Consider the following 57,671-nt stretch of genomic DNA (forward strand, 5'->3'; position numbering starts at 1 on the left):
AACACGAGAAATGATTTTACCACCTTTGAACTTCAATAGTGAACGAGTAATCTAGTAATTATTGGCGGTATCAGCCGTTATCTGAACTTGAGCAATCTAGGAGGAAATACGTCTAGATTGGAACAAGGGTGGAACCACGAAAACACATTCGTCCCTTTCCTAGGGATGAGTGTGTTTTTTTATGGTATAAGAGATTGAAAATTTAAAATAATTATAAATAGTATTGATTTTGTTTTTTATGCGAGTATAATGAGTTAACAAATAAACATGAACGAAAAAGTAACGATAAGGACACGAAATCATTTTTACGGTTTACAGAGAGGGAAGCCAAGGGTGTGAGCTTCCTAACACGAGAAATGATTTTACCACCTTTGAACTTCAATAGTGAACGAGTAATCTAGTAATTATTGGCGGTATCAGCCGTTATCTGAACTTGAGCAATCTAGGGAGAAATACGTCTAGATTGGAACAAGGGTGGAACCACGAAAACACATTCGTCCCTTTCCTAGGGATGGGTGTGTTTTTTTACTTTGAAAGGAGGTGCAGTAACATGGAACGATTTGTACGTACGGAAATAACCACCACCTGCATGATTAAAAAGCAGAGTAAGGTGATTGATAGAGATAAATAATAAAATTGTAGGAGGAGATTAGAAGATGAATAACGTTATAAATGTTGGGGTATTAGGTTTAGGTACGGTCGGAAGTGGTGTTGTCCATATTTTGAAAGAACATTATAAAAAAATCGCTCTTGATACAGGATACGAAGTGAAAGTGAAAACAGTCGTTGTACGTGATTTGGAAAAAGAACGCGATGTTTGTATTGACGGAATTGCAGTAACAAGTCATGCAGATGAAGTTCTAAATGATTCAAATATTGATATTGTAGTAGAGGTAATGGGCGGAATTGAAGAAGCAAAACAGCATATTGTTAAGGCTTTACGAAATAAAAAACATGTCGTAACAGCAAATAAAGATTTAATGGCTGTATATGGTGCAGAGCTTCTTCAACTGGCGAACGATAATGATTGTGATTTATGTTACGAAGCGAGTGTAGCGGGCGGTATTCCAGTGTTAAGAGGATTAACGGATGGGTTAGCTTCAGATCAAATTGAAAAAATAATGGGAATTGTAAATGGTACAACAAATTATATGTTAACAAAAATGAGTCAAAATGGATGGTCTTATGAAGAAGCTTTACAGGAAGCACAAAAATTAGGCTTTGCAGAATCGGATCCGACAGCAGATGTAGATGGACTAGATGCGGCGAGAAAAGTAGCAATTCTTGCAAACTTAGGTTTTTCGATGAATGTTTCATTAGATGATGTGCAAGTAAGAGGGATTCGAAAGGTCGAAAAAGAAGATTTACAAATGGCTGAAAAGTTAGGATTTACTATGAAGTTAATTGGTAAGGCTGAAAAACAAGGACCAGCCATTCATTTAAGTGTAGAACCGACGCTTTTACCGAGCCAGCATCCATTATCAAATGTGAATAATGAATTTAATGCGGTGTATGTTCATGGCCAAGCGGTAGGAGAAGTAATGTTTTATGGACCCGGAGCTGGGAAGTTACCGACTGGTTCTGCTGTAGTAAGTGATATTATTTCAATCGTTAAAAATATGAATCAAGTTCCGAAAAATAAAAGTGCGTTAAAAGAACCAGTTCCTTATGAATTACAAGGTGATGAAGAAGTAGTTTCGAAATATTTCTTACGTATTTCATTACGAGATGAACCTGGGATGTTACAGAAAATAACAGAATGTTTTGTTAATTATTCTGTAAGTTTAAAAGAAGTTATTCAATTACCTTTAAACCGTGAACTGGCAGAAGTCGTGGTTGTGACACATCGAACTTCCAAGTATCAATTCGAACGAGTTTTAGAAGCGATAGAAGCTGTCGCAAGTGAAATAAACAGTTACTACATTATTGAGGAGGAAAAACAATATGTATAAAGGACTATTAAAACAGTATGCGTCTTATTTACCGGTGAATGAAAATACACCTGATGTCAGCTTAATGGAAGGAAACACACCACTTATTCCATTATTAAATATATCAAAACAATTAGGGATTCAGCTATATGGTAAGTACGAAGGAGCGAATCCGACAGGTTCTTTTAAAGATCGTGGCATGGTCATGGCAGTTGCTAAGGCGAAAGAAGAAGGTTCAGAAGCAATCATTTGTGCATCAACAGGTAATACATCAGCATCAGCTGCAGCATATGCGGCACGTCTTGGGATGAAATGCATTATCGTAATACCGGAAGGAAAGATTGCACATGGAAAATTAGCACAAGCAGTTGCCTATGGTGCTGAAATCATTTCAATAGAAGGGAATTTCGATGATGCACTTAAGGCTGTAAGAAATATTGCTGCAGAAGAGCCGATTACGTTAGTAAACTCAGTAAATCCTTATCGAATTGAAGGGCAAAAAACGGCAGCATTTGAAATTTGTGACCAATTGCAAAATGCACCAGATGTTCTAGCTATCCCTGTTGGGAACGCAGGAAATATTACAGCATATTGGAAAGGTTTCTGTGAATATGAGAAAGAAAAAGGTTATAAGAAGCCAAGAATTCATGGCTTTGAAGCGGAAGGAGCAGCTGCAATTGTAAAAGGGCATGTAATTGAAGAGCCTGAAACAATTGCAACAGCGATTCGAATCGGTAACCCGGCAAGTTGGTCATACGCAGTAGAGGCTGCTGAGCAGTCTCACGGTGAAATAGATATGGTATCAGATGAAGAAATTTTACATGCGTATAGGTTATTGGCAAAAACTGAAGGAGTTTTCGCTGAACCGGGATCAAATGCTTCATTAGCCGGCGTAATTAAACATGTTGAATCTGGAAAAATCAAAAAGGGAGAAACAGTTGTTGCAGTATTAACTGGAAATGGTTTGAAGGATCCTGATATCGCTATTTCTTCAAATCAACTAGACATCGCAAGTGTGTCAAATGATATAGAACAAATTAAAGATCATATTAAAGGGGTGATTATGTCGTGATACCATTTAGCGTTCGTGTCCCTGCTAGTACGGCGAATGTTGGTCCTGGATTTGATTCAGTTGGAATAGCTTTGTCATTGTATTTAGATGTGGTGGTTAAAGAAAAAGCTGATAAATGGCAAGTAATCCATTCCTTTGAAGAATCAATTCCGACAGACGATAAAAATTTAATCGTTAGCACGGCATGTAAAGTATGTCCTTCTATATCACCCCATATAATAGAAGTTACTAGTAATATCCCATTAACGAGAGGGCTAGGAAGTAGTGCATCAGCAATTGTAGCCGGGATAGAGCTTGCGAATCAACTAGGCAATTTGAACTTAACTGCTGATCAAAAAGTTCAAATTGCTACAAATTTTGAAGGACATCCTGATAATGTTGCTGCTTCTATATTAGGTGGAACTGTAATTGGAGCACTTGATGGAAAGGATCTTTCCGTCGTAAGAATTGAGAGCAAGGAATTGGGTGTAATTTCTCTCATTCCGAATGCAGAATTAAATACAGATGAAAGTCGATCTGTATTACCAAAGATGTTTCCGTTTCATGAGGCAGTTAAAGCTAGTGCGATAAGTAACGTATTAGTAGCTGCATTATGTCAAAAGCGGTGGGAAGTTGTAGGTGAAATGATGGAGAGAGACCATTTTCACGAACCATATCGTTTAGAACTCGTACCATTATTACCATCTATTCGTAAATGCGCAAAAGAATTTGGTGCGTACGGCACAGCACTTAGCGGTGCGGGGCCATCTATTTTTATATTAACGCCATATGAGAAACGTCAAGAAATCGCTGAGCAATTAGCGAGAGTATTTACAGATATGAAAGTATGTGAGCTTGAAATCGACCATAAAGGTATTATTGTAAATAAGGAAGAGCATATTGGAACGTAAAGAAAGCTGGCATGGCTAGCTTTCTTTACGTTGCAAACCTATTTTAAATTAGGTTTTTTCGGAAAAAATATAAAACAAATGTTGATTTTGAATAATGTAAGTAAAGAGTGCATTCATTTTGGAGGTGATTAAATGAATAAAGAGTCACCAGAAGAAAAAAGAGAGCGTATGAGACAAAGTGAATTAAAAAGTAATCCTACGGGTTCTTTACGTGACGGACTCAATAGGGCGGAAACGGGTAGTCCAGTTGATATAGCAGGCGGTATGAATTGGAAAGGTACAGGAATAATCATTTTAGTACTACTTTTAGGATACATTGTATACACTTATTTTTTCAGTTGAAGAATGCTTGTTAAAATTTTGATTTGTTTAGTTTCATAATTGTTGAGAAAAAATGCAGTTACTGTATTACATATCTTCTAAGCGAATTATAGTTGTTCATATCAACTTTTAATACTCCAAACAGAGCTAGCAAAATGCTAGCTCTATTATTTTTTGCCACATTCCTGTAACAAAGCATCTGTATATTCATTGGTGGAGGTGCAGAGGATGAAAAAAATGATAGCGATATGTCTTCTTACAACTATGTCGTTTTCGACTTTAGTCGGTTGTGACGTAAAAGGTAGTAATGCTGTACAAGAGTCTAAAATAAAGAAAGCGACGTATAAAGATTTTACTTATGATGTAAATCCAGAAACATTCACATTAACTGTAGAACATGAGGGGGTAAAGGAACAGGCATCACAACCCCTACCGAAAATGAAGGTATCGAATGTAAAAAAAGAAAAGGATCGTACATCGTGGGAATATCCAGATCAAAAAGTAAAAATAAAATTAGAAAAGAAAAAAGACCACTTAAACATTGAAGTGGAATCGACTGGTGCAGAAAGCTTTACATGGCCGAAAGTAGAAGCTGAAAATTATACACTTCCGTTATGGGAGGGTAAGCAAATTCCGAGCAATGATGAGAATTGGAAGAAGTTTTTAAAGGATGATGCATATTCATTTGCTGAATCATTTTCTATGAAATTTTTCGCATTAAATGGTTCGAAATATTCAATTGTATATATTGCAACGAATATGTTTAATAATGAATTGAAATTTCATTCGGATCCGAAAATAGGATTTGATTTTACACATGAATTTCCGAGCATAAATAAAAATAAAACATATGGATTTCAATTATATGTGACAAATAATGATGCGGTAAGCATTGCTAAACTGTATAAGGATGATATTGTTCGAAAAGGTGAATTTAAAACATTACAAGAAAAGGCTAGAAAAAATAAAGAAATCGAAAAGTTATATGGAGCGGCGCATTTTTATTTTTGGAATCAAAATGGTTTATTAGAAAATAATATAAATTGGCCAAAACTAAGGGAGCAAATAAATAGCCCGCTGTTTAGTCATATAAAAGAACTTATTCAAAAGAATAGTTCCGAGCCTGGGGAACTGAATGTATTGGATCAAGTAAGTAAACAAGATTTCATTGATAAGTATCAAAAAAATGTTATTTTACGTTATATAAACGAAGTATTATCGATGAAGGAATTTTATAAAGAGGATATTTTTCAAAACGTTAATCAGGAAGCTAGTGTGCTATTAAAGAAAGGTGTAGGTCACTTAACGAATACAGAATTGTATAGCTTAAATAAGCATTTATTAAAGTCGCTACTTGGTGATGCGGTTGAAGAGGTAAGTAAATGGGGTAATGCAGATGGAACGGATATATTAAAGGAAATGAAAGAGGCAGGAATAGAAAAAGCGTGGATTGGTCTGCCGAACTGGGAACAAGGATTTATGCAACCTAATTTCGTGACAAAAGCTAAGGAAATGGGGTATTTAGTTGGTCCGTATGATTCGTATCATTCCATTCACGAAAAAAGTGATAAAAATTGGAACACAGCATTCTTTAATGACCCGTCATTATATGAAGAGGCTACTGTAACGAAGAAAAACGGAGAAAAGGTGCAAGGCTTTTTAGGAAGAGGTCGCAAGTTAAATCCGACTTTATCGCTGCCTAGTGTAAAGGAACGCATGAATGATATATTACAAAATGGTCCTAAATATAATTCATGGTTTATTGATTGTGATGCGACAGGTGAAATTTACGATGACTATTCAGCGAAACATATAACGACGCAAGAGCAAGATTTAAAAGCACGTTTAAAACGAATGGACTACATTGCCCAAGAAAAGGGTATGGTCGTTGGTTCTGAAGGCGGAAATGATTTTGCTAGTAGTACGATTGCATTTGCACATGGAATTGAAACACCTGTTATTAAATGGGACGATGAAGATATGCGGAAAAATAAAACAAGTCCGTATTATGTCGGTGGATATTGGTCACCAAATCAAAATGTGCCTGAAAAATATGCAAAACAAGTACCATTGAAAGAAGAATATAAACAAGTATATTTAAACCCAGTATATTCGGTACCATTATATAAATTAGTATACAATGATTCCGTTATTACAACGCATCATTGGGAATGGGGAAGTTTAAAGGTAAAAGATGAAGTTGGAAATCGAATGCTGTCTGAATTATTGTATAATGTTCCTCCGTTGTACCATTTAGATGAAGTAGAGTGGAATAAGCATAAAAAAGAAATTACAGAGCATCTAAAAGTTTGGAATGAAGTTCATGAAAAAGCAGTAAAAGAAGAGATGACGAATTTTGCGTATTTGTCAGAAGATAAGCTAGTACAATCTGTTTCTTATGGAAAAGATATTAAAATCATTGTGAACTTCTCAAATGAAGACATGGAAGTAGAAAAAACGAAAATAAAAGCAAAGTCGGCTTACATTGATAATCAGGGGAAGAAAAGCGTGTATACGCCGTTTGAGAAATAATAACGTCAAATATACTGTATTCATAGAGATTTTATAATTAGCTGGATTCTTTATTCATATCGTTTGTTAAGAAAAAGACATCCTAATTTAAAATGAAAGAGTTAATAAATTTGTAAATTCATATGTTACGAAGTGCTAAATTTTTGAAATTGGTAAATAGTGACTTGCCAAAAATAAGTACGAGAGTATAATGTGAAATGGAATACGTATTGGGTTTAAGTAGTAACCTTACAAAATTGTAAGGTTAGTGAAAGGAAATTCAATATGAAGATAAATAGACTTACATTATACTTGGTAAAGAGAAAGAGAGGCGAGTGGGTATGAGCTCTGAATTAGAACAAAATACGAGAAGTAATAAAAAGCGTTCTAAAAGAAAGTCAATAAAATGGTTCATATTAATTCCATTTTTCCTACTTATTTTTGGAGGAGTAGGATATGGTTCGTTTATATATAATAAAGCAAAAGCTGTTGTAAATGATGCGTATGCAAAAATTGATAAGTCATCAAAGCGTGATAAAGAAGTCGAACCTTTAAAGGATAATATTTCAATATTAATCATGGGTGTAGATGGAAGTGAAATGAGAAAAAGCCAATATGGCGAAGCAGTTCGAACAGATGCACTTTTATTAGCAACAATTAATAAAGATGATAAGTCTGTTAAGCTAGTAAGTATTCCACGTGATTCACGTGTTTACATTCCAACTAGAAAAAAATTAGATAAAATTACTCATGCTCACGTATTTGGTGGCGTAGAAAGCACACGCGATACGGTGGAAAGATTTTTGAATGTACCTGTTGATTATTATGTGAAGTTTAACTTTGAATCATTCGTACAAATTGTCGATTCAATTGGTGGTATTGATATTGATGTACCAGTTACTTTCACTGAACAAGATAGTAAAGACCAAGCTGGTATGATCCATTTAGAAAAAGGTTACCAACATTTAAATGGAGAACAAGCTCTTGCACTTGCAAGAACGCGTAAAATTGATAGTGACGCAATGCGTGGACAGAGACAGCAACTTGTAATAGAAGCAATTGCCAAAAAAGCGATGTCTGTTCAATCAATTAGCAAAATGGGCTCTTTACTAGATGCGGTTGATAAAAATATGAAAACGAACTTAACATTTGACGATATGCTTGCCATTACAAAAAATATGGCAGGATCTAATTTGGAAATGGAAAAATTGCAAATAGAAGGTACAGATAAACGTATCGGTGGTATTTATTATTACATTCCAAATGAAAAAAATGTAAAAGATATTTCAAAAAAATTAAATGATCATTTAGGTGTAACGCCAAAATCAGTCCGAAACGAATAATAAAAAAAGATTGGCTTTTGCCAATCTTTTTTTTTGGAATGTATTTGTAACTTTTCTGTAACGATTTTTTAGTTTAGAAAAATTATACTTATATGTATGAGTATAATGGATAGGTAAAAAAGTAAAAGGACATATTCAAAATTTGTGGTAAGGAAAGATATCATATGCAGAAATGGTTAAGCATGATGGGAATTATCTTTATATTGACTGGATGTAAAATGTCTGAAGCTCCAACAAGTCTAATGGAAGCTCCTACAAATGAAAAATGGATTAATGAATTAAAGGAACAAATTGATAAAGATTTACCTGTTAATTATCGCTTACTTACTCCAATGTCTAATAGAGATAAACAGACGACATGGTCAATGAATTTCGAACGAGATAATAAAAAAGAAGCTGTCATCGTATATAAAATACCTAATGAAGATTATCATATATATTTAGCCGTATATGAGAAGAAAAATAATGGATGGAATATGAAGTCAACCTATACATTTGATGGGGAAGAAGTAGATATTGTTGAGGTAGGAGATTTCACAGGGAGTGGAAAAAGAGAACTATTGATAGGAATAACTACCAATCGTGATTTATTAGAAAACACAATGTATGTTTTTTCCAATGAGAGTGACGATATAAAGGAATTTTATAGACAGAAGTATACGAAGTTATTTATAGATGATTTAAACAAAAATGGTTTTAAAGACATAAGCCTTGTTTCGTATATGAAAGATGAACAGTTGAAGGTTCAGTTCATTGAAAAGTTTAAGGTATTGTCAGAGGTTACATTTGATCCGTATATAAATAGTATTCAAAGAATACAAATGGGCCGTATTTCTAAATCATTAAAGGCAGTTGTAATCGATGCGGGAACAGGGGCTCATTCAGGTATAACTTATGTAGCAAAATTTGATCAGGATCATTATGAAGTATTACCTATAGGTGGGAAAGAAGATTTATTTAATGAATATGTTGTAGAAAGTAAAGATGTTAATGAAGACGGCATTATTGAATTTGTTCGTACTGTACGTCCAAAAGGTTGGGAGGATAAATCACATGGTGATAGTCCGCTTTTTGAACGTTACATACAGTGGAGTGAATCTGGAATTAAACCAATTGAAGAACGATATATAGATATAGAAAAAGGGTATTATGTGAAAATTCCTAAAGAGTTAATAGGGAAAATTACAATACCAGATCAGCAAAAAGAATCAAATTCTCAAAAGTTTTTGGATACAAGAACAAATAAAATATGGCTTGAAGTTCATATTTTTAAGCGGAAAGAATGGTTCAATATAAAAGGCTACAGCGCAGCAATTAAAACGGCTTCTCACGTATATGCAGTACCGAAGCAATCGGAATTTGAAAAAGTGAAAGCATATATAAAACCGCTAGCGGATTATCAACAAGAGTAGGAGGTGGGAATTATGTCAAAAATTTTAGTTTTAGAAGATGAATTAACGATCCGTAGCTTTATTGTTTTAAATTTAAAACGTGCTGGATTTTATGTAATAGAAGCTACTACTGGAGAAGAAGCGTTACAGATTTTGAGTGAACAAACTGTTGATATAGCACTGCTGGATGTAATGTTACCGGGGATTGATGGTTTAGAAGTTTGTAAGGCTATCAGGAAAGAAAATAAAAAAATGGGTATTATTATGTTAACCGCACGTGTACAAGATGAAGATAAGGTGCAAGGACTAGGAATAGGTGCAGATGATTATATTGCAAAACCGTTTAGTCCAGTAGTATTAACTGCACGTATACAGTCTTTATTAAGAAGAATAGAAGTACATGAAGAAAAAACGAATATTGTTACGTCAGGTCCATTTTCGTTAAATATTATAGAAGAAAGATTGTATAAAGATGGACAATTAGTCGATTTAACACCTACAGAGTATATGATATTACAGTATTTAATGAATCAGGCTTCAAAGCCAGTTTCGCGTGATGAAATTTTAAATATGATTTGGGGAACCAATTACGTAGGTGAGACGAAAGTAGTAGATGTAAATATGAGACGGTTACGTCAAAAGATAGAATGTAATCCATCAGAACCTGAATTTATTCTTACGGTGTGGGGAAAAGGATATGTGTGGAAGGAAAGTATAAGATGAAACGGAAAGTGACTTTATATTTTATGACGGTCATTACACTTATGCTTGTATTATTTGAAGTTGTATTTTCAGTCTCAATTTATCGATACTATTATAATGGTATTGTGCAATATATAGAGTCTCATGCAAAAACGAGTACACGTTTTTTTTCAGAATACAATTCACTATACTTTATTCGATTACAAGAATATAGTGGTGACATAATTAGTAGCTTTCAATTAGAAGGAACAGAATTACAGTTAATTGATCGTCATGGCTCGGTTATACAATCTTCAAGTGGTGAAAAGGTAGAAGGTAAAGTGAATATTCCGCAATCATTATTAGAAGGTGAAATGTATAACCAAGTTACTATGAAAGGTAATAAAAAACAACTAGAGGTGCTAAGTCCACTTATACATCAAGGACAAACTATTGGTGTTTTAAAATATACGACTGTTTTAACAAATGTAAATAAAAAGATTATTGAAATTATTACGTTTACTATTTCTGTAGGTATTGTTATTTCGGGAGTCGTCTTCTTAATTAGTAGACGTTTGGCAAATTCATTTGTTGAGCCAATTGAATCTATTATTCAGGCCTCTTCACAAATTGCAGAAGGCACATTAAAGCAAAAAATTAAAGAAGATTATCCTGGAGAATTAGGTGACTTGGCACATAGTTTAAATTATATGGCCTATAAAATAGATAAGGCTGAGCAGATGAAAAATGAATTCATTGCTTCTATTTCGCACGAAATACGAACGCCTTTAACAGGAATTAAAGGTTGGAGTGAGACGTTAAAAACAGTAGATCATTTAACAGAAGAAGAAATAAAGCAAGGTATGGGCATTATTTCAGGTGAGACAGATAGATTGATTCATTTAGTAGAAGAATTGCTAGATTTTTCAAGATTACAATCAAATCATTTTAATTTATATAAACAAAAGGTTCAATTGTACGATATACTAGAGGAGACGATTTGGCAATTAACTCCTAAATCGGAAGAGAAGGAAATTCAATTTATTACTACTATAGACCGAATTGAATTGATGGGAGATCGAAATAGGCTAAAGCAAGTTTTCTTGAATATTGTTCAAAATGCAATTAAGTATTCACATAAAAAAAGTACAATACACATTGAAGCGACTAAAATAGAAGGACAAGCAGTGATTAAGGTAAGAGACGAAGGGATTGGAATTGCTAAAGAACATTTACCATATATTGAGCAATCATTTTACCAAATTAATAATCATGCTGCAGGTGCAGGTATTGGTTTAGCTATCGTTAAAAAAATGGTAGAGCTTCATGGCGGTGCGTTTAGTGTTACAAGCAAAGAAGGAATAGGAACAACAATTTTGATAAAACTCCCATTATAATACAAATAAAATCTATTTATATAGTGAAATAAAAATAAATAGATGTATAATTATATTGGGCGATTTATATATAAGATTAATAGGGAGAGGAATTCGATAGAATGGAAAAAGCTTTAAAAATTAAACAAATAGTAGTCGTTTTAATAGCGATTGCCGCAGTAGCTATTGGGTATTACATGTTTCAATCAATTACTTCACCAGCAAAAGCTGTTGCGAAACAAGAAAATGTAGTGCAGCTTGCAAGTGAACAGCCGAAAGTTGAAATGAATAAAACGGCACCAAGTCGTTTTAATGGAAAAGAAAGAAAAGTTGCTTATCTTACATTTGACGATGGGCCAGGGAAATATACGGCCGAATTATTAAATACGCTAAAACAACATGATGCGAAGGCAACGTTCTTTTTAATTGGAGCAAATGTAAAAGAATTTCCTGATTTAGTGAAACGTGAAAATGCTGAGGGTCATTATGTAGGCATGCATAGTATGACACATAATTTCGCAAAGTTATATAAAAATGGCGAGTATGTAAATGAGATGAAAGAAGATCAAGGTTTAATCGCTAATATTATTGGGAAATCACCTAAATTAACACGTCCTCCGTATGGTTCGATGCCTGGATTGAATGAAGGTCTTCGAAATAAAGTGGTAGAAGGCGGATTTAAAGTATGGGATTGGACAATTGATTCATTAGATTGGAAATACAATAAAATGCCAGTTGATGCAGCTGCAGCACAAATTGCTCAAAACGTATTAACAAATGCAACAAAACCACAAGAAGTTATTTTAATGCATGATATTCACCCGCAATCAGTTGCTGCTGTGCCAGCAATTTTAAAGGGACTAAAAGAAAAAGGTTATGAGTTTGAAGCTTATCATGAAGAGAGTCACTTCCCAGTGAACTTTTGGCATGATAACCGTATGTAATGGAGGAATGAACGTTGAAGTATGGAAAAGTAGCAGTAGTTGGAGCATTATCAGTAGGACTTTTAACAGGTTGTTTCGGTGAAAAGCCAGAAGAAAATCTATATACAGCTTTTGAAACAGCAGCAACACAAGAAAAATCTTTAGTGGATGAAGCAAAAAAATTAGAGCAGTTAGAGAAAAAAGGACAAGAATTATATGCTCAAATTTTGCAAGAAGGTAAAGATCATAATGAAGCAGTTGTGAAGAAAATAGAGCAAGCTACTGCAAATGTAGATGATCGTGAAAAAGTATTAAAAAGTGAGAAAGAAATGCTAGAAAAAGCACAGAAGGAAACGAAATCTGTTCAAAGTAATATAGAGAAGATTGAAGATAAGAAGTTACAAAAACAAGCAAAAGCAGTAGAAGAGTCGTATAAGAATCGTTATGATGCATTCCAAAAAATGAATGAAAATTACACGAAAGTGTTAGCGACTGAAAAAGAACTGTATGAAAAATTAAAAGTAAAAGAAACGAAATTAAAAGAAATCGGTGAAAGAGTTAAAACTGTTAATGAATTAAATGTGGAAACACAAAAGTCGAAAGAGCAGTTTAACAAATTTACAAAAGAGTATAATGACAGTAAATTAGCATTCTACAAAGGTGCAGAAATTAAGATTAAAGATCAGAAATAAAGAAGAATCTAAAGTGTAATAAAAAGCCGGAGAAACATCGTTATAAATGTTTTTTCGGTTTTTTTACGTTAAATGAATAGAAAAGACTGGAATTGATATCATAAAAGAGTTATAGTGAGTTATTCTAAGGGAAACATTGTAAAGTAAGGAGAATGGAAATATGTCATATGAATTTTTACTCAAATTAGGTTTAGCACTCTTTTTAGGATTATTCATCGGGATAGATAGGCAGCTAAAGAATAAACCACTTGGTGTGAAAACAAGTATGGTTATTTCTGTAGCAAGTTGTTTAATTACGATGGTTTCAATTGAATCTGTGCATGTATATTCTGTTCCAGGACATACAAATATGGATCCGATGCGACTGGCTGCTCAAATTGTTAGTGGAATTGGTTTTCTTGGCGCAGGTGTCATTTTACGAAGAAGCAATGACGTTATTTCTGGATTAACAACAGCTTCTATGGTGTGGGCTGCTTCAGCTTTAGGAATCGCAATTGGTGCGGGATTTTATTTACAAGCGACAGTTGCTATGGTTTTAATTATTTTAGCGATTAATGTACTTCCGCAACTTGTGAAAATTGCAGGACCGTATTCATTAAGACAAAAGGATTTATCTATAAAAATTACTGTTAAAGAGCATCATGAGTTAGATGGTATATTTAAGCAAATTAAAAATTTAGGCATGCATGTGAAACGCGTGAAAATTAAAGATATAGATAGTGGAGCATTTCAGCAACTAGAGATGGTTATTTTAGCTCCAGAAGATTTATATACAACAGAGTTATATAGTTCCCTGAAAGAGATTGATCGAGTAGTTTCAGTTGAAGTGGAAAGTAGATAATTGTGATAAAAAAGAGTGAAGTGAATTCACTCTTTTTTATTTGGATTTTTAAGGAATGAAATTGATATAATGATGAGTAACAAGGGGGAGAAATGATGGGAATACATATTAGAAGAGCAATAAAGGATGATATACCAGGTATAGCAAAGGTGCATGTTGATAGTTGGAAAACAACTTATAAAGGTATATTTGCTGACGAAATTCTAGATAATATAGCATATGAGAAACGAGAAAAACAATGGGAAGATATTTTTCAAAAAGAAGGTAATCATCAATTTAGATTTGTAGCAGAGAATTTAAGTGGAGAAATAGTTGGATTCATCGATGGGGGAGTAGAAAGAACTGGCACATATAATTGTGATGGAGAATTATATGCAATCTACCTTTTACAAGAGTATCAAGGAATGAAAATAGGACAAAAGTTATTTCAAGCTTTATTATCGGATTGTATAAACAATAATATGCAATCACTTTTAGTTTGGATTGTTACGAATAATCCTTCTAAAAAGTTTTATGAAAAATTTAACCCTGAAAAAATTGATACGAAATTTTTAGAGAGAGTAAGGAGAGAAGAAACAGCGTATTGTTGGAGAGATTTGAATTTGTTACAAAAACAAACAGCTATATAGATTGATACATATAATAATATTATGTAAATATATCGTAGGGAAAGGTATACCTCATTTGGTGTACCTTTTTATTAATCCATCAAAAAATGGATTAATAAAAAATAGTAGGTAATTAGTTTGAAGGCAAGAATTTTTCTAGTGTACTTTTAACTAGATTAAAGAAAAGAAAGAAAAAAAGAAAAATTTAATTTCATAAAAAAATTCTGAAATATACTCTTGAATTGAATATCATTATCAATTAGAATCATAATTGATAACGATGTTCAATTATCAATTGTAATATGAAATTCTCATAGCGTTAATATAAAGAGGAGGACCAACATGCAGCATGCGAAACAAATCGCAGAACATGCAACATTACAAAGCTTTTTAAACTGTTATTTAAGAGAAACAGGGAGTGGAGAATGGATTACAGAGGATGAAAGAATGAAAAGTATCTTCAGTAATACGTTGAATAGAGATACAGTCCCCACATATTTATGTTGTCGGCTATCGGCACAGAACGTTACTTTGTATGGAGAAGTTATATATAAATCATCAACAGATCGCCATTTGTTTGGAGAACAATTTTATTATCAAATTGGAGATAGTAATTCTGTTATTACAGCAGATTACGTTACAGTTATTACGTTTTTAATAAAAGAGATGTCTATCAACTACGGAGAAGGAACGAATCCTGCGGAACTTATGCTTCGAGTTATCCGTAGTTGTCAAAATATTGAGGAATTTACAAAAGAGAGAATAGAAGATACATCCGCATTATACGGTTTTCATACAACTTTTATAGAAGCGGAGCAATCTTTATTATTTGGGCATTTAACTCATCCTACACCAAAGAGTAGACAGGGGATATTGGATTGGAAAAGTGCAATGTATTCTCCAGAATTAAAAGGAGAATGTCAGCTTCATTATTTTCGGGCACATAAAAGTATAGTAAATGAAAAATCATTATTATCAGATTCTACAACAATGATTATAAAAGAAGAATTAAGTAATGATGAGATGGTTAGTAAGGAATTTATAGCGAAGTACTGTAAGGAAGATCAATATGCATTAATTCCAATTCATCCGCTTCAGGCAGAATGGCTCTTGCATCAAGCTTACGTACAAGATTGGATAGTTCAAGAATTGCTTGAGTATATTGGTCCTGTAGGTAAGTATTATATGGCAACATCATCACTAAGGACGCTATATCATCCCGATTCGAAGTATATGCTTAAGTTTTCATTTCCGGTGAAAGTAACGAATTCAATGCGTATTAATAAACTGAAAGAACTTGAGAGTGGTCTTGAAGGGAAGGAAATGTTAAATACGGCTATTGGTGAAGTACGAGAAAGATTTCCAGGATTTGATTTTATTTGTGATCCAGCCTTTATTACATTAAATTATGGAACACAAGAATCTGGATTTGAAGTGATTATTCGCGAGAACCCTTTTTATAGTGAACATGCAAATGACGCAACATTAATTGCTGGACTAGTTCAAGACGCTATACCTGGAGAGCGTACGCGGTTATCGAATATTATTCATCGTCTAGCAGATTTAGAAAGTAAAAGCTGTGAAGAAGTAAGCTTAGAGTGGTTTAGACGATATATGAATATTTCTTTAAAGCCAATGGTATGGATGTATTTACAGTATGGTGTTGCATTAGAAGCTCATCAGCAAAATAGTGTTGTTCAGCTAAAAGATGGTTATCCGGTCAAATATTATTTCCGTGATAATCAAGGATTTTATTTCTGTAATTCAATGAAAGAGATGCTTAATAATGAATTAGCTGGTATTGGAGAACGTACTGGAAATTTATATGACGACTATATTGTGGATGAGAGATTTCGTTACTACTTAATTTTCAATCATATGTTTGGCCTCATTAATGGTTTTGGCACAGCAGGATTAATTAAGGAGGAAATTCTTCTTTCGGAATTAAGGTCTGTACTTGAATCATTCCTTCCATATAACCGGGAACCTTCTACATTTTTAAGAGAATTATTGGACGAAGATAAGTTAGCGTGTAAAGCAAATTTACTAACGAGATTTTTCGATGTCGATGAGTTAAGTAATCCATTAGAGCAAGCAATCTATGTGCAAGTACATAATCCACTCGTTAGAGAAGTGGCTGTTCGTTCATAAATAGAGTTAAAATTTCACGTAATACAAATAATGGTATTTTGTCATAAGGTGGAGGGTTTTATGAGAGTGGACATGTATCATACGAAAGTATTGAAGGCGCTCGAATCAGAAGATTACATTTCAGTACGAAGAAGAGTGCTACGTCAATTAGTAGAATCGTTAATTTATGAGGGGATTATTACACCGGTTCGCATAGAAAAAGAAGAACAAATTCTTTTTATAATACAAGGACATGATGAAGAAGACAAAAGTGTCACGTACAAATGCTATGGCAGGGAACGGATGACATTTGGACGTATTTCGTTAGACTCATTAATAGTAAGAGTCCAAGATGAACAGCAAGAAATACAATCTGTCTCGCAATTTCTAGAAGAAGTTTTTCGGGTTACTAGTGTAGAACAAGCTAAATTAGATTCTTTTATGCACGAATTAGAACAAACAATATTTAAAGACACGATTGCACAATATGAAAGAAATAATAAGAGAGAATACACTCAAAAATCTTACGATGAGTTTGAAAGTCAATTAATAGACGGCCATCCATATCACCCTAGTTATAAAGCACGTGTTGGATTTCAATATCGTGACAATTTTCAATATGGTTATGAATTTATGCAGCCAATAAAACTCATATGGATTGCAGCGCATAAGAATTATGCGGCTGTAGGTTATGAGAATGAAGTGATGTATAACAACCTTTTAAAAGAGGAGATTGGCGATCGTAAATTAGAAGAGTTTATGGAACGAATTCGTAATAAGGGATGTAATCCAAAACAGTACGTGTTTATACCTGTTCACCCATGGCAGTGGGAGAATTTCATCATTTCAAATTATGCGGATCATATACAGGGTAAATTTATTATTTATTTAGGAACATCAGAGGACGATTATTGCGCGCAACAGTCAATGAGAACGTTAAGAAATATTAGTAGTCCAAAGAAACCGTACGTTAAGTTATCGATGAATTTACTCAACACTTCAACACTTCGTACGCTGAAACCATACTCTGTTGTGAGTGCACCAGTAATATCAAATTGGTTAAATGATGTTGTAAGTAATGACGCCTATTTAATGGATGAAGCACGTTTAATCTTGTTAAGTGAGTTTTCAAGTGTAACGTATGACACGAATAAGAAAGCTATATATGGTTCATTAGGATGTATTTGGCGCGAAAGCGTTCATAAGTATTTAGATGCACAAGAGGATGCAATTCCTTTTAATGGTTTATACGCTAAAGAGAAAGATGGTACACCAATTATTGATGCGTGGTTGAATAAATATGGAATGAAGGATTGGCTACAATTACTTATTCAAAAAGCGATAATACCAGTTATACATCTTGTTGTAGAGCATGGCATCGCACTGGAATCACATGGACAAAATATGATTCTAGTTCATAAAGAAGGGGTGCCTGTTCGTATTGCGTTAAAGGATTTTCATGAAGGGCTTGAGTTTTATCGTCCATATTTGAAAGAAGTTGACAAATGTCCCGACTTTACTAAAATGCATAAAACATATGCGAATGGAAAAATGAATGATTTCTTTGAAATGGATGGCATTGAATGTTTGCAAGAGATGGTGTTAGATGCACTATTCCTGTTTAATTTAGGAGAATTAGCATTCGTACTTGCGGATGAATATGGATTGAAAGAAGAACATTTTTGGATGATGGTTGTTGAAGAAATTGAAAATCATTTAAGAATATATCCACATTTGAAAGGTAGATTTGAAAATATTCAATTATATGCACCTACATTCTATGCTGAACAATTAACGAAACGTCGATTATATATGGATGTGGAATCGCTTGTTCATGAAGTTCCAAATCCATTGTATAGAGTAAGACAACTTATGAAACAAAAATCAGCTGTTACAGGGGGAAATTATGCTAATCATTAATAAACAAGAGTATAGCAAAAGTGATTTTGAATTGAGATTACAAGTTTATGAGGAAATGGAACAATTTCAAGAAGCAGAAGGAAATAGATTTGCACTTTGTCTGAAAGATCCATTCGATATTATTACGCTTGTGTTTTTCTTAAAAGAAAAGAAATCATCAGTATTACTTATACATGAAGATACGCCAAACGAAACGGCTATTGAAATGGCAAAGCGTGCAAATTGTGTAGGAGTTTTATATGGAGAATATGGCGATTTTACAAAATTAGAAGTAGAGAACTTTTTACTAGAAGAGCCTTCTTTATTGCAATATAGTTCGGGAACTACGGGAGAACCGAAACTGATTCGTAGAGCATGGACGGAAGTTGATACAGAAATTACTGCCTATAATGAAGCTTTAAACTGTGAAGTAGATGAAGTGCCAATCGTTATGGCTCCTGTTTCACATTCATACGGACTAATATGTGGTACGTTATCAGCAATTACGAGGGGGAGCAAGCCTGTAATCATTACGAACAAAAATCCTAAATTCGCATTAAATATAGTTCGCAATACAGAAAAACATATTATATATGCAGTACCACTTATGTTACACATTATGGGGAGTTTTCCATTAGGAACGTTCCAGTTTCATAAAATTATGACATCAGGATCGCCTTTGCCAGAAGCACTATTTTATAAACTAAAAAAAATGACAACATATATGATGCAGCAATACGGTTGTTCTGAAGCAGGTTGTATTAGTATATGTCATGATATGAAGAGCCATTTAGATTTAGGAAACCCTCTACCTCATGCGAGTATAAGCATAGGTTCAGATGAAAATGCACCGGAAGAAATCGTCGTGAAAATGAATGATAAGGAAATTTTCACGAAAGATTTAGGTTATAAATCTGAGCGTGGCATTCATTTTATGGGGCGTATGGACGATGTAATTAATGTTTCAGGATTAAAAGTCTTTCCTATAGAGGTAGAAGAAACGATGCTTCGATTGGAAGGTGTTCAAGAGGCAATTGTATATCGTGGGAAACATCCTGTGATGGGCGAAATAGTTAAAGCGAAAGTGATCTCTCATGTTGATCCAGTACAAATAAGAGAATGGTGTATTCGGCACTTACCTTCTTATAAAGTTCCGCATGAAATTGAAAGTGTAAATGAAATTCCTAAAAATAAAACTGGAAAAGTAAGTAGAAAGTTACTAGAGATGGGAGAGGTTACAACATGAGACGGGAAGCGTTAAAGAATGCCGTATTAAAAATTATGATAGAAAAAATGGAACTGAAAAATGTAACGCATTTAGAAGAAACGATGCGCTTAAATCAAGATTTATATATAGATTCGGTAATGATGTTACAGCTTATTGTATACATAGAAATGGATGTAAAGTTATGCGTTCCAGAGGATGAGGTAGATCCAAAGGCATTTCTTACTGTAGGATCTTTGCTTGATTTTATGGAGGAGTTACAGCCGTTACAGGAAGTAAATGTGAATAACTAACCTTTAGGAAAGTGGATGAGAGTATGACTTCAATTAAAGTGCACTGTTTAGTGAGTTGTTTTTGTGAAATTATAAAAAGGCGTAGCGACATTGATTTTCGTCCATTTTATTTTGGACTATGGGATGGAGATTTTGATATAACAGAAGGCGGAATTATTTCATATCACTCTGAAAACATTAACCATGATCATTATTTACTTTGGTTTGAAAAATTGTACGGTATTAAAGTAAACGAATGGTATGATCATGCAAAAGATAAAGATAGCAATGTAGAAACGTTTTTAGAATTAGTAGAAAACAAGCCGGAAAATCGTTATGTCATTGTAATGGTTGATATGTCTCTATTACCAGAGAGGGAAAATAAATTTCATCAAAAACCGTTTCCACATTATTTAATGATATCAAAAACAGAGAAAGAAGAAGAGTGGTTCATGCTAGATCCTGATTTTCGTTGGGAAGGAAATATGGAAAGAGAAAAAGTACTTCACTCTATTCAAGATAACCCATTTGGTGGAGGTTATTTCATTGATATAGAAGGAATTGGGGAGCCAACGCAAGAAACAGTAGCTAATTATTTCACAGAAACATTCAAAAAGAACGACAATGAACTGACTATGGAACTGAAAAATTTAATTGTAAAAATGGCAAATGAGGAAGAAGGATATGCGCTTTCTGGACTTGTAGCAGCAGTAAAACAAATACCAGTACTTGCAATTCGTAAATATAGTTATGAGCATGCCTTTGCATACTTCCGTGAAACGTTGCAATATTCGGAGCAAGAATTTGATTATTGGTGTGATCGGGTAGAGGATATTGTACAAGGATTTACAAATGTACAGTATCGTGCAATTAAAATGGCAATGACGAATAATAAAGGTATGCTAGTATCGATTATTGAAAAACTGGATGAAATGAATGCAATTGAACTGCAAATTAAGAAGGAATTAGAGAGACAGTTTCTATCATGGAAAGGTATGAAAACAAATCAATCTGTCGCAACTCTTTAATAAGCTAACTGAATTTAAGATAGGGGAGTTTAATACTATGAAATATTCGCTATGTACCATTTCATTTCGTCATCAATTAATTTCATTTACTGATATTGTTCAATTTGCATATGAAAACGGTTTTGAAGGAATTGAATTATGGGGGACGCATGCACAAAATTTGTACATGCAAGAACGTGAAACGACAGAACGAGAATTGAATTTTCTAAAGGATAAAAACTTAGAAATTACGATGATAAGTGATTACTTAGATATATCATTATCAGCAGATTTTGAAAAAACGATAGAGAAAAGTGGACAACTTGTAGTACTAGCTAATTGGTTTAATACGAATAAAATTCGCACGTTTGCTGGGCAAAAAGGGAGCAATGACTTCTCGGAACAAGAGAGAAAAGAGTATGTGAAGCGAATACGTAAGATTTGTGATGTGTTTGCTCAGCACAATATGTATGTGCTGTTAGAAACACATCCCAATACACTAACGGACACATTGCCTTCTACTATAGAACTATTAGAAGAAGTAAATCATCCGAATTTAAAAATAAATCTTGATTTTCTTCATATATGGGAGTCTGGCGCAGATCCAATAGACAGTTTCCAGCGATTAAAGCCGTGGACACTACATTACCATTTTAAGAATATATCTTCAGCGGATTATTTGCATGTGTTTGAACCTAATAATGTATATGCTGCAGCAGGAAGTCGTATTGGTATGGTTCCGTTATTTGAAGGTATTGTAAATTATGATGAGATTATTCAGGAAGTGAGAGGTACGGATCTTTTTGCTTCCTTAGAATGGTTTGGACATAATTCAAAAGAGATATTAAAAGAAGAAATGAAAGTATTAATAAATAGAAAATTAGAAGTAGTAACTTCGTAATGTGAAATGATGTTAGAGTCTCGTTTTAGAGGCTCTTTTTTTATGGTAAGAAATAACCAAAAATTTCCATGTATTTTAATTTGAATTTAACACAATTTATATATAAATAAGGAGGTGATTGGTAATGGCTAGAAATCGTAATTCTAATCAATTAGCATCACATGGAGCACAAGCAGCTTTAGATCAAATGAAGTATGAAATTGCACAAGAGTTCGGTGTACAACTTGGAGCTGATACTTCTTCACGTGCAAACGGTTCTGTAGGCGGTGAAATCACAAAACGCCTAGTAGCGATGGCAGAACAACAGCTTGGTGGCGGATATACTCGCTAAATGTAGAAGGTTATAGGAGAAAGGAAGGATTCTTCCTTTCTTTTTTTTTTTCAATTAATTGGTATGAATATATTGCGAACAGAATTCAAAGAATAGAAGTAATACTATATTTTACCCAATTTCTTTTGTTGTGAATGGGAAGTATTAAAGATGTAATAGCCCTGGTGGAATGAAAATTATGTTCCAGCAGGGCTATTATATGGTAAGAAATATATGATGAAAGGTTCCGAAATCAACATGTTAAAAAAAGAAAACTGTTGTTTAATTGCGCTTGCATCAGTTCCACTTGTCATGACATTAGGGAATTCAATGCTCATTCCAATCTTGCCGACAATTGAAAAGAAATTACATATTTCATCGTTTCAAGTATCCATGATTATTACAATTTACTCTATCGTAGCCATTTTACTTATACCGATTGCTGGTTATTTATCAGATAGATGGGGACGAAAGATGGTAATGGTTCCGAGTTTGCTGATTGCGGCTATAGGAGGAGCGATAACTGGTTGGGTATCTTGGAAAGTTGATAATCCCTACACTTGGATATTAATCGGTAGAGCGATTCAAGGTATTGGTGCTGCTGGTGCAATGCCGGTTGTTATACCGTGTGTTGGTGATTTATACAAAGACGAAAAACAAGTTAGTACAGGCTTGGGAATCATTGAGACATCCAATACATTTGGAAAAGTGCTGAGCCCTATTTTAGGATCTGCTCTTGCTGCCATTGTATGGTTCTTACCATTTTGGGCGATTCCAGTTTTATGTGTCATATCAATTGTTTTGTTACTTGTTCTAGTAAAGGCAAAGAAACAAGAAGGAGAAGTACCACCACTTAAAGAGTTTATAAAATCTATTCTGTCTACGTTTCGAGAAAAAGGAAGATGGTTAATTGCCATTTTTGCATTAGGTGCAATTATTATGCTTATTTTATTCGGAATTCTCTTTTATTTGTCGACTATACTGGAATCAAAGTATGACATTCATGGTATATGGAAAGGGTGTGTGCTTGCTATCCCGTTACTTGTACTGTCACTTAGTTCATATATGGCCGGTAAAAAAATTGGAGATAATCAAAATGTTATGAAGAAGTGTATTTATATTGGTTTTTTAATGGCAGCTGCATCAGTCATCATTCCTTTATTTATAAAAGGGATTTATTTACTACTTCTTTGTCTCGTTATTATGGGGATAGGAATTGGTATGGCACTCCCATGTTTAGATGCCCTCATTACACAAGGAATTGAAAAGGAGCAAAGGGGAACGGTTACGTCATTTTATAGTTCAATGCGATTTATCGGTGTAGCAGCTGGACCACCTTTATATTCTTTTTTCATGAAAGGGGCGGACCATGAAGTGTTTTATTTGACAAGTATTTTCGCTGCCATTGGTGCTGTCATAGCAATCATTTGGATTAAACCAGCAAAAGATGCAAAGAAGGTAAAACAGAAACCGGAACCTACTTCATAATTTGTAAGAGAATTGCATGATGTTTTTAGTAACATGCAATTCTCTTTCGTTCATTAAGAATAAATAACTTGTTTTAACATATAAAGCGCGACACCCCATATGATGAGACCAGAAAATTTATTTAATAATAAAATTGTCTTTCCGGTTGAGTCTATTCTTTTTAGAAATTTCCCCGCTAAAGCTAAGCTTATAAACCAAATCCAAGAAACGATAATAGTTGTAAGTGTGAAAGCCCATTTTTCACTTCCTATGTATTGAATAGAATTTGTTCCAATTACACCGATTGTGTCTAAAATAGCATGTGGATTTAATAACGAAACGGATGCTGCGAAAAGAATTTGCTTTTTTAAGGGCATACTTTTTTCTTGTTTTACATCGTTGGAAGGGTTACTTCTCCAAATAACAAAGCCCATGTATAGGAGAAAGAAAAATCCAATTATATATAACGAGTTAGTTAGCCAAGAAAAAGTAAGGAGTACAAGGGAGACACCTTGCACTGCAATCAATATGAGTAACGTATCACATATAGAGGCAGTTAATACTACGGGTGCTGCCCTCAAAATGTTTGGTTGGCTCGCACCTTGGTTGAAGACAAAAACATTTTGTACACCTAATGGAATGATAAGTCCAAATGCAAGAATGATACCATGAATAATTGCTTCACTCATCATATTACCTCCTATTTTAATTCATTATGATAGTGTATATTGTATAGAAGAAATGAAAATTTGTATCCATCCATATGGTTGGGGAGGTTACCAACCAAAAAGAATATAAGGTGATATAATGGAAAGATTCGTTTGGAAACCGAATATGTCTCTAGCGACTCCTCTGTATAAACAAATAGAAACGTATATAAAAGAAAGGATCGTTAATGGAGAATGGACCGTTGGAACGAAATTACCTTCACAAAGAGATTTGGCACATACATTTGGTGTGAATCGAAGCACAATTGTAATGGCTTTCGATGAACTAGTTGCGAAGGGATATATTGAAGGGAATGGCAGGAAAGGAACAATTGTTGTAAATAATAATGAGAATGCTTCACCTTACGCACCCCCGCCTAATTGGCAGTCTTATGTAGAAACAGGACTTCATTATCCGAATCTCCCAGCTATTCAGGAGATTAATCAAGCTGAATTTTATCCACATGTAATCCGATTAGGAACAGGTGAGCTCGCGCCAAGTCTCTTACCTGAGAAAAAGATGAAAGAAATTATGAATAAGCTTTTAAAGTCAAATGTGACGCTTGGGTATGAAGAGCCGAAAGGAAATCTGTATTTAAGGGAAAAGATTTCCGAATACTTACAGGGGCATGGTGTATATGTATCTCCTGCCTCTATATTAATTGTTTCAGGAGCGATTCAAGCGCTGCAACTTATTTCTATGGGTCTTCTTTCGAAAGGGGCATCAATCTTATTAGAGAAACCATCCTATTTATATTCGCTTAATGTTTTTCAATCAGCAGGAGTACGTTTAATTGGAATCCCAATGGATGAAAGCGGGTTACATACATCATATATTAAGAAATATAAGAAGCAGTTCAATGCCTCTATTTTATATACAATCCCGTCTTTTCATAATCCGACGAATTTTAGTATGAATACTAAGAAGCGAAAAGAAATAATGGAAGTATGTAATGAAATTGGATTACCTATTATAGAGGACGCAGTGTATCAAGACTTATGGTTTGATGCACCTAGTTCGAAACCTTTAAAAGCCTATGATAAAAATGGAATTGTACTACATATTGGAAGCATGTCCAAAGTAATTAGTCCAGGTTTAAGAATTGGATGGATTGTTGGACCCGAGCCAGTAATTCAAAGATTGTCAGACATAAAAATGCAAACAGATTATGGTTCAAGCACTATATCCCAGCAAATTGCAGCAGAGTGGTTTACAAATGGTCTATATGATGAGCATTTGCGATTTGTAAGAAGTGAATTGAAAAAACGAAGAGATTTTATGTTACTAATGTTAGATAAATATCTTCGTGAAATAGCAACTTGGCATGAACCAACAGGTGGGTTTTATATATGGGTACATATAAAAGTACCCATTTCATATCGCAGTTTATTTGATAAAGCTCTGCACGAAAAGGTTTTATTAAACCCAGGTACTTTATATGATAGAAGTGCAAATCAATTTTTGCGCCTATCGTATTCATACGCAACGTTAGAAGAAATTGAAATAGGTATAAAAAAACTTGCACAACTAATGAAAAAGTAAGAGGAGAAAGTAATGAAACAATATGTAATTTGCCAAATTATCAATGGAGAGAAATATTTAGCTGCTTATGCGGAGACGAAGGAGGAAGCAATTGAAAAAGCAGAATTGTTAGGATTACGAACGGGAAATCGATACACAGTTATTACTGCAGAGGAAGCAGAAGGGTTAACGTATCCTTAAACAACGTATAATAATGATGCAGAAAGTAAATAAGCCTAGTAATATATTATTACTAGGCTTATTTTTTTGAAAGCGTTACGTGTTCTCGTATGAAAAGCAATAGTATTATGAGTCAAGTTGACGGAAGTAACGATTTGATTTTCTATCCTGCTTTCCGTTTCTATAGTCATCAATATATTGTCTGAAGTTCCACGATTGTAAAAACTTATTTGCGGCATTATAACCAGAATTGTATAGCCACTCTTTTTCTTCCTTTGTTAAGTCGAAGTTTGTACTAGTAATAGCCCCTGTTGGAATTGTAATTGTTCTTGCTTTTGATTCCTTGTCTAAATGACGTAAATCATGAGCTTGCATCATTGTTTTAAATAGTCCTTTGAACATGGAAATAGGCTCGTTATAGTGAGCAGGATCAGCTTGAATCTCATCTTTTACAAAATGAAATCCGAAAGTCGGCCAGCGAGGAGCGGTAGGTGAATCGAAGATCCAAATTGGATAATTACTTAGAATTCCTCCATCAACCATATAACAAGGCTGCTTCCATTTTGGAGTTCTCCATTTTACGGGTTCAAAGAAGAAGGGGATTGTACTACTCATTCTTACCGCTTTAGCGATAGAGAAGCGATAATTTAAAAATCCGTAGTTTGGTAAGTCGTCAGGAAAGACAACCATTTTACCATTACTAATATCAGAGGCGATGATTTTGAGTTTGTTTAGATCCGGTAAATCAGTAAATAAATGAATACCTTTTTTTCGAAGCAATTCTTCAATCCATTCTTCTATAAATGCATTAGAGTATATACCTAGAGTAGTCCATGCACTTAGCCCCTTACCGATAAAAGGAATTCTATCAATAAAAGTTTTTTTCATAAATTTATTATAATCAATATCAGTTATAATCGTTTTTAACTCTGAACAAGAATATCCTGCCGCTACAAGTGCTGCAATAATCGAACCAGCCGATGTACCAGCTACACGTTCCCATTCATAACCTTTTTCGGCTAACGCGCAAATTGCCCCAACATGCGCAATACCGCGCACACCGCCTCCTTCAAAAACACCATCAATCTTCATTAAACATACTTCCTTTCAAATAAAAGATTTGGAAATGGCAAAAAAGCACGTATTGTACGTGCTTTTTTACAATGGTTTTTAAGTTTACTAGCAGCCTACAAAGCCGCCCCAACAGCTAGCTCCGATGATGATTAGAAGGATAAATAAAACGATTAATAAAGCGAAACCTCCGTAACCACAACCGCCGCCACCGTATCCGTAACCACAGCAACTATATCCGTAACCCATGTGGAATTCCTCCTTATATTTAAAAATGAACGAGGGGAAAATGTACTGGAAGAATTAAAGAATTATCGTGTTTGTAGGAACAATGTATAGTATGCTTTTTTAAACTTGTTCGCGTACGAAGGATAAGCCCGTTTTTTGGAGGCTTGTTGATTTTGTAAAGAATGAAGTATAATCTTTGTACTATGATATAAATAAGTATGTAAATGTAAGGAGAATTTATGAATAAAAAAATTGAAGTATTAATTGATAAATATGAACTAACACACTTGAAAGAGGAACTTATTAATACTGTATTTCCTTGTATAAAAGTTGTGCCAAAGCAGCAGGAAACTGTTGCGATAGGTAGTTCGAAAATGGGAGGAGTTCCTGATTTACCAGCTTTATTTGAATATCCAAAGCATAAAGGAAATCCACTACAATTTATCGCGCAATTTAACTTAAGTGATTTACAAAACGTTGGTATGGATCACAATCTTCCTAAGACGGGGATGCTGTATTTCTTTTGCATCGAAAATTATTTTGAAGAAAATGTGAATCTAACAGAGGCTGGGCGTGTACTTTATTATGATGTTCCTGTAGAGCAATTACGAAGAGAAAATGAAGTACAAGCGAAATATAACCAGTGTGCAATTACTTTTGAACTGACATACAAATTACCAGAGCTTTTCATTGAAGATGAGGCTGATTCAGATCGTTTCTTGCAATTACTTGAAGAGCTAATTCCGGATAACTACGATAACCATCAAATGTTTGGTGAGCCATTCTCTGTACAAGAGGAAGTGTTATATGAGACAGGAGAATATATGGGAGTAGACCCACAGCAAATGACTCTTTTATTCCAAATTGATTCAGATCATAAAAATTGTAATATGGTTTGGGGAGAACTAGGGATGCTATATTTCTGTATTAGTAATGAAGATTTGAAAAATCAACGTTTTGAAAATACATGCTGCGTATTACAAACTTGCTAATGAAAAAAGGTTGTTCTTTTAAAAAGAACAACCTTTTTATGTGAATTAATTAATATGCATAATCTCATATGACCTATACGAAAAAGTATTGTATACTCTGAAACTATACGATACTTTTTCGTATAGTTATAGAATGTAAGGAGTGACAAGATGGGAAAGACAAGTAAGTATGTGACAGCTGCCGCACTTTGTTCAACTATAGTAATGGGAGGCTTACAAGCGTCATCTGTATCTTATGCAGCTACAAATCCGACTACAGTGACAGCACAATCAGATGTAAAGTTATTAGATGATTTCAGAAAAGAATTAAAAAAACAGATTGATAATCGAGAAGAAAATATTACAATCACATATAAAACAAAAGATAGAAATGCTAGAAATATTATGGATCAATTGTATGGTGAGTTTAATAAAATTGTAGATGCTGATGAGTATGTAAAATATAATGTAGCGTCTACTAGATATTCTATTAAAGGAATGCCAGGGGACTATACGTTTACACTGCAAGTAAAATACCGTGAATCAAAAGAACAAACTCAATATGTAAAAGCTCAGGCGAAATCAATTGTTGGATCAATTGTAAAACCAGGGATGGATGAGCATGAGAAAGTAAAAGCTATTCACGATTACGTTGTTAAGCATGTGTCTTATGATACGTCTTATCAAGCGTATACAGCATATGAAGCATTAGCGAATCGTTCTGCCGTTTGCCAAGGATATACATTATTAACGTATGAGTTGTTAAAAGAGGCAGGTATTCAAAATCATATTGTAACAGGCACAGGAAACGGACAAGCTCACGCGTGGAATTTAGTGAACATTGAAAACAAATGGTATCACCTAGATACTACATTTGATGATCCAGTACCAGATAAAGCAGGGCGTGTAACTTACTCATATTTTAACATGTCTGACGAACAGTTAAGTAAAGATCACGACTGGGATCGTAGTAAATATCCAGCAGCAACTACAAGTTATTTTGGTGAATTAACAAATAAAATAAAAGCTGGTAGCTCAAAAACTGTCGTATATGAGCAAATGTTAAAAGAAACAAATTTACAATACTTATCTGCAGAATACGGAGCAGAAAATTATAATGAATTTAAGAAAAAGTTACAGCAACAGTTTGCAGCCAAACCAGAAAAAGTAGAAGTACGATATAAGCAGTCCATGGATGGAACGATGCAAGATATAAAGAAAGTATTAAATGAAATAAATTGGCCAAAAGGTGCAAAGCGTGTGTCTTATCAAGTAGCACCTTATAGTGCATTAGCGGGTTATTCATTAGCGACAATTACATTTACGTATTAAGCAATGAGAAAGAGCATCTGTAAAAGATGCTCTTTTTATATTTGTTGATCACTTTAAAATATTGAGAATTATGTGATAAAATAAAAAGGAGAGGATGTGAATGCGGAATGAACTTGTTTGAAAGTAATATATTTACATTGATATATACTTGTTTAGTAATCGGACTTATCGTTTTGTTTTTCATATCATTTACTTTGTTTATTAGAAGAGTATTACAAAGCAGTGCTGCAAAGAAACACCACGTGATTAATATGAACCAGAAGCTAGATCGAATTATTGAATTGCTTGAAAAAGATAAGAAATAGCGATAGAAGAAGTATGAAAAGGGGAAAGAGAATGGCCAATTATATAAAAGAATTACGTGAAAAAGTAGGACATGATTATGTTTTCTTAAACTTTGCCGGTGGTTGTGTATTTAATAAAGAAGGAGAAGTATTACTGCAAAAAAGAGGAGACTTTAACGCTTGGGGATTTCCAGGTGGCGCAATGGAGATAGGGGAATCAGCTGCGGAAACTGCAATCCGAGAAATAAAAGAAGAAACCGGGTATGATGTAGAAATAAATGAGCTTATTGGAGTGTATACAAAATATTTTCAATCATATCCAAATGGAGACAAGGCCCAGTCAATTGTGATGTTCTTTTCATTCTCAATAGTTGGAGGTGACAAAAAAGTAGATGGTGATGAAACGTTGGATTTGAAGTTTTTCCCGTTAGACGACATGCCACCGTTATTTTGTAAACAACATGAAGATTGCCTGCAAGATTTATTGGAGAAAAGAGTAGGGGTATATCGTTAACATATAAAAAAGAAGCTAAATGAAGATTAGCTTCTTTTTGATGTTTAATTTATTTCCACCAATCATCAAACATTGACGCTGGTACTTGTCTTTTATGCTCACTCACTGTGTAACGTTTTTCAATTTTCTCTGCAACGTCAGCTGGAACTGCTTTACCTTCTAAATAATCATCTAATTGATTATAAGTAATACCTAACTCTGTTTCATCAGCTTGACCTGGTTTTTCATCTAATAAATCAGCTGTTGGCATTTTTAAGTACAGTCGCTCGTCTGCACCTAACTCTTGTAATAATGCACGTCCTTGGCGCTTCGTTAATCCCGTTAATGGTAATAAATCTGCACCACCATCTCCGAATTTTGTAAAGAACCCTGTTACAGCTTCTGCAGCGTGATCTGTTCCGATAACAAGTAGCCCTTTTTGTCCACCAATTGCATATTGAGTAACCATACGGATACGTGCTTTCACGTTACCCTTATTGAAATCTGTTAATGATTCACCCAATAAGTTTTCATATTGATTTGAAAAAGCATCAACAGTTGAAGCAATATCAAATGCAACAGATTGATCTGCTTGAATGAATTGTAATGCTAATTGTGCATCATCTTCATCTTTTTGTACTTTATAAGGAAGACGCACGGCGATAAACGTTGCATTACCACCTTCGTTACGAATTTCTTCAACTGCAAGTTGTGCTAAGCGTCCTGCTAATGTAGAGTCTTGTCCGCCGCTAATACCAAGTACAAATCCTTTTGCACCTGTTTTTTTTACATAATCCTTTAAGAAATCAACTCGTTTACGAATTTCAATTTTTGGATCAATTACAGGCTGAACATGTAATGCTTTCATAATCTGTTCTTGTAATGTCATTATGTTTCCTCCTATTCATATTAAAGCGGTAATTAAGTTTATATGTATAATGGTACATACTTCTATCCTTTATTATTTCGCAAAATTAACGAATATACAATAGGATGTGTGTATGAATATGAATGTAGTCATTATAAATAAAGTACTACGTATAAGCAATTTTTTTAAACCTTTCAAAAATGTAAGGTTTTTGTCATTTGAATCGATGGAAGGTATTTCCGCACTTTACTAATATAAAAACATAGATAGTAGAAGGGCGGAGAAGTAATATGAACATTAGAGAACTAGCATATCGGAATGTAACCCGAAATAGACGGACATACTCAGCCTATTTTTTGAGTAGTGCATTTGCAATTATGGCCTTTTTTGTGTATTCATTTTTTGCGTTTCATCCGGCATTAAGTGCAGGAGAATTAGGTCAGTACGTATTCGTAAGTATGTCTTTTGCACAGTCTATTATTTACTTATTTACATTCTTCTTTATTTTATATTCGATGGGAATGTTTTTAAAAACGAGAAAGCATGAACTAGGAATTTTAATGATGCTAGGTATGACGAAATATCAATTAAAGCGTCTGATCTTTTTTGAAAATATTATGATTGGAATAGGGGCAATTATTTTTGGTATTATTTCAGGTATGTTATTTTCAGGGGTATTACTATTTGTCGCTCCGATGATATTGAAACTAGATATCTCCTTATCCTATTACATACCGATGAAAGCAATTGTTGTAACGAGTATTATGTTTTTTATTTTATTTATGATCATATCATTGTTTAGTGCAGGAATGATTCGTAAAAATAAAATTATGAAGTTGTTTAGAGGGTCAGCAGAGGCAAAACCGGAACCGAAAGCATCAATCATTTCTTCAATATTAGCAGTAGTATTGCTTAGTGCTGGCTATGTAGGAGCTCTTCTATCGCATGGCGCAATGGTATTTATTATGATGATTCCTGTTACAACGGTAGTTATTATTGGGACGTATTTGTTGTACAAGCAGCTGAGTGTCTTTATTATTCGATTATGTAAAAAAAGTAAACGTTTCTATTGGACACAGACTAATATTATTACGTTATCAGATTTAGCGTATCGCATGAGAGATAACGCAAGAATGTTCTTTATTGTAACCATTATTTCTACTGTAGCATTTTCCGCAATAGGGACATTAGTTGGCTTCGCATCCATGACGAAAGGGATAATGGAGAGACCGATTTCGTTTCATTACCATTCTAAGCAAGGGAATAGTAACGAATCACAGCATATACAAATGATTGACAAAGGATTAAAGAAACATAGTATAGCAGCTTCAAAAACTAATATTTCGACAAAGAAAACGGAGGAACAGTCGTTAAGAAGCGCCATTTTTATAAAAGAATCAGACTATAAGAAATATGCAAAGTTAACAGAAGAACCATTTAATACTGTAGCAAATAAAGAAGTTGTATTTTTGTCAGCTAATATACCAGGGCCAACGATGAAAGAAAGAAAAGAAATTACTTTACCTAATATGAATGAAAATTTAAAAGTGAAAAAAGTTACTTCATCTTCATTGGGGAAAATATTAAGAGGAAATGTTTATGTAATCTCTAATAATCAATATGATTCATTACAAGATGGGTTTATAGAGACAAAAGATTATATGTATAAAACTGAAAGAACGAAAGATGAGATTGAAATTGGTAAAGAGCTTACGCATCAAATTAAACCGTATCAAGAATATTCAACGTTTAGTGCGGAAGAGTACGAGCAAAACCAAAGTTTACAAATTGCAGGACCGATTTTATTTGTAGGTTTCTTTATTGGTATAGTATTTTTCGTTTGCGCAGGAAGTTTCCTTTACTTCCGTTTATTCTCCGATTTGGAGGATGATGTTCGTTTGTTCGAAATGATTCGTAAAGTTGGATTGACAAGTAGGGAATTATCGAAGGTAGTTACAATTCGATTGGCGCTTTTATTCTTCGTTCCAATTGGTGTTGCAACATTACATGGAGCAGTAGCCTTAACGGCGTTAGGGCAAATGTTTGAGTACTCATTGTTTAAAGAAAATACAGTTGTATTAAGTGTTTTCATAGGTATTCAAGTTGTATACTTCTTACTTATAAGATCCCGTTATGTAAAACAATTGAAAGAGAGATTACGTATGCATTAAATGTGTTTTTTTAACTCGAGTACAAAATTTTCTAAAAAGAGGCAAGTATTGTCAAAAAGTGATAAAATGGAAAAAGCGAGGCGAAAAAATTAATAGAGAGTAAGGGGGGAGAAATATGAAAGCAACAGGAGTTATTCGAAAAGTAGACGAATTAGGACGAATTGTTATCCCTAAAGAATTACGCGATGTATTGGGAATACAAATTAAATCACCGCTTGAAATTTTTGTAGAAGCAGATAAAATCATTTTACAAAAATATCAACCTTACAATGCTTGCCAAATCACAGGTGATGTTTCAGGGCAGAATATTACATTAGCAAATGGAAATATTACAGTTGGGATAGAGGGAGCGGAATATTTAGTAAAAGAAATAGAAAAGTTTTTAAACAAGAGTGAGGTTTAGTCTTAATTTATATTATTTTTCAAATACATATCATTCTTTTAAAAGACTGTAAGAGGACCATTAATTGGTCCTCTTATTTTGGTTATTAGTTGAACGACCCGGGTTGTTACTTCCTACAAATCATAGGGAAAATAAAAAAGTATTATAGAGGTAGTAAATGATGTTGAGAAATATTTGAAAAGAAGGAAAACAAAAAGAATAAAACGAATGTTACATTTACACGTATTCAAAAGTGGTCTGAAATGAAAATAATACATTTTCAGGAGGGATTACGATGAGTAGTACAGTGAATAAACAAAAAGGTATACAATTGATTCCGTTTACCGTAAATAAGGTGGTAGAACAAGTAAATGAAATTCCACCAGGTGTACAACTGATTCACGCTCCGCAAGTATGGGAAAAGAGTGTGAAGGGGCAAGATGTAGTCGTTGCCGTATTAGATACAGGGTGTGATACTAATCATATAGATTTAAAGGATCGTATTATCGGCGGAAGAAATTTCACAAAAGATTATGAAGCTGATCCAAATGTGTATCTTGATAATAACGGACATGGTACTCATGTTGCGGGAACGATTGCCGCGACTGAAAATGGTGTCGGTGTATTAGGAGTTGCACCACTTGCTAAAATGTTAGTATTAAAAGTTTTAGCGGGAGATGGTTCTGGGAGTTATGAGCAAATTATTGAGGCAATTCATTATGCTGTAAATTGGAGAGGGCCGAATCAAGAGAAAGTGGGAATTATTTCAATGTCACTTGGTGGTCCGCAAGATGTTCCAGAATTACATGAAGCAATTCAAAATGCGGTAAAGCAAGATGTTCTCGTTGTATGTGCTGCTGGAAATAATGGAGATTGCGATGATGAAACAGAGGAACTAGACTTTCCGGGTGCGTACTCCGAGGTAATTGAAGTTGGTGCTGTTAATTTAGAGCGGAAGATTGCATGTTTTAGTAATTCAAATCAAGAAATTGATCTAGTAGCGCCAGGTGATGAAATATTATCTACGTATCCAGAAGGAAAATATGCTGTGTTAAGTGGAACTTCCATGGCGACGCCGCATGTTGCTGGAGCGCTCGCCTTGCTCATTAAACAGTGTGAGAAAGAATACGGTCGAAAGTTATCGGAGCCGGAAATATATGCACAACTCATTAAAAGAACTGTACCTTTAGGGTACGAACGTACATCTGAAGGGAATGGATTAATAGATTTATTAAAAGAATAGCCATATTAAAAAAACATCTCATATGAATATGAGATGTTTTTTTAATATGGCTCTGTCGCATGTAATACAACTTGTAATAAACCTGGGAATCTAGCATTTAAATCTTCTTCACGAATTGAAATGAAACGTTGTGTTCCTTCAAGGCGCGTGTACATAACACCTGACTCACGTAAAACTTTGAAATGGTGAGATAAAGTTGATTTTGCAACAGGGATGTTTAAAGCACCACAAGATTGTTCATTTTTCTCTAGTAAAATATTTACAATTTGTAAACGAATTTGATCGCTAAGTGCATATAAGACAGAAGAAAATTGAATTTCTTCTCGATTTGGATGATAGAGTGTACGCATATTTCACCTACTTGTATAAGTTAAGATATTTGCACTATAACATATAAAGTGCTATATTTCTATTGTTCGAATATATTCGAACAATAGAAATATAGGGGGAGAAAAAATGAAGTATACAAAATTGCAAAAGGCAGGATTAAATATTTCAAAGTTGGGTTTAGGTACAAATGCAGTAGGGGGACATAATTTATATGCTGATGTGAATGAAGAAGAAGGAAAGCGATTAGTAGAAGAAGCTATTCAGCAAGGGATTACATTTTTTGATACAGCAGATTCATATGGTTTCGGTAGATCAGAGGAATTAGTAGGAGAAGTATTAAAGGGAAAACGTCATGAGTTTATACTTGCTACAAAAGGTGGAATTCAACCGTTGTTAAATGGAGAAACTTATATTAACAATGAACCAAGTTATTTAAGGAATGCTGTGGAAAATAGCTTAAGAAGATTACAGACTGATTATATTGATTTATATTATTTACACTTTACAAATCCTGAAACAAGTTACATAGATTCAATCGGAGAGCTTACTCATTTAAAAGAAGAAGGGAAAATTCGTTCAATTGGAATATCGAACGTAAACATAGAACAATTAAAAGAGGCGAATCAACATGGTCATATAGATGTTGTACAATCTCCATACAATATGTTAGAACGTACAGCTGAGGAAGAACTGTTGCCGTATTGTATAGAAGCGGGTATTTCATTTATTCCATATGGGCCTCTTGCTTTTGGAATATTAGGCGGAAAATATACAGAAGATTTTAAATTGAACGAAGTCGATTGGCGCCAAAATGTAAATCTATTTGAAGAAAATACATATAAGAGTAATTTTAAGAAAGTGGAAAAGTTAAAAGGGCTAGCTAAAGAAAATGATATTGAAGTGTCTCATTTAGCGTTAGCATGGTTATTAAATAAAGAAGGAATTGATACTGTTATACCTGGTGGAAAGCGGGCAGAGCAGGTAAGAGAAAGTGTGAAAGCGGTAGACGTTGTATTGAATGAAAGAGTCATGAAAGAAATCCAATCTATTTTAGAAGATTAGTGAAACAGAGGGAGAGTACCCTCTGTTTATATAAGGAGAAGGTCTAAATGAACAGAGCACTAGCTGTATTTTTCACAATAATGTTTATGATCGGTACAGATACTTTCTTAATTTCACCACTGTTGCCGACATTACAACAGGTGTATCATGTTTCAACTGAGTTGTCAGGATGGATGGTGAGTTCCTATGCTTTAGGGTATGCTGGATTTGCACTTATCGCTGGTCCTATATCAGATGGATTAAACAGAAAAAAAGTGATGGTACTAGGTATGAGTTTTTTTGCAATAAGTACGTTTTTGTGTGGAATTGCACCGAGTTTTTTATGGATGCTAACATTTAGATTTTTAGCAGGTGTAAGTGCAGCTTTTGTATCTCCACAAGTGTGGGCATCCATTCCGCTCCTTATAGAGAAAAAGCAAATTGTGAAAGCAATTGGGATTGCAACAGCAGGGTTATCAATCTCTCAAATTTTAGGGCTTCCACTGGGAGCTTATTTAGCAACGATACATTATACAATGCCATTCTATTCCATTGGTATATTATCAGCACTACTTGTCACTCTTATTTATGTTGTATTACCAGAAATCCAGTCGGTTCATATAGGTGGAAATAAAAAAGCTATCTTAAAGCGCTATAAACAATTACTTACAGATTCAAAGGTTTCACTTTCTTATTTTGCATACTTTGTTTTTCAAACCGGAAATTTTGCTGCATTTTCATTTTTTGGTGTATGGCTTTCCATTCAATTTGGCTTACAAGTTCATGAAGTAGGTACAGCTATGCTCGTATTAGGATTAGGAAATTTAACTGGTAATATTTTTGGTCCTAGAATCGTAAATAAAATTGGTTATAACCTTTCTTTCTATGGTGGAATTATATTTACAGCAGTGCTATATGTATTACTTCCTCATGTAAAGAACATTGTATTGGTGGAGTTATCGTTCTTTGCTTTGTTTTTTGTGACAGGAATTTTGTTTGTATTAATGATGGGACATTTACAAAACATGTCTAGTATAGCAAGAGGAACAGGAGCCGCGCTTGCAAATGCTTCTATGTATATTGGTCAAATGATTGGAGCGGCAATAGCAGGAATGTTATTTGCAGTATCTCACAATTTTATACTTATAGGTAGTTTTACTGCGTTACTATATATAGGAGCTTTATTTTTGTTTAGAAAAAGTGAAAAACTTACTGAAAATAGTGAAACAGGAATTGTATCATAAAGCTTGTATAAATATTTCGCAAATCAGAATTAATAAGAGTGTGAATACATGAATGTGCTTTTAATTAAAGTGGTTACTAAAAGTATAGAAATAGTAGAAGAAATGTATTGTAACAAAGTTATGAGGAATCAAAAAATAAAAATCCCTATAAAGATAGGGATTTATATATCGGCATATAGTTCCTTGGAAAAGGATATACTTAGTTTAACATATCGGACTACTTATATTTGTGAAATAGATGTGAAAGTAATGTGAAAAATGCCGAAGGAAAAAACTATTTAAATAGAGGGCAATTTAGATGGGGATATGGATTTTACATAAATGTTGTGTTATATTTCTACTTATCTGTTAATAATTACATATTTTAATTTTATTAGGGATAAAAGGGAGAGGTTTAAATGCAATGGTATTTGAAAGCTCTAAAGAATTATGGGAATTTTAGTGGTAGAGCTACGCGAAAAGAGTACTGGATTTTTAGTTTATCCAATATCGTAATTTTTTGGCTACTGTTATTTTTATCATCATTTTCAGAGGTGTTAGTTGCTATTATTGCGTTGCTATTTATGTTAGTAATGATTATACCAAGCTTTTCGGTTGGTGCACGACGATTACATGATATTGGGAAAACGGGATGGTGGCAACTATTAAATTTTGTACCGTTTGGTAGCGTTGTTTTACTTGTATTTTTTATCATTGAAAGTGAAGAAAATGACAATCAATACGGACCAAATCCGCATTCAGATTTAAAAGAAGCGATTTAATAAACTTGTTTAGTTTGTAGCATTACTAGTTCAATTATTTTATCTATTATTAAAATGGTTTGCGTGGGCTAATATTATTAGGTTGATCTTTAGGTTTAGATGACTTTTGAAACTGTAAAAATGGAAAGATAAAGGCAGAGGGAATATAGCATGGAAAGAAAAAAATTCTAAATAAAAAGCACTGTTTTAGCTAATGTAGCTAAAACAGTGCTTTTCTCTTTGATTGAACAGTTGCAGCATTTTCATCATGTATACCTGCATCTTTAATAATTCGTTGTTTTGCTTTATTTAATAGATGGTTTACTGCTTCGCCAAAATAGTTAGCTTCGCTTTTTGTGCGGGCTTCTCGTAAACATTTATAGTTTTCTAGCAGTTCCTCTTTTTCGGAGTTTGTTAAGAAATCTTCTATTTTCTTTTTTGTCATACGAAACACCCTTTCTCCTGACAAACGACGCAATAGAAAATATTTATTTCTCATTATAACAATAATTTTAAAAGAAAGTATACACTAACGTCGCAATAATTTGTCAATTTCTTGAATCTTCTCATCAGCTTTCCCAATTTGCGTATTTTTAGCCTGTTCGCCACCAAGAGCTTGATGTAGTAAGAAAGTTTGGCCGGAAATAGCAGTTACAATGGATACTTTTATAATTTCTTTTATTGCGGTGACATCGAATAAAACGAGCCCAAGAAGTGCGGCTAGGCTACCAGTAAAAATATCAGTTAAAAATCCAAAATGAAAAAATGTTTTCAAACGGCGTGGAAGCAATAACTTACCTTGGTTATTGATTAGATGGGAAACGAAGCCGGTAATGCCACCAACGAGAACAGCGGTTAGCCATTGATACATTTCCATCGAATCCACTCCTTTTAGTGAATAAGATTCGATTATTTTATATTGATTCCTTTTAATATTTCATATAAGCATATTGAGAAAGTTTGTTTGGGTATATTTTGTATTCAAATTAATTGTAACAGAAAATTTAGATATATTTCAGTCTATTATATGAATCATTTTTACAATAATATGAATGCAGAAAGGGGTGCGTGATATGAATATAGATTATCGAATAAGAAGCGTAGATGGTTATACAAAAAAAATAGGGGAATTAGTAAGCCTGCTTGAGCATACGAGAGCTGTAACATTAGGCGAAGTAAAAAATTTATCAGTTGAGAAATTAGATTTAATTATGCAAAGCAGGGGAAATTCAATTGGCGCCTTATTAAAGCATATAGCAGCTATTGAAAAAGTTCATCAGCTTATTTCATTTCAAGATCGTGACTTTACAAAAGAAGAATTAGAAATATGGGAAGATGCACTGTATTTAGGGGAAGCGGGTAGAGCAATCCGTGGTCATGAAATACAGTATTATGTACAACTTCTACAAAGTGTTCGAGAAGAATCTCTGAAGTATTTAAGTGAACAAGGTGATGAGTGGCTCATGTCAGAAAGAAAGTGGCCTAACGGTGTAGCATATAACCAGCACTATCTATGGTTTCATGTGCTAGAAGATGAAATTAGTCATCGAGGACAAATTAGAATGCTCAAAAACAAGTTATTTGAAAATTACGTAAAGTGATGTAGCTTTTTATAGGAGAATTCCATATAATGAGAATAATTAAAATAAGAACGGGGTGATGTATTATGGCGAAAATAACTTATATGAATAATCAACCAAATACAAAGGTGGATGGAAAGGGCGATATTATATAAGGTAATTCGCAATCCTTCCACTTAGTACAAACTAGGGAGGATATTTATTTGAATCAAAATATTTTAGAATCTTTCGGCTGGGATTCATTTTTTGAAGAACAAGTTACAGAGAAAAATTATGAAGTAGGTCGTATTTTACTTGAGCATAAGCATATATATCGCATTATTTGTAATGATGGTGAATATATGGCAGAACTGTCTGGGAAGTTTCGGCATGAAGTGATTACGAAAAGCGATTATCCAGCAGTTGGTGATTGGGTGTATATAAAGAAAATAGAAGATGAAAAGAAAGCGATTATTCATCGTATTTTCCAGCGAAGAAGCTCTTTCTCAAGACAAGAGGCTGGAACAAGAACAGAAGAACAGATTATAGCAGCAAATGTAGATTATTTATTTTTAGTGAATGCACTTAATCATGATTTTAATGTTAGAAGGATGGAACGTTATTTATTATTAGCGTATGAAAGCGGCGCTATGCCAGTTATTGTTTTAACAAAGAGTAGTATATGTAATGATGTGGAAGAGAAAATTATAGAAACGGAAGCTATAGCAATTGGTGTTCCTATTTTCGTTGTTGATAGTTTAGAGCATACAGGTATTGATTCGTTGAAACAATTCGTTTCTTCAGGGAAAACAATTGCTTTAGTTGGATCATCAGGGGTAGGAAAGTCAACTTTGTTAAATGCTTTAATAGGAATTGATGTAGCAAAAACGGGAGATATACGTGAAGAGGATAGTAGGGGGAGGCATACGACAACGCATCGAGAATTATTCCAATTGCCTAGTGGAGCTCTCGTGATTGATACGCCTGGCATGAGGGAATTGCAACTTTGGGAAGGCAGCGAAGCGATTCAAACAGCATTCTCTGATATTGAAGAACTTGCGACAACATGTCGTTTCCGGGATTGTAAGCATGAGAATGAACCAGGATGCGCGGTGTATAGTGCAATTGAAAACGGACTTATTACGATAGATCGTTTGAAAAGCTATAAAAAATTACAAAGAGAACTGGCGTATTTTATGAGGAAACAAGATGCAATCCTTGCCAGAGCAGAGCGTGATAAATGGAAGAAAATTTCTAAACAACATAAAAAAATGTAAAAACCAAAGGGCCCCTTTGGTTTTTTCTATTTGTAAATTTTATAATAATATTATTCGTATATATAGACAAAGGGAAATTAATTGTTTAAACTTTACAAAGTATTCACCATAATAGGTTATGAAAATAATAATTAGGGAATGGGAAATATTCATAATTAACTCAAATTAACTTTTAAATTTGAAAATTAGGAGGTTCATAATGGGTAAACTATTAAATTTGTTTCGTGATATGAAAGTAGCAAAAAAGCTATTAATTTCATTCTTTGTAATTTTAATTGCGGCTGTGTCTATTATTGGAGGCATGTCTTATCAAACAGCCAAAAAGAATTTTGAATCGCAAATTAAGAGTAGTGCCAACGACAATATAAAAATACTGGATAATTTAATCAATCAAATGATTGATGCAAAATTTAATGATGTGAATAATTTTGCACGGGTGATTCAGGGGAATATGTATCAAGGAGATAATCAGGATGAATTAAGAAAAATGTTATCTCAATATATAAATTTAAATAAAGATGTTGAACAAGTATATGTTGCCGGAAATGATAAAAAATTTGTACAAGAACCAAATATACAAATGGCAGCAGACTATGATCCAACAGAGCGTTCTTGGTATAAAGATGCAGTTGCAAAACAAGGTGGTATTGTTGTTACTGAGCCATATAAGGCAAAAGGAAATGGACATATTGTCGTAACAATCGCAAAACAAACAGAAGATAAAAATGGGGTTGTTGCGCTAGATTTAAGTTTAGATAATTTATTAAAAACATCAAAGTTAATTAATATTGGTAAAAAAGGATATGCCTTCATTTTAGATGGAAAGCAAAAAATAATTGCTCATCCACAAGAAAAATCAGGAGAAAAAGCGGCTGATTCTTGGGCAAAGAAAATTTATGAAGATAATCACGGTGCTTTTTCATATTCTTATGGCGGTAGTGAAAAGAATATGGTATTTGCTACAAATGTAAAAACAGGTTGGAAAATTGGTGGAACTATGTACTCAAGTGAAGTAATTGAAGCTGCTCAACCTGTATTTTATAATATGTTAATTGTTATGCTTATCTCATTAGTAATAGGTGGAGCACTTATTTATTTTGTAACACTTTCAATTACGAAGCCTTTAAAGAGATTAGTTGTTACCTCTAAAGAAATAAGTGAAGGGGATTTAACGCAAACAATTGAAATTCATTCTAATGATGAAATCGGCCAACTTGCTAAAGGCTTTAATGAGATGACGAATTCGTTACGGACGTTAATCGGAAGAATTAACGATTCAGCTGGGCATGTTGCAGCGGCATCAGAAGAGCTAACTGCAAGTGTAAGGCAAGCAAGTGAAGCGACTGAGCAAATCACAATCGCAATGGATGAAATATCAAGTGGGGCAACGACGCAAACAACAAGCGTAGAAAATGGCGCTATGTTACTGTTTGATGTAACGGAAGGTATTCAGCATGTAGCAAATAGTTCATCATCTATTAATACGGCTTCTGCACATACTCGTGAAAAAGCAGAAGATGGTGGGAAACTAGTAGGAAGAACAGTAAACCAGATGCAGTCTATTGCAGAATCTGTGTCACAATCAGATGCAGTTATACAATTACTAAATAATAAATCAAAACAAATTGGTGATATTTTAGAAGTAATTCAAAATATTGCAGATCAAACAAACCTTCTAGCTCTAAATGCGGCGATTGAAGCCGCAAGAGCCGGTGAGCATGGAAGAGGTTTCGCAATTGTTGCAGATGAAGTGCGTAAATTGGCAGAGCAGTCTAGCGTATCTTCTAGTGAAATTAGTAAATTAATATGTGAAATACAAGATGATATGGGTAAGACAGTCAAATCTATGAATCATGTAAATGAGGAAGTTCAATCTGGACTTGTTATCGCAAATGAAACGAAGCAAAACTTTGCTGAAATTTTACAATCTACAAATGAAATAGCTAATCAAATTAAGACGATGGTTGAAACGGCTAATGGAATGTCAAAAGGGGCAAATGAAGTATCTATTTCGGTAGGACAAATTGCAATGACAGCACAAAATAATGCAACAAGCACACAAAATGTTGCGGCTTCAGCTGAAGAACAGCTAGCTTCAATGGAGGAAATTGGATCCGCAGCGGGTACGTTATCTCAAATGGCTGAAGAGTTACAAGGACTAATTGACAGATTTAAAGTTTAATAGAGAACAGACTATCCCCTAGTAGCATTATGCCACTAGAGGGTAGTCTGTTTTATTGTGTAAAATCAAATAGGGATGTAGACTTCCTTTATGACGTTTAAAATGGCATTTTGCATAATGTTTGTCGAAAAATAGAGGTATTTGTTAGCTTTGTGTATAATTATTAACGTATAGAATACAAATAAAAGGAGAGTATTATGGGAGTGTATTGGGGGACAAAAAGACATTCTTGGCTTAGTTACGTCTCATTTTGGCTAAGTATTTCATTTTTTATTGTTTTTCTAATTGAAGTGTTTATATTAAAAACACTTTCGAATAGCTCGGTACAAATTGTTAAATATTTTTATTTTATACTTGTACCGGTAAATATTTTTCTTAGTTTAAAGTTACTATTTAAGAAGAATGAAAAGAAAGCGTTACCTATTTTTAGTTTCATTGTCTCATTATTATTTGCAATTTTAATAATCGTATTAGTTTTAGCAGCTATAGGGAAGTTCTTTTAAGGGGAGTGGTATAAGTCACTCTCCTTTTTTATTTGTGGTAGTCTTACTATATGTAAAAGTATGAATGCTGTGAGCTAATAAAAGCGGAGAGTAGACAATATTTGCATGGATTAAAGTCTGACGTTATTTAAACTTGTAAGAGTGTATGGAGTAATGAGGTAATATACATAATAATGAAGATAGAATTAGTTATTTTATAAGTATCTATGAAGCAAATGAATACGGTAAGAACGGTGATATATGGTACAATAGCTATGGATAGTGATAGAGATAAAGGGTATATAAAATACTCATCGTTTTTTAGTAAGAGAGGGGTTATCTTATGCTATACGAGGATTTGGAGACATTATTTCAAACAGCTCCGAAAGAAGATAGAGGCGGATGGAAATATATAATCCAAGAACAAAATGATACATATAAAATTGGTGATGAAATACTGAAAAATCAAATGAGTGTCGAATTGTATTTTAATGAATACGATGAGGTGAAAATCACTTTATATAAAGATGGAATTCCGATTACGACTATACAAAGAATTGTGATTTCAAAAGTTGAATTAGACGAAGATGAAGAAGGTATTCAATTTGTTTTAGAACGCATGCCTAGTCGAATGATTCGGTTGCAGTTAAAGCCGTATTTAGCATTAGAAATGGGACCGTACTGGGAAGTATGTGATGATTGTGAATGAACATAAAAAAGCATCCAATAACATGGATGCTTTTTTATGTTTTTTGAAGTTGTTTAAACGCAATGATTGGAAGTATAACAATACTTACCCATCCGATGATAGGATATAGAATGTGAAGTAAGTCACTGTAACCGATGTAACTAAAGCAATAACTAATTAGTAAAATGAAGAAAATAATATTGTGATTTTTCCACCCGGTAATAGATTGCATCTGTTTTGTCATCCCGAACACATTACCAACTAAAGTTGTGAAAACTTCACCGAAAATAATGAGAACGAAGAAGAAGTGAAAAGTTGCATTAAATCTTCTTATGACTTCAGCCATTGGGATGTTATATTGATAAAATTGATCGACTGATAAGATTGCTAAATGGCTGCATAATAAAATTAAAGAAAGTCCAGCACCACCTAAAATCCCACCCCAAAAAATGGCTTTTCGATCCTTTACTTCACTGGCTAATGGGACGAGAACACTTTGGGCGAGAGAAAGATTTAAGGCGACATATGTAATAGGGCTAGTAATCCATTTCATATTCCAACTCTCTGCAGGAATAGTGTTATTAATGGAAGGTGTACCGTGAAAAAAGGTTGTAATAGCAAGTCCGATAATAAAAATCATCATAATAGGTACGACAAGTGTATTTACTTCAAAAACACCTTGTAATCCGCGGCTACTTATAATGAGACAAGCGATAACTGTAATGAGAATACCGAGTTGTCTTGGTAAGCGAAGTTGCTCTTCAAATACTGCACCAGCCCCTGATAACATAACGCTCGTTACGCCGAATAAAACGAGTAATAATAATGTGTTTACAACATTCCCAAATACATCCCCAAATAAATATTTGTTAAATTCTTGCGCTGAAAATGCCCCGATTTGTGATGAAAGTAACATCATCTTTGTGCCGAGCCAAATAAAAAAAAATCCACTTACACATATGCCAATTGTCCCGTATAATCCATTCACTGTGAAAAATTCAACAATTTCTCGTCCAGTAGCAAATCCAGCTCCAACGACAGTTCCGATATAAGTAGCAGCTACTTTCTTTGCTACTTGCCATTGTTGATTGTCCATGTTATCCCTCTTTCTACTATGATGAGCTTGATGTACTATTATGCATATGTATGAGCTTGGACAATTAGACGTATGAAGTGTTTGAAAAAATACATGAATTAAATGATATTAGGGAAGTATTAAAGGTGTTAAAACTTTGTTACATATAAGCCGATTGTTCGAAAGGAAAGGGAATGTATGGTAAAATGTAATTAGGTTATTAAAAGATAAACATTACAAAATGATAAGAGGAGTGGATTGTATGAGTACGAAAACAAATGTTGTTGAAGTATTAAACAAGCAGGTAGCAAACTGGAATGTGTTATATGTTAAATTACATAATTATCACTGGTATGTGACAGGGCCACACTTCTTTACATTACATGAGAAATTTGAAGAGTTTTATAATGAGGCTGGAACGTATATTGATGAGTTAGCAGAACGTATTTTAGCTTTAGAAGGTAAACCATTAGCGACAATGAAAGAATATCTCGCAACATCTAGTGTCAGTGAAGGGACAAGCAAAGAATCTGCAGAAGAAATGGTGCAAACATTAGTCAATGATTATTCTGCACTTATTCAAGAATTAAAAGAAGGTATGGAAGTTGCGGGTGAAGCTGGCGATGAAACATCAGCTGACATGCTGTTAGCAATTCATACAACATTAGAACAACATGTATGGATGCTAAGTGCATTCTTAAAATAACGATAAAAAATATATAGAAACCCATTGAAAAATTATTTCAATGGGTTTTTTTATGATTTTTCAGTTTTCTTTTATGCTATAATATAGTAAAAAGGAGGCGATGCGATGTTTCGCTTTTTCAGAACTGGAAAAGAAGAGCGGGAAATTACGAAAGATGAGTTAGAACAAGCGATGGCTCAGTTTTTAGAAACGAATGCTAATATCGTTTATACAGTATTAGTAAATGATGATTATACAGTAAATTATGATCTGTTAAAACCGTATTTACCTGCATTTCCAACAAATGTTTTTCTTATAACGAAGGAAACGCTTGAGGTATTTGAACATACAGAAGAAAATTTAAACCTAGTGAAAGAAATTGATGTCGTACAAAAAGCAGTAGATCAATACGTAACAGAAAAAGAAATGTTCCCAATTGTTGAAGGTAGCGAAGATCGCCTCATATGCGGAATGAAACTAGGACCTTACTTAAATCGTAGCTTAAAAAGAGACTTATATATTTCAGAAAAACATTATTTAGTTTCAAGTAAACCAGATAGAAAAAAACAAAAGAGCGGGTAGACGTAATGAAAACAACAATACATATATTGTTGTCTTTTTTTGTCTGTTAAAATATTGATTTTTCAGTCTATTCTTATTTATACTAAATGCATTGGACAGGGAAGAGTAACTATTAAGCATCATTCTGAGAATAAGATATTGTTAGAGTAGGTTATACAAAGTGGTATAAAGATTCGCAAAAAAATATTATAAAAGGTTTCGGGGGAATTGGTACATGAAAAATAGTATGACTTACATTCAATTATTAAATGAAACGTTACGTTGTTATGCAAATAAAGGAAGTTTTGAAGCGTACAATTATATAATGGAAAATGCTACAGGTGTAATAGGGAATGAGGCGCAAATATATAATTTTAAGTATGCGCTCGCAAGTGCATCGGGACTTGAAAAAGAAGCATTACATTTAATGAGAGAGGCCATTATAGAAAAGGGATTCTGGTATGGAAATGAGTATTTAATTTCGGACGATGATTTAAAATCACTACATAAATTTGAAGAATTTCATACAATGGTTCAATTATGTAAAGAAAGAGAAGCATTAGCACATAAAACGGAAAGACCAGACGTGAAATATATATACAGCAAGAAAGAGGGAAATCTACTACTTACATTACATGGTGACCAAGAAAATATTCAAATAGTAGAGTCATATTGGAAATCAGTTTTGACACAAGATTACACGTTAGCTTTACCACAGTCTTCACAAATTCAGTTTTCAGATGGATTTGTTTGGGGTGATCTAGAGAGAGGGAAAGGGGAATTAAAAGAGCATTACAATAAGTTTATAGAAAATCATACAGTAGAAAATGTAATAATTGGTGGTTTTTCTGCAGGGGCAAGAGTAGCTTTATATACGATTTTACAAAAAGATATAGATGTAGATGGTTTTGTTTTTATGGCACCCTGGCTTCCTGAGATTGAAGAATGGGATGAGTTGCTAAGAGTGCTGAAGGATAAACATATAAAAGGATATATAGTATGCGGGGATCAAGATGAAGACTGTTTCGAATCCACGCAGCAATTCGTACAACTATTAAGAGAGAAGAATATAGAACATAAGTATAAAGTTGTGCCTGACTTAGATCATAATTATCCTATTAACTTTGAAGAGCTATTAAAAGAAGCTATTGAATATATAGGAAATGAAAACAATAAGTAGTAAGAAAAAGAGATGCATCATATGTGATGCATCTCTTTTTAGAATTATAAATTAAAAGCATTTGCTAGTAAGCGATAAGACTTTAATTTATGTTCGAATTGATGAGTAATCGTGACAATCATAAATTCGTCAGTATTGTATGCTTTGCTTAAGTTTATTATTTTTTCTTTTACAGAAGACGGATCACCGACAATCATACGTTGACGATTTTCTTTTATACGGAATAAATCATAAGCGCTGTATGAATAATTTTGAGCAGTTTCAATAGAAGGTGTACCAGTAGTTCGTTTTCCTTGCTCTAATAATAAGATTGATAAATCTAAACTAGAAGCAATTTTTTCCGCTTCTTCATTTGTTTCTCCGCATATAACAAAGATGGCAACGATTGAATTAGGCTTATCTCCTAAAAATGAAGGCTGATATTGTTCTTGGTAAGCCCTCATAACTTCAGGGCCTCCGAAGCCGTTAATAAATTGTGCAAATGCGAAAGAAGCTCCGTTGTTTGCAGCAATTTTAGCGCTCTCTCCGCTAGAACCGAGCATCCACATTTCAGGAGATGTTGGGATAACTGGAGTGGCTCTTAAGTTTGCATAGTGATGGTTTTCTGGTACTTGATCATGTAAGTACATTGCAACGTCTGCAATTTGTTCTGGATATTGATCAAGTGAGACCATTTTCCCTTCTTGAAGTGCGCGAGTTGCTATTGGCATACCACCAGGGGCTCTACCAACACCGAGATCGATACGATTTGGATACAGTGCTTCTAGAACACGGAAATTCTCAGCAACTTTATATGGGCTATAATGCGGTAACATAACACCACCTGAACCGACTCTAATACGGTCCGTTTTTGCGGCAATATGAGAAATAAGTATTTCTGGACTTGAACCAGCTAAGCTTACGGAATTATGATGTTCGGATACCCAAAAACGTGTGAATCCGAGTTTTTCAACTTCTTGTGCAAGCGTAACTGTATGTGAAAAAGCTTGGGCTGCTGTGCTACCATCTGAAATAGGTGATTGGTCTAATACACTTAACTTGATCATAGAATATACCTCTCAATCTTAATGTACATCCTATTATATATTTACTTATGAAAAATGCGTAGTGAAATGCTCAAAATGAAAAGCGGATAATCTTATTTCCGCTTTTAACGAGAAAATCCGCGTTCATAATGATTCATTTCGACTAGATTTAAAATATATTCATAGTTGTCAATTTCACGTTTTAGTTGTTCACGTTCTTTTTCAGATAGTGTCATATTGCTAAGTTTTTTACATAAGTTTTGTTTCTTTAATTCTAAATGTTTTTTTGTAGCATCGTAGTCATAAGTATGTTTCATTTTTAACCACTCCTTCTTTGTAGTTGCTATATTATACGAAGTATAAAGAAAAGTGAGATCTGTCTCTTATGTACTTTTAGTGAATATTCAAATTGCAATGGTGTTATGTTTATGGGGATTTATGAATAAAATGCACTAAACCACTAACGTCCATTTGATGAAGTAAGGGGTGGAATTGTGCAGAAAGATATAATGTATAACACTGAAATGGATGAAGCGTTAAAAGTTATAGATAAAGGATTGAAGAAGACGATAAGCCCAAAACAGATTATTGTAGTGGGAGCTGGTATGGCTGGGTTAGTTTCAGCATCTTTATTAAAGGCTGCAGGACATGATGTGAAAATTTTTGAAGCAAATAACCGGGTAGGTGGCCGTATAGAAACGGTTAGAATGGAAGATACCGGATTATATTTAGATGTTGGAGCAATGAGAATTCCGTATACGCATACATTAACGATGGCATATATAAGAAAATTTGGGCTACAGGTGAGACCTTTTATTAATAGGAATGAGACGGATGTTATATACGTAAATGGACGGAAAACGACGTTAAAACAATATGAAAAAGATCCAAGTATTCTAAGATATCCTGTGGAAATGAATGAAGTTGGAAAAACGTCAGAGGAATTATTATTGTTAGCGGTACAGCCCATTATAAATTTTATAAAAAAGAACCCAGAAAAAAATTGGGACGTTGTAGTAAAGGATTTTGGAAGATACTCTACTGGACAATTTTTAAAGTATCATCCTTATCAGTATAATACTTACTTTTCGCCAGTAACAATTGAGATGATCGGTGTTCTATTAGATTTAGAAGGTTTTTTAGAGCGGTCGTTTGTAGAGACTTTACGATTTTTATACATTATGCAAGAGGAGAGCGGATTTTGTGAAATTATGGGCGGGAATGATAGATTACCAAAGTCGTTTTTACCGCAATTAGAAGAAAATATTATATATAATCAAAAATTAATGAAGTTACATCAACACGATAATGGTGTGACAGCTTTCTATCGGAACGAGGAAACTTTTGAATATAGTAGTATTACAGGAGATTTAGTTATTGTTACTATCCCGTTTTCGACAATGCGTTTTGTAGAAGTAGATCCGTTTGATTCTATATCTCATGAAAAATGGAAAGCAATTCGTGAATTACATTACATGCCTGCGACGAAAATAGGAATTCAATTTAAAAGCAGATTTTGGGAAGAACAAGGGCAATTAGGTGGCAGAATTATAACAGATTTGCCAATCCGTTATGCCTATTATCCAAGTCATGGGATTGGAGAAAAAGGACCTGCTATGATGTTAGGTAGCTATACATGGTCTTACGATGCATTGTTATGGGATGGTTTATCAAAAGGCGATCGTATTTATTACACCTTACACAATTTAGCAACGATATTAGGTGGTCAAGTCTATGATGAGTTCATATCTGGAATTTCAAAAAGCTGGACATTGGATCCGTATGCGCTTGGAGGATTTGCACTTTTTCAAGCAGGTCAAGAAACTGAGCTGCAACCAGCGATTGTCAAACCAGAGGGGAGAATATTCTTCGCTGGAGATCATACAACGCTATATCACGGATGGATTCAAGGTGCGATTGAATCTGGAATTCGTGTAGCGGTGGAAGTGAATGAGTAAAAGGTTTTCAATTCAGAAAATTCTTTACTATATAACTTGAGATGGATATTATTATATATAAAAGAAATATAGGGAGTGTTTACAGTGAATCCGTTATTATTCGATTTTCCTTCTGAATTTTATACTGACAGGCTTTTTATTCGAATGCCGAAACCAGGAGATGGTAAAGTTGTATATGATGCAATTCAGGCTTCAATACAAGAACTAAAACCTTGGATGGTGTTTGCACAAAAAGAGCAAACAGAGCAAGAAGTAGAAGAAAGTATTAGAAAATCACATATTCAATTTTTGCAACGTGAAGATTTAAGATTACTAGTATTTTCGAAAGAAACAGGTGAATTTATTGCTTCAGCCGGATTACATCGTATTAATTGGGATATACCTCAATTTGAAATCGGATATTGGATTGATACAAGGTTTAGTGGAAAAGGCTATATGGTAGAGGCTGCAAAAGGTATAACGGATTACGCTTTTTCTGAATTGAAAGCAAACCGTGTAGAAATTCGTTGTGATTCTTTCAATAAGAAGAGTAGAGCGATACCTGAGAAATTAGGCTTTAAGTTAGAAGGTACGTTAGAAAGTGCGAGCGTTGCGGTAGATGGAAACGGATTAAGGGATATGTGTGTATTTGCTATGACTAGAAATACATATGAAAAAGAAGAGCTGTAAGAAAACAGCTCTTCTTTTTATGCATTATGGTACAGGATGTCCATTAGAGCTTTCGAAAATTGTAAACCATTGTTGACGGTCTAAGTTAACTTTTGTAGCAAGAGCGGCAGTTTTTACGCGATCTAATTTACCAGAGCCAACGATAGGCATCATATTAGCTGGATGAGCAAGTAACCAAGCATACATAACTGTATCGATACTAGAAACACCTAACTCAGTAGCAACTTTTTGCACAGTTTCACGTACACGTACGGCGCGTTCTGATTGACCAGTAAAAATCTCCCCACCAGCAAGAGGTGACCAAATCATTGGATTGATTCGTTTTTCTTGGCATAAATCAATTGTCCCTTTTTCAAAATGCTCAAGCTGCAATGCAGAAACTTCAATCTGGTTCGTAATAAGCGGGAAATCTAAGTACGAACTTAACATATTAAATTGTGAAGGTAAGAAGTTAGATACACCGAAGTGACGAACTTTCCCTTCTTGTTTTAATTGTGAAAATGCTTTTGCCACTTCATTTGGATCCATAAAAGGATCGGGACGATGAATAAGTAATACGTCAATATAATCTGTATGTAAATTTTTAAGTGATGCTTCTACACTTTGCATAATATGCTCTGCACTAGTATTGTAGTGAGCAACATATCGCTCTGGAAATTTCGGTGATGGGGGAGCGATTCCACACTTTGTAATAATTTGCATGTTTTCTCGTAAGGAAGGCTTTAATTGTAAAGCTTCGCCAAATAACCCTTCACACGTATATGCGCCGTAAATATCAGCGTGATCAAAAGTAGTAATTCCCATATCCATACAATCTTCAATGAAAGAAAGTAATTCTTGTTTCGTCATATTCCATTCTGCTAAACGCCAAAATCCTTGAATAATACGAGAAAATTCTAGCGTTTCAGCCATTTGAACTCGATCCATTATAAGTCCCCCTTGATGAATAATAATGTTTTGAAAAGGCTTTCTTACTACATGTTATTATATAGTTAATTAGGTGTAGAGACAATAAATATGTTTTGCTACAAAAACGATTTTCTCTATATGCTATAATGTAGAAACATATAGCTATAAGGAGATGTACGAAATGATTCCAGTAACAATATTAACTGGTTTTCTTGGATCTGGGAAAACGACATTATTAAATCGTATTTTATCAGAAAATCACGGTAAGAAATTAGCGGTGATTGTAAATGAAATAGGGCAAATTGGCATTGATAATCAGTTGATTATGAATGTGGAAGAAGAAATTATGGAAATGACAAATGGCTGTTTATGCTGTACTGTACGTGAAGATTTACTCGTTGCTTTAAAACAGTTACTGGACGTAAAAGCAGAAGGGAAAATGGATTTTGATGGTTTAGTAATTGAAACGACTGGCCTTGCAAATCCAGGCCCAATTATTCAAACATTCTTTTTAGATCCAGTCATTCAATCTGCTTACCAAATTAACGGTGTTGTAACGGTAGTAGATAGTTATCATATACATAAACATTTTGAAAAAGGATTAGAAGCAAAAGAGCAAATTGCGTTTGCTGATGTCGTTTTAGTAAATAAATTAGATTTAATTGAAGAGAATGAGAAAGAAAATCTCTTGCATGAAATTCAAGGAATTAACCCGACTGCAAAGTTAATTGAGGCGACTAACTGTGAGGTAGATATACCATCTTTATTACAAATCCAAACGTTTAAAACGAAAGATACGTTGCAAATTTACCCTCATAAAGAACATAACCACTTAGAAGGTGTGAAATCATTTGTATTACGTGAAGAACGTCCGCTGGATTTACAAAAGCTTAATGAGTGGATGTCAGCTGTCGTTCAAGAGCTAGGGGAATATTTATATCGTTACAAAGGAATTTTATCGATAGATGGAGTAGATAAACGTATCGTTTTCCAAGGTGTACATACGTTATTTGCTGCTTCGTACGATAGAGAGTGGCAAGAGGGCGAAGAGCGAGTAAGTGAAGTAGTTTTTATCGGAAGAGATATTAATAAAGAGTGGTTCCAAGAACATTTCGAGGAGTGTGTGAAATAAGTCTGCGTAAATTGCAGGCTTATTTTTTATGAGCATTCTATTAGATTGCAAAACAGAATTCAATAAGGGAGAGAAACTAAAAATTGATAAATGTATAATAAAAAGCCTGTTTTCACAGGCTTGTATTTTCGTCTATTAGTAACTCCATTACAACACCTACAACTGGACCTTCATCATCAATATCCCCATTTAAGCGGAAACCAAATGATTCATACAGTCCCATTGCAAGTTTGTTGTCTGGATGTAAACTTAAGTAAATTATTTTGCATTCAAATTTTTCTTGTAAGAATTGAATGAGTAAGCGAAGGAAACGTTTTGCGTATCCTTTTCCTTGATATTGTTGGTCAATCATAAAGCGATCGAGCCATACACTTTTATGTTTTACTGAATACCATCCATACATTGCGTATCCTACAAGTGTTTCTCCATCATATAAACCTACTGACGTTCCGTTTCCTTCATATAATGATTCTGCTAAAGAAAACGCGTTACTTTCAATAAATTGTTGCTGATCTTTTGCGACGTCTAAAGCAACTACTGAACGCCAATTTTTTGCTGTTACTTCACAAATGTGAAGATTCATAATTCCAACTCACCTTCTAAATTAATATAGCTTTAAAGCTAATATGGATAATTTTACTTGTTATTTTGGTCAAGTCAAGGATAAATACATAAAAAGGCAGCTGAATAACAAATTCAGCTGCCTAGAAAATATAATGGATTAGTTTGTTGCTTCTTTCAATGTATTTACGTTTTCTTCCATTAAAGTAAAGTAATCTTTATTATTTTTTGCATCATCTTCAGAAATAGTAGCTAAGTGATTTAAGCGTAAAACTTTTGTACCAGTTTCTTTTTGAATTACGGATGCTACTTTTGGAGTAGAGAATGTTTCGAATAAAATATATTTTAGATTATGTTCTTTTACTGTTTTTGTAATGTCAGCAAGCTGCTTTTGAGATGGTTCATCAGAAGCTGAAATTCCAGCGATAGGAATTTGTTTTAGGCCGTATCGTTGTTCCCAGTAACCATAGGCAGCATGAGAAACTAAAATTTCTTTCGTTTTTGCGTTCGCTACAGCTGCCTTAAATCCATCGTCTAAATCAGTAAATTTAGTTTGAAGTGCTGCAAAGTTTTTTTCGAATTCTTGTTTATGTTCAGGTTGTAATTCTACAAGTGCATTTTTAATTTTTTCTGCCTGTTTCATTGCTAGAGTAGGATCTAACCAAACATGCGGGTCTTTATCGTGATGATGTTCATCTTCTTTATGGCCATCTCCATGATCATGATGCTCTTCTTCAGTAGAAGCACGAAGCTCAATACCTTTAGATGCATTTACAATTTTAACATTTTCTTTTTGTAATGTTTTTTCCATTTTTTCAGCAAATGGTTCTAATTCAGCGCCGTTATAAACAAATAAATCGGCTTTTGCAACTTGTACTGTTTGTTTTTGACTTGGTTCAAATGTATGTGAATCTGCACCAGGTGGGTAAATCGCTTCAACATTTACATAGTCGCCACCGATTTTCTTTGCGAAATCAGCAAGTGGGAAAATCGTTGTATAAACTGTTAGCTTTCCATCTTTCTTGGCATTACTTTCTTTTTTATTTGAGCAGCCAGCGAAAATTAAGGTAAAAATAAGTAAGAATGAAAATATAGTCAATCTTTTAGGCATGAAGTTCTCCTCTTTTCTTTTTTACGGATATATTTTCCCCAATTATAGAAGAAAAATATCATTTTAATACAAAACGGAATAATTACGTTTTAGTTTGCGAACTTAGTATAATACATCTTTAATAAAGTTGCAATAAATAATAATCATTCCGATTTGTTTTTGTTATAAAGTTGTCAAATATAGGTGTATTATTTTTGCAAATGCATGCATATGTGACAACGCTGTTTTCATATATTGAAAAGGAGGTAAAGAGGGGGATGAGCGCTTGGGTTACTTAATGGAAGCTATTTTATTAATATTAGCGGTAGTATTGCCATTATCTTTCGTATTAATTTTTTTAAGAAAATTAATAAGTAATTTAGGGGACGCTACAACAATAACGAAATTACAAGAGAGAGATGAGAAAAAAGAGTGAGTAAAGCACTATGCGTACGCATAGTGTTTTACTTGTGGTAAAATAAGAGCAGGAAACTCCTAAAGGTTGTATTTTACTAAAGGAGAGAAAAGTAAAATAAGAGGTATATGCATATATGAATAAGCGAACAGCGTTAATACTTGGTGCAAGTGGTTTAGTTGGACAAGAGATAACGCGTCTATTACTTGGATCAGATTACTACGATTCGGTTACTATTTTTGTAAGAGAGCCAATGCAATTGCAACATGAGAAGTTACAGCAGAAACAAGTTGATTTTTCGGTATTAGAGGAATATAAAGAGTTCTTTGCTGTGGATGATGTTTTTAGTTGCTTAGGAACAACAATAAAAAAAGCAAAAACAAAAGCAAATTTTAAAAAAGTAGATTATGAATATACGTTACGAGCTGCGTGTTTAGCTGAAAAACAAGGGGTACAAAATTTCCTTGTCGTGTCTTCTATGGGAGCGAATCCTAAATCATTCTTCTTTTATTCACAAGTGAAAGGAAAAATGGAAGAAGAATTGCAAAAGTTAGTGATTGGTGGTATTCACATTTTTAGACCATCATTATTAGTAGGAAATCGACAAGAATTTCGTTTCGGCGAACGAATGGCTGAAAAGTTATCTCGTATTATTCCGTTTATCTTTAAAGGAGCTTTCAAAAAATATAAACCAATTTCAGCTAAAGATGTGGCGAAAGGGATGTATATAACCGCGCTACGAGAAGAATCGGGTATCCATACTTATAATTCAAATGAAATTACAACGATAGAATAAATAAAACCGAGAAGAATGACTTCTCGGTTTTATTTATTCGTATGAATTTTTCCTGGTGCTCGCTTATATTGGTGAGGTTCTTGCAATTCAAAGCCAAGTTCATTGGCCGCTATTCTCGGAAAATACGGATTGCGAAGTAATTCACGTCCGATGAAAATTAAATCTGCTTCGTTATTATTTAAAATTTGCTCTGCTTGTACTCCGGTCGTAATCAATCCAACTGCACCAGTTGCAATGTTAGCATGCTCTTTAATATGTTTGGCATATTGTACTTGATAACCGGGATACACATCAATATGTGCTGGTACAACTGCGCCAGAACTACAATCGATTAAATCTATTCCCTGTTCTTTCATCCACTTTGTATACTGAACGTAATCTTGAACCGTTAGCCCGTCAGGATGATAATCATTTGCTGAAATACGAACGAATATTGGTCCGTCCCAAACTTCATTTATCGAGTCAATGATTTCGCGTAAGAAACGATAGCGGTTTTCAGGTGAACCACCATATTCATCAGTCCGCTTATTGGAAAGCGGAGAAAGAAATTCATTAATAAGATAACCATGAGCACCGTGTATTTCAATAACATCAAATCCAGCTTGTTTTGATCGTACTGCAGCTTGCTGAAAAGCTAATACGGTATCTTTAATTTGGTGTTTGCTCATTTCTATTGGCATTTTCATTGTTTCATTAAATGGAATGGCTGAAGGAGCTAACGCATCTGTTTCTAGTTCTGCTTTTCTTCCGGCGTGAGCGAGTTGAATGGCAGCTTTTGCACCATTATCATGTATAAAAGTAGTCGTTTTATGTAAGCCTTCAATTAAAC

The 57,671-nt window shown here is 34.0% G+C and carries 61 protein-coding genes and 2 other annotated features (2 of these 63 running past the window's edge); of the genes, 47 read left to right on the forward strand and 14 right to left on the reverse strand.

The genetic code is table 11. The features are described 5' to 3' along the window. Positions 1-159: a binding site (T-box leader), on the forward strand; it begins 73 nt to the left of the window's first position. 114 nt (positions 160-273) lie between these two features. Further along, positions 274-505: a binding site (T-box leader), on the forward strand. Between the two features lie 151 nt (positions 506-656). The 21 genes from CGQ22_RS16240 to bcbE all read left to right on the forward strand — a co-directional run bounded on the left by CGQ22_RS16240 (position 657) and on the right by bcbE (position 23,812). Next, positions 657-1,952: a homoserine dehydrogenase gene (locus CGQ22_RS16240; RefSeq protein WP_001066901.1), complete on the forward strand. Its 1,296-nt coding sequence runs from the start codon at positions 657-659 to the stop codon at positions 1,950-1,952. Further along, positions 1,945-3,003, forward strand: a complete 1,059-nt coding sequence (thrC, locus tag CGQ22_RS16245) for a threonine synthase (RefSeq protein ID WP_000276435.1) — start codon at positions 1,945-1,947, stop codon at positions 3,001-3,003. Before CGQ22_RS16240 ends, thrC begins: the two co-directional genes overlap by 8 nt. Continuing rightward, positions 3,000-3,893 carry a homoserine kinase gene (gene thrB, locus CGQ22_RS16250; RefSeq protein ID WP_046945378.1) on the forward strand — a complete coding sequence of 298 codons (894 nt, stop codon included), beginning with the start codon at positions 3,000-3,002 and terminating at the stop codon, positions 3,891-3,893. Before thrC ends, thrB begins: the two co-directional genes overlap by 4 nt. A gap of 132 nt (positions 3,894-4,025) precedes the next feature. Further along, positions 4,026-4,235 (forward strand): DUF6366 family protein, encoded by a 210-nt coding sequence (locus CGQ22_RS16255; protein ID WP_001031483.1) that lies wholly within the window; start codon positions 4,026-4,028, stop codon positions 4,233-4,235. Between the two features lie 207 nt (positions 4,236-4,442). After that, on the forward strand, positions 4,443-6,746 hold the full coding sequence (locus CGQ22_RS16260) for a glycoside hydrolase (protein WP_089148987.1): 2,304 nt from the start codon (positions 4,443-4,445) through the stop codon (positions 6,744-6,746). Between the two features lie 320 nt (positions 6,747-7,066). Continuing rightward, positions 7,067-8,068 (forward strand): LCP family protein, encoded by a 1,002-nt coding sequence (locus tag CGQ22_RS16265; protein ID WP_002163948.1) that lies wholly within the window; start codon positions 7,067-7,069, stop codon positions 8,066-8,068. 164 nt (positions 8,069-8,232) lie between these two features. Continuing rightward, positions 8,233-9,480 carry a hypothetical protein gene (locus tag CGQ22_RS16270; RefSeq protein ID WP_001174877.1) on the forward strand — a complete coding sequence of 416 codons (1,248 nt, stop codon included), beginning with the start codon at positions 8,233-8,235 and terminating at the stop codon, positions 9,478-9,480. 12 nt (positions 9,481-9,492) lie between these two features. Beyond that, entirely contained in the window at positions 9,493-10,182 is a 690-nt protein-coding gene (locus tag CGQ22_RS16275) for a response regulator transcription factor (RefSeq protein ID WP_000036070.1), read from the forward strand. Further along, a complete protein-coding gene (locus CGQ22_RS16280; RefSeq protein ID WP_002181652.1) occupies positions 10,179-11,537 on the forward strand; it encodes a sensor histidine kinase in 1,359 nt (452 codons plus the stop codon). Before CGQ22_RS16275 ends, CGQ22_RS16280 begins: the two co-directional genes overlap by 4 nt. Positions 11,538-11,638: 101 nt before the next feature. Beyond that, on the forward strand, positions 11,639-12,460 hold the full coding sequence (locus tag CGQ22_RS16285) for a peptidoglycan-N-acetylglucosamine deacetylase (protein ID WP_000409482.1): 822 nt from the start codon (positions 11,639-11,641) through the stop codon (positions 12,458-12,460). Between the two features lie 14 nt (positions 12,461-12,474). Then, complete coding sequence (locus tag CGQ22_RS16290) at positions 12,475-13,131, forward strand: YkyA family protein (protein ID WP_074594072.1); 657 nt, start codon at positions 12,475-12,477, stop codon at positions 13,129-13,131. A gap of 160 nt (positions 13,132-13,291) precedes the next feature. Further along, positions 13,292-13,972, forward strand: a complete 681-nt coding sequence (locus CGQ22_RS16295; protein WP_000119510.1) for an MgtC/SapB family protein — start codon at positions 13,292-13,294, stop codon at positions 13,970-13,972. A gap of 92 nt (positions 13,973-14,064) precedes the next feature. After that, positions 14,065-14,601: a GNAT family N-acetyltransferase gene (locus CGQ22_RS16300; protein ID WP_003300898.1), complete on the forward strand. Its 537-nt coding sequence runs from the start codon at positions 14,065-14,067 to the stop codon at positions 14,599-14,601. 321 nt (positions 14,602-14,922) lie between these two features. Then, positions 14,923-16,731 carry an IucA/IucC family protein gene (locus tag CGQ22_RS16305; protein WP_046945375.1) on the forward strand — a complete coding sequence of 603 codons (1,809 nt, stop codon included), beginning with the start codon at positions 14,923-14,925 and terminating at the stop codon, positions 16,729-16,731. 60 nt (positions 16,732-16,791) lie between these two features. Beyond that, a complete protein-coding gene (locus CGQ22_RS16310; RefSeq protein WP_139032736.1) occupies positions 16,792-18,630 on the forward strand; it encodes an IucA/IucC family protein in 1,839 nt (612 codons plus the stop codon). Then, complete coding sequence (locus tag CGQ22_RS16315; RefSeq protein ID WP_000905504.1) at positions 18,617-19,855, forward strand: AMP-binding protein; 1,239 nt, start codon at positions 18,617-18,619, stop codon at positions 19,853-19,855. The genes CGQ22_RS16310 and CGQ22_RS16315 overlap by 14 nt, the downstream gene beginning before the upstream one ends. Beyond that, entirely contained in the window at positions 19,852-20,127 is a 276-nt protein-coding gene (gene asbD, locus CGQ22_RS16320) for a petrobactin biosynthesis protein AsbD (protein ID WP_001250562.1), read from the forward strand. Before CGQ22_RS16315 ends, asbD begins: the two co-directional genes overlap by 4 nt. A gap of 23 nt (positions 20,128-20,150) precedes the next feature. Then, positions 20,151-21,134 (forward strand): DUF6005 family protein, encoded by a 984-nt coding sequence (locus tag CGQ22_RS16325; RefSeq protein ID WP_000200703.1) that lies wholly within the window; start codon positions 20,151-20,153, stop codon positions 21,132-21,134. A gap of 37 nt (positions 21,135-21,171) precedes the next feature. Further along, a complete protein-coding gene (locus CGQ22_RS16330) occupies positions 21,172-22,014 on the forward strand; it encodes a sugar phosphate isomerase/epimerase family protein (protein ID WP_061884077.1) in 843 nt (280 codons plus the stop codon). 124 nt (positions 22,015-22,138) lie between these two features. Continuing rightward, positions 22,139-22,345: an alpha/beta-type small acid-soluble spore protein gene (locus tag CGQ22_RS16335; protein WP_000113545.1), complete on the forward strand. Its 207-nt coding sequence runs from the start codon at positions 22,139-22,141 to the stop codon at positions 22,343-22,345. Between the two features lie 237 nt (positions 22,346-22,582). Next, positions 22,583-23,812 carry a bacillibactin exporter BcbE gene (bcbE, locus tag CGQ22_RS16340; RefSeq protein WP_002181649.1) on the forward strand — a complete coding sequence of 410 codons (1,230 nt, stop codon included), beginning with the start codon at positions 22,583-22,585 and terminating at the stop codon, positions 23,810-23,812. Positions 23,813-23,865: 53 nt separating this feature from the next. Here the strand turns inward: bcbE and CGQ22_RS16345 are convergent, their stop codons facing one another. Further along, a complete protein-coding gene (locus tag CGQ22_RS16345; RefSeq protein WP_089148988.1) occupies positions 23,866-24,480 on the reverse strand; it encodes a LysE/ArgO family amino acid transporter in 615 nt (204 codons plus the stop codon). Between the two features lie 118 nt (positions 24,481-24,598). Between CGQ22_RS16345 and CGQ22_RS16350 the strand changes: the two genes are divergently transcribed. Both CGQ22_RS16350 and CGQ22_RS16355 read left to right on the forward strand, forming a co-directional pair. Continuing rightward, a complete protein-coding gene (locus CGQ22_RS16350; protein ID WP_089148989.1) occupies positions 24,599-26,041 on the forward strand; it encodes an aminotransferase-like domain-containing protein in 1,443 nt (480 codons plus the stop codon). Positions 26,042-26,053: 12 nt separating this feature from the next. Then, entirely contained in the window at positions 26,054-26,221 is a 168-nt protein-coding gene (locus tag CGQ22_RS16355; RefSeq protein WP_000816377.1) for a DUF3933 family protein, read from the forward strand. A gap of 105 nt (positions 26,222-26,326) precedes the next feature. Here the strand turns inward: CGQ22_RS16355 and CGQ22_RS16360 are convergent, their stop codons facing one another. Both CGQ22_RS16360 and CGQ22_RS16365 read right to left on the reverse strand, forming a co-directional pair. After that, positions 26,327-27,292 carry a patatin-like phospholipase family protein gene (locus tag CGQ22_RS16360; protein WP_000686821.1) on the reverse strand — a complete coding sequence of 322 codons (966 nt, stop codon included), beginning with the start codon at positions 27,290-27,292 and terminating at the stop codon, positions 26,327-26,329. Between the two features lie 87 nt (positions 27,293-27,379). Continuing rightward, positions 27,380-27,520: a YjcZ family sporulation protein gene (locus CGQ22_RS16365; protein ID WP_000540419.1), complete on the reverse strand. Its 141-nt coding sequence runs from the start codon at positions 27,518-27,520 to the stop codon at positions 27,380-27,382. Between the two features lie 218 nt (positions 27,521-27,738). Between CGQ22_RS16365 and CGQ22_RS16370 the strand changes: the two genes are divergently transcribed. From CGQ22_RS16370 to CGQ22_RS16385, 4 genes are all read left to right on the forward strand, one after another. Further along, positions 27,739-28,491 (forward strand): YwqG family protein, encoded by a 753-nt coding sequence (locus CGQ22_RS16370; protein ID WP_001034839.1) that lies wholly within the window; start codon positions 27,739-27,741, stop codon positions 28,489-28,491. A gap of 150 nt (positions 28,492-28,641) precedes the next feature. After that, positions 28,642-29,802 (forward strand): transglutaminase domain-containing protein, encoded by a 1,161-nt coding sequence (locus CGQ22_RS16375; protein WP_000520860.1) that lies wholly within the window; start codon positions 28,642-28,644, stop codon positions 29,800-29,802. Between the two features lie 107 nt (positions 29,803-29,909). Next, positions 29,910-30,107, forward strand: coding sequence for a DUF4083 domain-containing protein (locus CGQ22_RS16380; protein ID WP_001048102.1), 198 nt, complete (start codon positions 29,910-29,912; stop codon positions 30,105-30,107). A gap of 31 nt (positions 30,108-30,138) precedes the next feature. Next, positions 30,139-30,600 (forward strand): NUDIX hydrolase, encoded by a 462-nt coding sequence (locus CGQ22_RS16385; RefSeq protein ID WP_000024999.1) that lies wholly within the window; start codon positions 30,139-30,141, stop codon positions 30,598-30,600. 49 nt (positions 30,601-30,649) lie between these two features. Here CGQ22_RS16385 and nadE read toward each other — a convergent pair whose 3' ends face one another. Further along, the gene (gene nadE, locus CGQ22_RS16390) at positions 30,650-31,468 is read right to left on the reverse strand and encodes an ammonia-dependent NAD(+) synthetase (RefSeq protein WP_046945370.1); all 819 of its coding nucleotides are present in this window, start codon (positions 31,466-31,468) and stop codon (positions 30,650-30,652) included. 269 nt (positions 31,469-31,737) lie between these two features. On the opposite strand from nadE, the gene CGQ22_RS16395 reads away from it, so the two are divergent. The 3 genes from CGQ22_RS16395 to CGQ22_RS16405 all read left to right on the forward strand — a co-directional run bounded on the left by CGQ22_RS16395 (position 31,738) and on the right by CGQ22_RS16405 (position 35,243). Beyond that, positions 31,738-33,618, forward strand: a complete 1,881-nt coding sequence (locus CGQ22_RS16395) for an ABC transporter permease (protein WP_001025968.1) — start codon at positions 31,738-31,740, stop codon at positions 33,616-33,618. Positions 33,619-33,733: 115 nt separating this feature from the next. After that, the gene (locus CGQ22_RS16400; RefSeq protein WP_000648325.1) at positions 33,734-34,021 is read left to right on the forward strand and encodes an AbrB/MazE/SpoVT family DNA-binding domain-containing protein; all 288 of its coding nucleotides are present in this window, start codon (positions 33,734-33,736) and stop codon (positions 34,019-34,021) included. A 274-nt stretch (positions 34,022-34,295) separates the two neighbouring features. Continuing rightward, positions 34,296-35,243 (forward strand): serine protease, encoded by a 948-nt coding sequence (locus CGQ22_RS16405; protein ID WP_000099754.1) that lies wholly within the window; start codon positions 34,296-34,298, stop codon positions 35,241-35,243. Positions 35,244-35,284: 41 nt separating this feature from the next. Here CGQ22_RS16405 and CGQ22_RS16410 read toward each other — a convergent pair whose 3' ends face one another. After that, on the reverse strand, positions 35,285-35,593 hold the full coding sequence (locus tag CGQ22_RS16410; RefSeq protein WP_046945368.1) for an ArsR/SmtB family transcription factor: 309 nt from the start codon (positions 35,591-35,593) through the stop codon (positions 35,285-35,287). A 106-nt stretch (positions 35,594-35,699) separates the two neighbouring features. On the opposite strand from CGQ22_RS16410, the gene CGQ22_RS16415 reads away from it, so the two are divergent. The 4 genes from CGQ22_RS16415 (at position 35,700) to CGQ22_RS16430 (ending at position 38,619) form a co-directional block, all read left to right on the forward strand. After that, entirely contained in the window at positions 35,700-36,635 is a 936-nt protein-coding gene (locus tag CGQ22_RS16415; RefSeq protein ID WP_000877961.1) for an aldo/keto reductase, read from the forward strand. 47 nt (positions 36,636-36,682) lie between these two features. Next, on the forward strand, positions 36,683-37,858 hold the full coding sequence (locus tag CGQ22_RS16420) for an MFS transporter (RefSeq protein ID WP_089148990.1): 1,176 nt from the start codon (positions 36,683-36,685) through the stop codon (positions 37,856-37,858). 48 nt (positions 37,859-37,906) lie between these two features. Beyond that, a complete protein-coding gene (locus CGQ22_RS32505; protein ID WP_001101743.1) occupies positions 37,907-38,113 on the forward strand; it encodes a hypothetical protein in 207 nt (68 codons plus the stop codon). 143 nt (positions 38,114-38,256) lie between these two features. Then, complete coding sequence (locus tag CGQ22_RS16430) at positions 38,257-38,619, forward strand: DUF805 domain-containing protein (RefSeq protein ID WP_001198796.1); 363 nt, start codon at positions 38,257-38,259, stop codon at positions 38,617-38,619. 199 nt (positions 38,620-38,818) lie between these two features. On the opposite strand, the gene CGQ22_RS16435 is transcribed toward CGQ22_RS16430, so the two are convergent. Next, the gene (locus CGQ22_RS16435; RefSeq protein WP_000162602.1) at positions 38,819-39,043 is read right to left on the reverse strand and encodes a hypothetical protein; all 225 of its coding nucleotides are present in this window, start codon (positions 39,041-39,043) and stop codon (positions 38,819-38,821) included. Between the two features lie 84 nt (positions 39,044-39,127). Further along, positions 39,128-39,475 (reverse strand): DUF4257 domain-containing protein, encoded by a 348-nt coding sequence (locus tag CGQ22_RS16440; protein ID WP_000426317.1) that lies wholly within the window; start codon positions 39,473-39,475, stop codon positions 39,128-39,130. Positions 39,476-39,671: 196 nt separating this feature from the next. Between CGQ22_RS16440 and CGQ22_RS16445 the strand changes: the two genes are divergently transcribed. From CGQ22_RS16445 to CGQ22_RS16470, 5 genes are all read left to right on the forward strand, one after another. Then, the gene (locus CGQ22_RS16445; protein WP_046945365.1) at positions 39,672-40,199 is read left to right on the forward strand and encodes a DinB family protein; all 528 of its coding nucleotides are present in this window, start codon (positions 39,672-39,674) and stop codon (positions 40,197-40,199) included. 182 nt (positions 40,200-40,381) lie between these two features. Further along, on the forward strand, positions 40,382-41,434 hold the full coding sequence (gene rsgA / locus CGQ22_RS16450; protein ID WP_089148991.1) for a ribosome small subunit-dependent GTPase A: 1,053 nt from the start codon (positions 40,382-40,384) through the stop codon (positions 41,432-41,434). Between the two features lie 199 nt (positions 41,435-41,633). Next, positions 41,634-43,616 carry a HAMP domain-containing methyl-accepting chemotaxis protein gene (locus CGQ22_RS16455; protein WP_000517286.1) on the forward strand — a complete coding sequence of 661 codons (1,983 nt, stop codon included), beginning with the start codon at positions 41,634-41,636 and terminating at the stop codon, positions 43,614-43,616. 197 nt (positions 43,617-43,813) lie between these two features. After that, positions 43,814-44,119 (forward strand): hypothetical protein, encoded by a 306-nt coding sequence (locus CGQ22_RS16465; RefSeq protein ID WP_000539571.1) that lies wholly within the window; start codon positions 43,814-43,816, stop codon positions 44,117-44,119. 322 nt (positions 44,120-44,441) lie between these two features. Beyond that, a complete protein-coding gene (locus CGQ22_RS16470) occupies positions 44,442-44,807 on the forward strand; it encodes a DUF3979 family protein (protein WP_000965062.1) in 366 nt (121 codons plus the stop codon). A 34-nt stretch (positions 44,808-44,841) separates the two neighbouring features. Here CGQ22_RS16470 and CGQ22_RS16475 read toward each other — a convergent pair whose 3' ends face one another. Further along, positions 44,842-45,882 carry a YkvI family membrane protein gene (locus CGQ22_RS16475; protein WP_000370207.1) on the reverse strand — a complete coding sequence of 347 codons (1,041 nt, stop codon included), beginning with the start codon at positions 45,880-45,882 and terminating at the stop codon, positions 44,842-44,844. 241 nt (positions 45,883-46,123) lie between these two features. Between CGQ22_RS16475 and CGQ22_RS16480 the strand changes: the two genes are divergently transcribed. From CGQ22_RS16480 to CGQ22_RS16490, 3 genes are all read left to right on the forward strand, one after another. Next, positions 46,124-46,567 carry a Dps family protein gene (locus CGQ22_RS16480; RefSeq protein ID WP_000105199.1) on the forward strand — a complete coding sequence of 148 codons (444 nt, stop codon included), beginning with the start codon at positions 46,124-46,126 and terminating at the stop codon, positions 46,565-46,567. A gap of 105 nt (positions 46,568-46,672) precedes the next feature. After that, the gene (locus tag CGQ22_RS16485; protein WP_000488208.1) at positions 46,673-47,128 is read left to right on the forward strand and encodes a DUF3939 domain-containing protein; all 456 of its coding nucleotides are present in this window, start codon (positions 46,673-46,675) and stop codon (positions 47,126-47,128) included. Positions 47,129-47,342: 214 nt separating this feature from the next. Continuing rightward, positions 47,343-48,287, forward strand: coding sequence for an alpha/beta hydrolase (locus CGQ22_RS16490; RefSeq protein WP_000798310.1), 945 nt, complete (start codon positions 47,343-47,345; stop codon positions 48,285-48,287). Between the two features lie 44 nt (positions 48,288-48,331). Here the strand turns inward: CGQ22_RS16490 and CGQ22_RS16495 are convergent, their stop codons facing one another. Further along, positions 48,332-49,333, reverse strand: coding sequence for an LLM class flavin-dependent oxidoreductase (locus tag CGQ22_RS16495; protein WP_000594046.1), 1,002 nt, complete (start codon positions 49,331-49,333; stop codon positions 48,332-48,334). A 104-nt stretch (positions 49,334-49,437) separates the two neighbouring features. Next, positions 49,438-49,629 (reverse strand): DUF3896 family protein, encoded by a 192-nt coding sequence (locus CGQ22_RS16500; protein WP_000683359.1) that lies wholly within the window; start codon positions 49,627-49,629, stop codon positions 49,438-49,440. Between the two features lie 177 nt (positions 49,630-49,806). Between CGQ22_RS16500 and CGQ22_RS16505 the strand changes: the two genes are divergently transcribed. Then, positions 49,807-51,270, forward strand: a complete 1,464-nt coding sequence (locus CGQ22_RS16505) for a flavin monoamine oxidase family protein (protein ID WP_001168124.1) — start codon at positions 49,807-49,809, stop codon at positions 51,268-51,270. A gap of 84 nt (positions 51,271-51,354) precedes the next feature. Beyond that, positions 51,355-51,939 (forward strand): GNAT family N-acetyltransferase, encoded by a 585-nt coding sequence (locus CGQ22_RS16510; RefSeq protein ID WP_001068749.1) that lies wholly within the window; start codon positions 51,355-51,357, stop codon positions 51,937-51,939. Between the two features lie 24 nt (positions 51,940-51,963). Here the strand turns inward: CGQ22_RS16510 and CGQ22_RS16515 are convergent, their stop codons facing one another. Beyond that, positions 51,964-52,866: an aldo/keto reductase gene (locus CGQ22_RS16515; RefSeq protein ID WP_000376358.1), complete on the reverse strand. Its 903-nt coding sequence runs from the start codon at positions 52,864-52,866 to the stop codon at positions 51,964-51,966. Between the two features lie 163 nt (positions 52,867-53,029). Between CGQ22_RS16515 and CGQ22_RS16520 the strand changes: the two genes are divergently transcribed. Beyond that, positions 53,030-53,980 carry a CobW family GTP-binding protein gene (locus CGQ22_RS16520; protein WP_000613422.1) on the forward strand — a complete coding sequence of 317 codons (951 nt, stop codon included), beginning with the start codon at positions 53,030-53,032 and terminating at the stop codon, positions 53,978-53,980. Between the two features lie 112 nt (positions 53,981-54,092). Here CGQ22_RS16520 and CGQ22_RS16525 read toward each other — a convergent pair whose 3' ends face one another. Both CGQ22_RS16525 and CGQ22_RS16530 read right to left on the reverse strand, forming a co-directional pair. Then, positions 54,093-54,563: a GNAT family N-acetyltransferase gene (locus CGQ22_RS16525; RefSeq protein WP_001048677.1), complete on the reverse strand. Its 471-nt coding sequence runs from the start codon at positions 54,561-54,563 to the stop codon at positions 54,093-54,095. 138 nt (positions 54,564-54,701) lie between these two features. Next, a complete protein-coding gene (locus CGQ22_RS16530; protein ID WP_001126151.1) occupies positions 54,702-55,652 on the reverse strand; it encodes a metal ABC transporter substrate-binding protein in 951 nt (316 codons plus the stop codon). Positions 55,653-55,917: 265 nt separating this feature from the next. On the opposite strand from CGQ22_RS16530, the gene CGQ22_RS32005 reads away from it, so the two are divergent. After that, a complete protein-coding gene (locus tag CGQ22_RS32005) occupies positions 55,918-56,067 on the forward strand; it encodes a hypothetical protein (protein ID WP_000540931.1) in 150 nt (49 codons plus the stop codon). A gap of 115 nt (positions 56,068-56,182) precedes the next feature. Beyond that, entirely contained in the window at positions 56,183-56,842 is a 660-nt protein-coding gene (locus tag CGQ22_RS16540) for an oxidoreductase (RefSeq protein ID WP_001042740.1), read from the forward strand. A 29-nt stretch (positions 56,843-56,871) separates the two neighbouring features. On the opposite strand, the gene namA is transcribed toward CGQ22_RS16540, so the two are convergent. Then, positions 56,872-57,671 carry the 3' portion of an NADPH dehydrogenase NamA gene (gene namA, locus CGQ22_RS16545; RefSeq protein WP_089148992.1) on the reverse strand. The gene runs 238 nt beyond the window's last position, so 800 of the gene's 1,038 nt are visible here — the last part of the coding sequence; its start codon lies beyond the right edge, outside the window; it ends in the stop codon at positions 56,872-56,874.

It is taken from the genome of Bacillus sp. M13(2017) (assembly GCF_002218325.1).
GTDB classification, from domain to species: Bacteria; Bacillota; Bacilli; order Bacillales; family Bacillaceae_G; genus Bacillus_A; species Bacillus_A thuringiensis_K.

Bases quoted from the DNA above. Each gene is read 5' to 3' on its own strand.
- CGQ22_RS16240 (WP_001066901.1), top strand. From the start codon at position 657: ATGAATAACGTTATAAATGTTGGGGTATTAGGTTTAGGTACGGTCGGA.
- thrC (WP_000276435.1), top strand. From the start codon at position 1,945: ATGTATAAAGGACTATTAAAACAGTATGCGTCTTATTTACCGGTGAAT.
- CGQ22_RS16255 (WP_001031483.1), top strand. From the start codon at position 4,026: ATGAATAAAGAGTCACCAGAAGAAAAAAGAGAGCGTATGAGACAAAGT.
- CGQ22_RS16260 (WP_089148987.1), top strand. From the start codon at position 4,443: ATGAAAAAAATGATAGCGATATGTCTTCTTACAACTATGTCGTTTTCG.
- CGQ22_RS16265 (WP_002163948.1), top strand. From the start codon at position 7,067: ATGAGCTCTGAATTAGAACAAAATACGAGAAGTAATAAAAAGCGTTCT.
- CGQ22_RS16270 (WP_001174877.1), top strand. From the start codon at position 8,233: ATGCAGAAATGGTTAAGCATGATGGGAATTATCTTTATATTGACTGGA.
- CGQ22_RS16275 (WP_000036070.1), top strand. From the start codon at position 9,493: ATGTCAAAAATTTTAGTTTTAGAAGATGAATTAACGATCCGTAGCTTT.
- CGQ22_RS16280 (WP_002181652.1), top strand. From the start codon at position 10,179: ATGAAACGGAAAGTGACTTTATATTTTATGACGGTCATTACACTTATG.
- CGQ22_RS16285 (WP_000409482.1), top strand. From the start codon at position 11,639: ATGGAAAAAGCTTTAAAAATTAAACAAATAGTAGTCGTTTTAATAGCG.
- CGQ22_RS16295 (WP_000119510.1), top strand. From the start codon at position 13,292: ATGTCATATGAATTTTTACTCAAATTAGGTTTAGCACTCTTTTTAGGA.
- CGQ22_RS16300 (WP_003300898.1), top strand. From the start codon at position 14,065: ATGATGGGAATACATATTAGAAGAGCAATAAAGGATGATATACCAGGT.
- CGQ22_RS16305 (WP_046945375.1), top strand. From the start codon at position 14,923: ATGCAGCATGCGAAACAAATCGCAGAACATGCAACATTACAAAGCTTT.
- CGQ22_RS16310 (WP_139032736.1), top strand. From the start codon at position 16,792: ATGAGAGTGGACATGTATCATACGAAAGTATTGAAGGCGCTCGAATCA.
- CGQ22_RS16315 (WP_000905504.1), top strand. From the start codon at position 18,617: ATGCTAATCATTAATAAACAAGAGTATAGCAAAAGTGATTTTGAATTG.
- asbD (WP_001250562.1), top strand. From the start codon at position 19,852: ATGAGACGGGAAGCGTTAAAGAATGCCGTATTAAAAATTATGATAGAA.
- CGQ22_RS16325 (WP_000200703.1), top strand. From the start codon at position 20,151: ATGACTTCAATTAAAGTGCACTGTTTAGTGAGTTGTTTTTGTGAAATT.
- CGQ22_RS16330 (WP_061884077.1), top strand. From the start codon at position 21,172: ATGAAATATTCGCTATGTACCATTTCATTTCGTCATCAATTAATTTCA.
- CGQ22_RS16335 (WP_000113545.1), top strand. From the start codon at position 22,139: ATGGCTAGAAATCGTAATTCTAATCAATTAGCATCACATGGAGCACAA.
- bcbE (WP_002181649.1), top strand. From the start codon at position 22,583: ATGTTAAAAAAAGAAAACTGTTGTTTAATTGCGCTTGCATCAGTTCCA.
- CGQ22_RS16345 (WP_089148988.1), bottom strand. From the start codon at position 24,480: ATGAGTGAAGCAATTATTCATGGTATCATTCTTGCATTTGGACTTATC.
- CGQ22_RS16350 (WP_089148989.1), top strand. From the start codon at position 24,599: ATGGAAAGATTCGTTTGGAAACCGAATATGTCTCTAGCGACTCCTCTG.
- CGQ22_RS16355 (WP_000816377.1), top strand. From the start codon at position 26,054: ATGAAACAATATGTAATTTGCCAAATTATCAATGGAGAGAAATATTTA.
- CGQ22_RS16360 (WP_000686821.1), bottom strand. From the start codon at position 27,292: ATGAAGATTGATGGTGTTTTTGAAGGAGGCGGTGTGCGCGGTATTGCG.
- CGQ22_RS16365 (WP_000540419.1), bottom strand. From the start codon at position 27,520: ATGGGTTACGGATATAGTTGCTGTGGTTACGGATACGGTGGCGGCGGT.
- CGQ22_RS16370 (WP_001034839.1), top strand. From the start codon at position 27,739: ATGAATAAAAAAATTGAAGTATTAATTGATAAATATGAACTAACACAC.
- CGQ22_RS16375 (WP_000520860.1), top strand. From the start codon at position 28,642: ATGGGAAAGACAAGTAAGTATGTGACAGCTGCCGCACTTTGTTCAACT.
- CGQ22_RS16380 (WP_001048102.1), top strand. From the start codon at position 29,910: ATGAACTTGTTTGAAAGTAATATATTTACATTGATATATACTTGTTTA.
- CGQ22_RS16385 (WP_000024999.1), top strand. From the start codon at position 30,139: ATGGCCAATTATATAAAAGAATTACGTGAAAAAGTAGGACATGATTAT.
- nadE (WP_046945370.1), bottom strand. From the start codon at position 31,468: ATGACATTACAAGAACAGATTATGAAAGCATTACATGTTCAGCCTGTA.
- CGQ22_RS16395 (WP_001025968.1), top strand. From the start codon at position 31,738: ATGAACATTAGAGAACTAGCATATCGGAATGTAACCCGAAATAGACGG.
- CGQ22_RS16400 (WP_000648325.1), top strand. From the start codon at position 33,734: ATGAAAGCAACAGGAGTTATTCGAAAAGTAGACGAATTAGGACGAATT.
- CGQ22_RS16405 (WP_000099754.1), top strand. From the start codon at position 34,296: ATGAGTAGTACAGTGAATAAACAAAAAGGTATACAATTGATTCCGTTT.
- CGQ22_RS16410 (WP_046945368.1), bottom strand. From the start codon at position 35,593: ATGCGTACACTCTATCATCCAAATCGAGAAGAAATTCAATTTTCTTCT.
- CGQ22_RS16415 (WP_000877961.1), top strand. From the start codon at position 35,700: ATGAAGTATACAAAATTGCAAAAGGCAGGATTAAATATTTCAAAGTTG.
- CGQ22_RS16420 (WP_089148990.1), top strand. From the start codon at position 36,683: ATGAACAGAGCACTAGCTGTATTTTTCACAATAATGTTTATGATCGGT.
- CGQ22_RS32505 (WP_001101743.1), top strand. From the start codon at position 37,907: ATGAATGTGCTTTTAATTAAAGTGGTTACTAAAAGTATAGAAATAGTA.
- CGQ22_RS16430 (WP_001198796.1), top strand. From the start codon at position 38,257: ATGCAATGGTATTTGAAAGCTCTAAAGAATTATGGGAATTTTAGTGGT.
- CGQ22_RS16435 (WP_000162602.1), bottom strand. From the start codon at position 39,043: ATGACAAAAAAGAAAATAGAAGATTTCTTAACAAACTCCGAAAAAGAG.
- CGQ22_RS16440 (WP_000426317.1), bottom strand. From the start codon at position 39,475: ATGGAAATGTATCAATGGCTAACCGCTGTTCTCGTTGGTGGCATTACC.
- CGQ22_RS16445 (WP_046945365.1), top strand. From the start codon at position 39,672: ATGAATATAGATTATCGAATAAGAAGCGTAGATGGTTATACAAAAAAA.
- CGQ22_RS16455 (WP_000517286.1), top strand. From the start codon at position 41,634: ATGGGTAAACTATTAAATTTGTTTCGTGATATGAAAGTAGCAAAAAAG.
- CGQ22_RS16465 (WP_000539571.1), top strand. From the start codon at position 43,814: ATGGGAGTGTATTGGGGGACAAAAAGACATTCTTGGCTTAGTTACGTC.
- CGQ22_RS16470 (WP_000965062.1), top strand. From the start codon at position 44,442: ATGCTATACGAGGATTTGGAGACATTATTTCAAACAGCTCCGAAAGAA.
- CGQ22_RS16475 (WP_000370207.1), bottom strand. From the start codon at position 45,882: ATGGACAATCAACAATGGCAAGTAGCAAAGAAAGTAGCTGCTACTTAT.
- CGQ22_RS16480 (WP_000105199.1), top strand. From the start codon at position 46,124: ATGAGTACGAAAACAAATGTTGTTGAAGTATTAAACAAGCAGGTAGCA.
- CGQ22_RS16485 (WP_000488208.1), top strand. From the start codon at position 46,673: ATGTTTCGCTTTTTCAGAACTGGAAAAGAAGAGCGGGAAATTACGAAA.
- CGQ22_RS16490 (WP_000798310.1), top strand. From the start codon at position 47,343: ATGAAAAATAGTATGACTTACATTCAATTATTAAATGAAACGTTACGT.
- CGQ22_RS16495 (WP_000594046.1), bottom strand. From the start codon at position 49,333: ATGATCAAGTTAAGTGTATTAGACCAATCACCTATTTCAGATGGTAGC.
- CGQ22_RS16500 (WP_000683359.1), bottom strand. From the start codon at position 49,629: ATGAAACATACTTATGACTACGATGCTACAAAAAAACATTTAGAATTA.
- CGQ22_RS16515 (WP_000376358.1), bottom strand. From the start codon at position 52,866: ATGGATCGAGTTCAAATGGCTGAAACGCTAGAATTTTCTCGTATTATT.
- CGQ22_RS16520 (WP_000613422.1), top strand. From the start codon at position 53,030: ATGATTCCAGTAACAATATTAACTGGTTTTCTTGGATCTGGGAAAACG.
- CGQ22_RS16525 (WP_001048677.1), bottom strand. From the start codon at position 54,563: ATGAATCTTCACATTTGTGAAGTAACAGCAAAAAATTGGCGTTCAGTA.
- CGQ22_RS16530 (WP_001126151.1), bottom strand. From the start codon at position 55,652: ATGCCTAAAAGATTGACTATATTTTCATTCTTACTTATTTTTACCTTA.
- CGQ22_RS16540 (WP_001042740.1), top strand. From the start codon at position 56,183: ATGAATAAGCGAACAGCGTTAATACTTGGTGCAAGTGGTTTAGTTGGA.